Here is a 56540-nt window from a genome sequence, read left to right on the forward strand (position 1 = left end):
CAAGAGGCCAGAAATGCAAGTGCCGCAATGCACTCAGTTGACTGGTGCTCATCAGACGAGGTCTTGACCGTCCAACCGCCATCATCCCTCATCCCGCAGCGCGGGATGAGCCTCTCGCACCCCCCTTCGCCTCACGCCCCACCATGACAACACCAGATACCCCCGTGCCCATAGCGCCGCGGAACCACCCCTCTCCATGCCGAACAGGGTCGTGAAACACGGCAGCGCCCATGATACTCGGACCGCAGGGTCCCGGAAAAGTCGGTCAGCGCGGGGGTTTTTTCTATACTGCACCAGGGTCACAAAGTGAGCCTGTCTGGAGGGCACCGCACGCGGTGCCGCTTCCCGTGCGGGAGTAGCTCAGCTGGTAGAGCACTACCTTGCCAAGGTAGATGTCGCGAGTTCGAATCTCGTCTCCCGCTCCATCCCCGCCCCCACCCCACGGTGGGGGCTTTTGTGTTGGTGAGCGGACACTTGTTGCGATCAGTCTTCCCCTAGCAACCCACACCCAGGGTCGAATGCGCGGCGTATGCCGTCGCTGCGGCCGTCTTGTACGGTTTCTATCCAATCCGTTCTCAAGGCGGGAGAGCGCCAACAGGGGAACCCCTTCCTCGGCAACCGTTGTCTTCCTTCTCTGCCTCGCAGCTTTGCAGCTCCGCTCGGGTTGAACAGGTTTCGTCACTGCTGGACCGGCATCCGTATTGCCCCCTGGGGGCTGAGGTCACCGTGGATGGTGTGGGGTGACGCCGGAAGGCAGGCTGATGCTCACCGTAAACTCGTAGCTATTCCAGCAGTCCGGAAGCTCGGCCGTTCCTATGCTTGAAAAATCCGTTGCATTCAGGAGGCCCTATGAAGAGTACCGCTGTTCTGTCCGCCTTGCTGCTCAGTTCTCTCGCTGTCGCCGCGCCCGGAAGCTGGCGCGGCACGATCACGATGAGCGCCGCCGACTACACGCCCAACTTTCCGGGTCAGGCCAAGCCGCTCAAGGTCTTTCAGCAGATCGCTGCGGAGTACGAGAAAAAGTACCCCGGCATCAAAATTAAGTTCCACACCGAGCCGATTCCCGACACCAACACCATGATTCGGGTGAAGGCAGCGGCGGGCGACCTCTTTGACATCTACTGGGCGCAGGCGTACAGCCTGAACTCCACCCTGCCCAAGGGGGTGGCGACCGACCTCGCGCCGTATTTCCGGCAGCCCAACCCCTATATCCCCGGCAACAAGGCGTGGCAGGACGCGATGGACAAAGCGCAGCTCGCCGAAAGCCGCAGCGCGAACGGAGCCGTCTATACACTGAGCGGCGACAAGGTCGTCTACGGCATCTACTACAACAAGGACCTGTTTAAGAAAGCCGGGATCACCAAGGTGCCCACGAGCTGGACCGAGCTGATCGCCGCTTCCAAGAAGCTGAACGCGGCAGGGGTTTATCCCATGCACGCCGTGCCCGCCTACCCGTGGTGGAGCCGCCACTTCCTCTCGGACCTGTATGCCAAGGACTACGCGAAGCTCACGGGCTATGACGGGCTGCCGGGGCAGTCCCCGCTGGACGAGGCCGTCGCCATCTCCAAGGGCATCCTGACGCCGAAGGACAAGCGGTTCATGTCGTGGTGGCCGGTCATGAAGCAGTTCACCGACACCTGGCCCAAGGACTACCTGACCGCCGACCCCGCCAAGAACTACGACGCCTTTCAAGACTTCGTGGGGCAGAAGGAGGCGATGCTCTACGAGGGCAGCTACAAGGCCCGCGAGATGCAGGACGCTGGCATCAAGTTCCCGGTGGGCACCTTCAACTTTCCCAAGTTGACCAAGAAGGAAAGCCCCTACGCGACCGGGGCAAACACCGCCAACGCTTATGCGGGCACGGGCGGCTTCCAGTACGCGATGAGCACTCCGGAGTCCAACAGGTCCCTGCGCGAGAAGGGCAAGCAGCAGGCGGTGCTGGACTGGATGCGTTACTTCGGCACGCCGAAGAACCTGCAGCGCCTGACCGCCGAGCAGGGTACCTACGTCCCGACCTGGCCCGGCACGAGTGCCAAGCTGGGGGGCCTGGGCAACTTTGACAGCGGGGCGCTCGCCGCGCAGGTGAAGCTGCCCGAGCGGTCCATCGGGGTTCAGACGGCCACCGCCAACCTGGGTTGGGTGGACATGCAGCGCATCTTCGGGCTGTACCTCGGTGGCGTCATCACGCTGGCGCAGGCGGAAAAGCAGGTGCAGACCACGTTGGACCGCGCCGCCGCCGACTTCGCCCGCAAGAACAACGTGGACCTGTCCAAATACAAGTGAGGCGCGCAGCATGAGTGACCGCCCCTACCTGCTGACCACCCTCAGCCACACCTGGCCCATAGACCGGGCCGCCTGACCCCTGGGCCGGAAGTCCGCCGCCGCGCATGCTTCCGGCCCGGTCCTATTTTCCCGGAGGACCCCCATGACTGCCCTGCCCGGCACCCGCTCTGCCCCCTCCGTTTCCCAGCGCGGCCCGCTCGCCCGGCTGCGGGAGGGGTGGCCCGCCTACCTCTTTCTGCTGCCCACCTTGCTCGTCGTGGGCTATTTCTCGTACTACCCGGCTTACGTGGCGGTCACGCGGGCCTTTACCGACTGGGACGGGCTGAACCCGCCCAACTTCACGGGCCTGGAAAACTTCCAGCGGGCGCTGACCGACCCGGTGATGGGGCAGGCGGCCCTGAACCTGGCGATCTGGGTGGGGGCCGGGCTGCTGCTGGCGGTGGTGCCGCCCCTCCTGATCGCGGAGCTGATCTTTCACCTGCGCGGGCGGCGGCGGCAGTACGCCTACCGGACCCTCTTCGTGTTGCCCATCGTGATTCCGTCCTTGGTGCTGCTGCTGGTGTGGGGGAGCTTCTACCGCAGCGACGGCCTGCTCAACACCCTCCTGGGCGCGGTGGGGCTGGAGGGGCTGCGACACGACTGGCTCAGCGATCCGGGGACGGCGCTGCCCAGCCTGATCTTCCTGGGATTCCCTTACATTGACGCTTTCAATTTCCTGCTGCTCTACGCGGGGCTGCAGAACATCCCCGACGAGGTCTTTGACGCCGCGCGGCTGGACGGGGCAACCGGCTGGCGGCGGGTGCTGCGGATTGACCTGCCGCTGCTGCGCCCGCAACTGGCGCTGATCGCGGTGCTGGCGATCATCGGAAACGTGCAGTACTTCATCAGCCCGCTGGTGCTGACCTCGGGCGGGCCGGGCTTTGCGACGACCGTGCCTGCGCTGCTGATGTACTACACGGCCACCCGCGATGGCGAATACGGGTACGCGATGGCCATCGCGGTCCTGCTGATGATCGTGGTCGTTGTGTTGACCGCCTTCTCGCGCCTGCTCAGCCGGGGGAACCGATGAAGCGGGGCGGCCTGACCGTGGGCGAGGTGGTGCGGCAGGGGCTGCTGCTGCTGTTCGGCCTGCTGGCGCTCTTCCCGCTGTATTTCAGCGTGGTCAATTCCTTCAAGAGCCGGGTGCAGTACGCCGAAAACCTGCTGAACCTCCCCTTCCCGGCCCACCCGGAGAACTACGCGTTGGCCTGGGCACAGATTCAGGGGCCGCTGCTGAACTCGGTCATCGTGACCCTGACGAGCGTGCTGGCGACGCTGGTGTTCGCCAGTCTCAGCGCCTATGCCTTCGCGCTGATGGACTTTCCGGGGCGGCACCTGCTGTTCGGGGTCACCTTCGCGCTGCTGCTGGTGCCCGAGTTCCTGACCCTGATCCCGCTGTACGTCCAGATTCAGGCGCTCACGCTGCCCAGCAACTACCTCGCGATCATCCTGCCGACCATCGCCGCCGGGCAGCCCTTTGCGATTCTGGTGCTGCGGGCCGCCTTCGAGGCGATTCCGCGCGACATGCTGGAGGCCGCGCGGCTCGACGGGGCGGGGCACCTCGCGCTGCTGCGCCGGATCGTGCTGCCCGTCAGCCTGCCCGTGCTGGTCAGCGTGGCGATCATCCGGCTGATTCCGGTGTGGAACGAGTACCTGCTGCCCTCTCTGGTGCTCGACGAGCGGCACCGGACCCTGCCGGTCGCGCTGGTGGCCTTTCAGGGGGGCGGGGCCGCCACGGCGGTCACGCCGAACTACGGGGCGCTGATGGCCTCCTACGTGCTGGCAGCGGTGCCGCTGGTGCTGCTCTTTGCCTTCCTGATGCGCTACTACATCCAGGGGGTGACGAGCGGCGGGGTGAAAGGGTAGTTGGGAAGGGGAGAGGGCGGGGAGGCACCTTGACCTCCCCGCCCTCCCATTTGGCCCGCTCAGGCCGGAACGAGCACCACCGCGCCCCGCGCGGGCACGTTCAGCTCGGCGTCGCCGCGCAGGTCGAAGGTCTGCCCGCTCAAGGCGTCGCGGTACGCGCCAGGCCGCACCCCAGTCAGCGGCAGCCGGGCCTCCGCCTGCGCGGTGTTGAGGGCGACATATGCCGCCTGTTCCTCCAACTCGCGGGCGTAGACGAGGCCCTCGCCCTCCGCATAGGTGAAGCGCAGCTCGCCCCGGCGCAGGGCGGGAGTGGCGTGGCGGGTGGCGGTGAGCTGCCGGAGCAGGCCCAGCGTCTCGCGGTCCCAGCTCGCCTCGTCGTGCCAGGGGAAGGCGCGGCGGCAGTCGGGGTCGGGGCCACCGGGGAGGCCCACCTCGTCGCCGGAGTAGATGCACGGCGCCCCCACGTAGGTCATCTGGAAGACGCTGGCGAGCCGGAAGGCGCCAGCGTCCCCGCCCGCCGCCGTCAGAAAGCGGGCCGTGTCGTGCGAGTCGAGCAGGTTGAGCTGTGCCCGCACGATCTCGGGGTGGTACATCCGCGTGACTTCCCCGATGCGCCGGGCGAAGGCGGCGGCGTCGATGGGGTCCACCCGGCCCATCCCGCTGACCTCGTTCACCGCGTGGTTGATCGTCCGCGCTCCGAAAAAGCCCAGGCACGGGCGGGTGAAGTGGTAGTTCATCACGGCGTCGAACTGGTCGCCAGCCAGCCAGCGGTGCGCGTCCCCCCAGATCTCCCCCACGATGTAGGCGTCCGGGTTCACGGCCTTGACCCGCCCACGGAACTCGCGCCAGAAGTCGTCGTCGTCGATCTCATTGGGCACGTCCAGCCGCCAGCCGTCCACCCCGAAGCGCATCCAGTACTCGCCCACCGAGAGCAGGAACTCGCGCACGGCGGGGTTCGCGGTGTTGAACTTCGGCAGCGCCCGGATGCCCCACCACGCCTGGTAACCCGCGGGCTTGGCGTCGTCGTAGGCGTGCAGCGGCCAGCCGTCCACGTGGAACCAGTCGCGGTAGGCGCTCGCCTCGCCCTGTTCCAGCAGGTCGTTGAACTGGAAAAAGCCCCGGCTGGCGTGGTTGAACACGCCGTCCAGCACGACCCGGATGCCGCGGGCGTGGGCCTCGTCCAGCAGGTGCCGCAGGGCGTCGTTGCCGCCCAGCATGGGGTCCACCTGAAAATAGTCATGGGTGTGGTAACGGTGGTTGGAAGCCGACTGAAAGACTGGGCAGAAGTAGATCGCGGTCACGCCCAGGCTCTGGATATGGTCGAGCCGCTCGGCCACGCCCCACAGGTCGCCGCCCATGTACCCATGAATCGTGGGCGGACTGCCCCAGGGCTGGAGGTTCAGGCCGGTCACGCGCCCCGAGCGGGCGAAGCGGTCGGGAAAGATCTGGTAGAAGACGGCGTCCGCAACCCACGCGGGGGTGACGGGGTGAGGCTGTTCGGTAGGCGACATGCCGGGCAAGGATAGCCCCCGGCCTGGCTTCCCGTCTTTGTGCTGGAAGCCAGAGAAGTCAATATCACTTGACGAGAATATTCCTTATGTGGCATACTATAGGCAGTTCACCGAGCTCCACCCGGAGAAAGGAGGAAAGTTTCTGAACGCCGCCACCCTCAGTGCCCTGGCCGAGCCCCACCGGTTGCAGATCGTGGAACTGCTGACCCAGCAGCCGCTGACGGTCGGGGAGATTGCCGCGCGGCTCCAGCTCCGCCAGCCGCAGGCGTCCAAGCATCTGCGTGTACTGAGCGAGGCCGGATTCGTGGCTGTCCAGCCCGTCGCCAACCGCCGCATCTACACCCTGCGGGCCGAGCCTTTTCAGGACCTGGACGAGTGGCTGGAGACTTACCGGCAACTCTGGGAAGGCCGATTCGACCGACTCGGCGACTATTTGCACCAGCTTCAGCAGGGCGGGGACACGGCCGACCCCCCAGCCGACACGCCCGGTTCGTAGCTTCACCCCACAACAGGAGGTTCTTTATGACCAGCAGCGCCACGTCCGCCATGAGTTCAGCCGTTGAAGACGGCCGGATCCTCGTCCTTCAGCGCGTCTTCAAGGCCCCACGCGCCCTGGTCTTCGACGCGTTCACGCAGGCCGAGCACCTGCGCCAGTGGTGGGGTCCACGGGGCTGGGAGATGCCCGTCTGCACGGTGGACCTCCGCCCCGACGGTCAGTGGCACTACTGCATGAAGTGTGTGGACGCGGCTCAGGGTGAGTTTTACGGCATGGAATCCTGGGGCCTCGGCATCTACCGCGAGATCGAGGCCCCGGCCCGCCTCGTCTACACCGACTATTTCTCTGATGCCGACGCCAACATCAACCCCGATCTGCCGCCGACCCTTTCCACGCTGACCTTTGAGGAGGTCGGGGGCGGCACCCGCGTCACCAACCGCGCCGCCTACGCCTCCGAGGGAGCCCTAAAGACGGTCATGGACATGGGCATGGTGCAGGGCGTGACCGAGACGTGGGACCGTCTGGCCGAACGTCTGGAGGCTCAGCAGAGCTAATCCAGGCCAGGGGGGCGGGGCGGCCCTCGCCCCCTCCTCCCCACCGGGTCAGGTTCGCCGAGAGAGCAGGAAAGCCCGCGCCTCCTCCGGCGTCCGGACCTCGCCCAGCGCCTGCGCCTCCGCGACCGCCCGCAATGCCTGACCCACCGCCGGGCCGGGGGAGAGACCGAGCAGCCCCATCACGTCCTCCCCGGTCAGCAGCGGGCGGGGCGCCTGGGGCTGTTCCTCCAGCGCGGCGAGTACCCTCTCAAACGCGCGGGCATAGGCGTGCCGGATGGCGGGGTGGCTGTCGGGGCCGCGCGAGGCTTCGCGGTCGGCCAGCATCAGCCGGAGGAGGTCCGGCAGCAGCGGGCGGCGGCGGTGGACGAAGCGCCGGGCCTCGCGCTCGTTCGAGGGAAGCTGCGCCATATGCGCCCGCACGAGTGCCCCCGCCCGGTCCACTGTGGCCGAGGGCAGCCGCAGCCGCGTCAGCATCGCGCGGGCCAGCTCTGCCCCCACCCGGTCGTGGCCGTAGAAGGTGGTCCGACCCGAGCGCGGGTTGGTGCCCCGCGTGCGCGGCTTGCCCACATCGTGCAGCAGGGTCGCCCAGCGCAGCGCGGGGTCGGCGTCCGGAAAGCGGGTCAGAAGCTGGTGCAGCGCCTCGACCCCGTGCTGAAACACGTCGAGGTGGTGAAAGCCGCCCTGCACCATCCCGATCCCCTCGCGCAGTTCGGGCAGGGTCAGCGCCAGCAGCCCCAGGTCTTCCAGCCGCAGGATGCCGGGCGCCGCGTCCGGGTGGCCGAGGAGGACTTCCAGCTCATCCCGAATGCGCTCGGCAGCAGGCAGGGGCAGCGTCCCGGCGGCGGCGGCAAGGTCGGCGGCCACCCGCCGCACGGCGGCCTCGGTATCCCCCTCCAGCCGGAACCCCAGCGTGATCTCGAAGCGCACGGCCCGCCATGCCCGTAGGGGATCGTCGCGGAGGTTGGCCTCCGACACCATCCGCAGCCGCCGGGAGCGCAGGTCGGCCTGCCCACCGCTGGGGTCGACCACACGCCGCTCTGGGGTCAGCGCGAGCGCATTGACCGTGAAGTCACGCCGCCTCAGGTCGTCCGTGAGGTCGTCCGGCAGCGGCACGAAGTCGTGCTGCACGCCGCCGGGGGCATGGACCCGCCAGTACCCCCGTTCTTCGTCCAGGGCAAAGGCCGAGCCACCCACCTTCCCGGCGAGCGTCCGGGCGGCCGCGGCAGGATCGGGCACGGCCCAGTCGTAGTCGTGCGGGGTCACGCCGCGCAGCCAGTCGCGGGCGGCCCCGCCGACCAGCAGGCCCCCCGCCGGGAAGGGCGGGAGGGGCGGGCGGCGGCGAAACATGGCAGCCATGCTAGCGGGCGCTTGCCCCGGCGGGCACACTCTGCTACCTTAAGCGGCGCTGAGGGGGCTTAGCTCAGCGGGAGAGCATCCGCTTTGCAAGCGGAGGGTCAAGAGTTCGAATCTCTTAGCCTCCACCAGACAGAACGCCGTCTAAGACGGCGTTTCTTCTTTTCCCCCACAGCGAGGGCGTTCAGCCGTCATTCAGCGGGGGGTGGCGCACGGTGGGCAGAGAGCTGTTGCCCCGATCCGGAGCTGCCGCCGATCTGGGCCGGGGCGCTTCACCGGGTCCCAACCGAGGCCCGCAGCCGCTGGTAGTGGCGCACGACCAGAGGATCGTTGGTCCGGGCGCCACGCACGCAGGCGGCGGCCTGAATGGCCCAGTGTCTGGGGTCACAGGTCAGGGCCGCCACTGCCCACTCGAAGCGGGCGCGGCCATCCTCGGTCACGAGGGCGAGGGGCAGGGTGCGCCGCAGGTGGCCGTGGGCCTGGTCCCGTTCGCCCAGGCGGTGGTGGATTCGCGCGGTCAGCGCCCCGGCGATCACGGCGAGGCTGGACACCGCGTGGGTGCAGTTGGCGGCCAGGGTCTGCCGCGCCTCCTCGGGGTCACCCAGCCGAAACTGGGCCGTGCCCAGGGACTGCTGGACATACGCCGTCATGCTGAATTGCCCCTGCTCCAGCGCCTCGGCGGCCAGCAACTGGGCGCGGGCACTGTCCCCAGTCGCGTTCAGGTGCCACAGGAAGAAAGTCAGGACGCCGCAGTGCTGTGCCCGCGACGGGTGGCTGCGGGCCGCCTGAAGGGCCAGTTCGTGCCACAGGCGGGCGGTGCGGAAGTCCTGGCGCGAGTCGTAGGTGCTGGCGATGGTGGCGTACCACAGCGCGGGGGAGGTTCCCGGCGGCAGATGCGCCAGTCCCAGCAGGGCGAGCCGCTCGCCGCCCACGGGATCCCCCAGCAGGTCGGCGAGGTAGCCCGCCGTGTAACAGAGATCGGCCAGGGGCGTCGGGGTGGCCCGCAAGGCCTGCTGACAGTAGTGCTGGGCCAGCGCGTACTCGTCCCGCTCGATGGCCTGATGGATCAGCACGTCCAGGGCCAGGGCCGCGCCCGCCCCACGCTCCGAGAGGGCCAACGCTTCCCGCGCGGCGGCGGCCGCGAGTTGCGGCTGATCCTGGGCGGCCCAGCGGGCTTCCTCGGCCCGGTCGCGGGACCGGCGAGCTGGGCAAGGGGAAGGGGGGCGGCCTTCGCGGGGCGGGGCAGGCGCGTGGGCCAGCAGCCGCGCTTCTGTCCGCTCTGCCCACTCCAGCCACGCCTCCGGGCCGCCCGTCCGGTGCCCCGCCATGAACTCGCGCCAGGTGCCTTCCAGCGCGACTTCCGCCGAGGTCAGGCGCAGGACGTCGACCTCCAGTTGCCCGAGGTCGAGCCTCAGGTGGTGGCCCTGGTCCTGCAAGAGACCCACGTGCTCGCCCAGCAGGCGGCGCAGCTTGACCAGCAGCATGCGCAGGTTGTGCAGGGCGCGGGGGGTGTCCGTGGCCCACAGCAGGTCCGCCAGCCGCCCCCGCGACTGCGAACCGTCCAGCGCGAGGACGGCCAGCAGCCGCAGTCCGTGGTCCGGGCAGCGGACCCAGCTCTGGCCCACCCGCAACCGCACCTCTCCCAGCAGGCGCAATTCCACCGGCCTGTCCTCGGGCATGTGAGATTCCCCTCATTCAGAGTACCCAGCCCACGGGCAGGGCACAAGAAGAGGAGGGGAAGCCTGACAGATGTGGGGCCAAAAGGCTCTGGCCTGCGCGGCCTGCGCGCGGCCTGCGCCCCCCGCCGGGAGGCCGGGGCTTATCGGCGCAGCCAGGTCAGACTGAGCCAGCGGGGGCCGTAGTGGCTCGAGGCGAGCGTCGCGGGGTACTCGCCCTCCACCCGGTCCCGCCACGCCGTGCTCACGCGGGGCGAGACGAGGTACACGAAGGGTTGGTGCTGGGCCTCGGTGGCCTGCAACTCCCGCCCGATGGCGATGCGGCGGGTCCGGTCGGGTTCGCGGTCCCCCTGCACGTACAGGTCGGTCATCTGCCGTTCCCAGTCAAAGAGGCACGCGCCGCTGCGGTTATAGGCGTGCAGGTTGCCGCTGCACGGCACCACGTTGGGGCCGAAGGGCCAGACACTCGATCCGCCCGACAGCCCCAGCAAGATGGCGTCGAAGGGTCGGTCCGGGCCGCTGCTGCTCAGGCGGGTGACCAGGTCGTTGAACGGGACGGCCCTGAAGTTCACCTCCACCCCGGCCTGCCGCGCACCTTCCACGAAGATCCGGGCCATCGCCTCGCGCTGCGGGTTGCCCTCGTTGGTGATCAGGTCGAACTCCAGCACCCGGCCCTGCGCGTTGGTGAGGTTTCCCGCGCTGTTCAGGGTCCCGTAGCCCAGGGTCGCCAGCAGGCGCCGGGCTTCCTGCGGGTTGAAGTCGAACCGGGGCAGGTCCGGCGCGAGCCACTCGCGGAACACCGCGTAGACGTTGCTGTAGGCGGGCTCGGCGGCCCCGCCGTAGACCTCGCGCACGATCCGCTCGCGGTCGACGAGGTGGCTCATCGCCTGCCGGAAGGCCGTCTCGCGGAAGAGGCGCTGCTTTTCGGGGTCGGACGCGCGGTTGAAGTTCCAGACGATCCAGGAGCTGCTGGCCGCTGGGCTGTAGTTCTCGCGCAGGTCGGTGCCGGGCGTGCCCCGCAGGGTCTCCAGCTGGGCGGGCGTGGGACTGGCGGGCAGCAGGTCGAGTTCCCCTTGCCGGAAAGCCTCGAAGGCCGCGTCCGTACTGGCAAAGCGGCGGACCTCGATGCCATCGAGGTACGGCAGAGGCTGCCCGGTGTGGTCGACCACCCACGCGCCGTAGTGCGGGTTGCGCTCCAGGGTGCTTGACCCGTCCGCATTCAGGGTGGTGGGGCGAAAAGGGCCAGCAGTCACGACATCGGCGGCAGCCAGGGTTCGCGGCCACAAGGCCCGCACGGCGGCCGCGCCGCCCGCACGGTACGCCGCCCCGAAGACGTGGTCGGGCCAGACGCCAAAGGCCAGCGTCGCCTCGGCGGAAGCCCGCGCTTCGGCGAAGACCACCCGCAGGCTGCGCTCGCCCGTCTTCGTGACCGTGACCCCCCGCAACGAGTCGTAGCTGTTCGACTCCACCGCCGGGTCGGCATGGAGCTGAGCGGTGGACACGAAATCTTCGGGGCGGATGGGCTGGCCGTCACTCCAGGCGAGGTCCGGGCGCAGCACGAAGTCCCAGGTCCGTCCGTCGGCCGAGCGGGTCGAGGACTGCGCCATGAAGGGCAGGAATCCGCCGTCCACCGGATTCTGGATCAGCAGGCCGCCGGGCGCACCGAGCCACGCCAGCAGCCCCCCGCTCGAGGCGTTCACGAAGGGGTTGAGGGTCAGGGTGTCGGAGACCTCCGCGACCCGGAGCACGCCCCCGCGCTGCACTTGCTGCGGGACATTCACCGTCCAGGCAGCGGGCGCGGCGAAGTCGCGGGCGTCGGCCGTGGGCTGGGTGCGGACGCAGCCCGCGAGCAGGGCGAGTGAGAGAGCCGGAATCAGGGCAAACGTCCTCTGGGTCTTCATGGCAAGCCTCCCTCTGCCCCGGCCTGGCCGGACCGCGGAGGGATGCGGTCACGGTCCGGCAGGCAAGGGTACGCGCAGCGTGAACGGGGAAGCGTCAATGAAGCGTCAACGGCCGGGCTGGGACAGGGGTCAGGCTGGGGCAGGGTCTTGAGGGCCTTTCTGGCCGCCGTGGCCGGACCCACCGAGCGGCTCCCCAGCTTGTCCAGTGTCCGCGCGGTCAGAAGGGTGGGGACGGAGGAGCAAGGCTGGCGCCCCATGCCCCGCGCCCCAAGTCGCTTGGTCGCTCAGTGCAGCGGCACGTGCCCCGGAAACCCGATCACCCAGTCGAGCAAATCCCCCACCATCGCCGACGCCGTGACCATCCCGCCCGCCCCGCCCCCCGCAAAGATCAGCGGGCCGCACTCCTCGCCCTCGTAGACCAGCGCGTTGCGGCTGGCGCCCTCGTTGCACAGGGGGTGGGTCAGGGGCAGGCGCTGGGGCGCGACCTGGGCGTGCCAGCCGTCCCCCTCCCGCCGCAACTCGGCCACCAGCTTGATGCGCTGCCCGGCCGCCCTCGCCTCCTGCACGTCCTCCAGCGTGACGTCCTCGATGCCCCGGATGTCCACCGCCGAATACGGAAAGTCCCCGTGGGCGCAGAAGCGGGCCAGCACCGTCAGCTTGTGGGCGGTGTCGAAGCCGCCGACATCCAGGGTGGGCGGGTCCTCGGCGTAGCCCAGGGCCTGCGCCTGGGCGAGGGCGTCCGCGTAGGGGTTTCCGGCCTCCATCTGCGAGAGGACGTAGTTGCAGGTCCCGTTCAGCACGGCCTGAAGTTGGGTGAAGGTGCTCGCCCGCAGCACGGTGCTCATCGGGCCGATCACGGGCGTCCCGGCCATCACCGCCGCCTCGTAGTACAGCCGCCCGGCGAGGGCGTGCTCGCGCAGCTCGTCCCAGCGCTCGGCCAGCAGCGCCTTGTTCGCGGTGATGACGGGCCGCCCGGAGCGGAGGTAGGGCGCGAGCAGCGCCAGCGGCGTTTCGATGCCGCCCAGCGCCTCGATCACCACCGCGCACTCCTGAAGGAAAGCGGGGTCGTCCCGCAGCGGCGTTCCCGGCGGCACGTCCCGCTCGCGGCCGAGGTCGCGCACGAGGACGCCCGTCACCTCCACTTCCACGCCCATGCTGGCGAAGATGTCGCGGCGGCGTTCCAGCAGCCGCAGCACGTTCTGCCCCACCGTGCCGCAGCCCAGCAGGCCCACCGTCACCCGGCGCGTTTCCCCATCTCTCACTGTTGCAGTCTGCACCGCTTCAGTTTGCACCCCCGAGTCGTCCGGGGCGGGCCTGTTGCCTGCCTTCCGGTCAGCGCCAGGGGGCAAGGGTAGACTGCCCCCATGAAGCCTGTGTCCACCCCTGTTCTCCCTTACGCTGGGCCGCCGTGGTGAGCGGTGCCCAGGGAGGCCGCCTGGAGGAGCTGGCGGCCGAGTTCTCCCATATCGAGCGGGCGCTGGGCGACCCGGCCGCGCTCGCCAACCCCGCCGAATACACCCGCCTGACCCGCCGCCACCGCGAACTGACCCCGGTCGTGACCCTGCACCGCGAGCGGGCCGAAGTGCTGGGGGCGCTCGCCCAGGCCCGCGAGCTGCTGGCCGACCCCGAACTGCGCGAACTCGCCGCCGGGGAAGTCGAGAGCCTCACCGCGCGGCTGGCCGAACTCGACGCCGAGCTGGAGGTACTGCTGCTCCCCACCGACCCCGACGACGCCCGCGACGTGATTCTGGAACTGCGGGCCGGGGCCGGGGGCGCGGAGGCGGGCCTCTTCGCGGTCGACCTGCTGCGGATGTACACCCGCTACGCCGAGGGCGCGGGCCTGAAATTGAACGTGCTGGAGGCCTCCGAGAGCGACCTCGGCGGGGCGAGCCGGGTGGTCGCGGAGGTGACGGGCGACTATTCCTTCCGTGCCCTGAAGTGGGAGCGCGGCGTTCACCGGGTGCAGCGTGTCCCCGCCACCGAGTCGCAGGGGCGCATCCATACGAGCACGGTGACGGTCGCGGTGCTGCCGCAGGTCGAGGCCAGCGAGGTCACGCTCGACCTCTCGGAGGTCCGCATCGACGTGTTCCGCTCGCAGGGCGCGGGCGGACAGGGCGTGAACACCACCGACTCGGCCGTGCGGGCGGTGTACCGCGCGGGAACGCCCGACGAGATCGTGGTCGTGTGTCAGGACGGCCGCTCGCAGATCAAGAACCGCGAAAAGGCGCTGCAAGTGCTCTCCGCCCGCCTTGCCGAGCGAGAGCGGGCCGCGCGGGAAGCGAAGGAGCGTCAGACCCGCGCCGCGCAGGTGGGCACGGGCGAGAGAAGCGAGAAAATCCGCACCTACAACTACCCCCAAAACCGCGTCACCGACCACCGCCTGGAGGGGGAGGTCAAGAATTTCGCCCTCGACAGCGTGGTCGCGGGGGGCCTTGCGCCCGTCGTGGCGGCCCTCGCCCGGCAGGAGCGCGAGCGGCAACTGCTCGACCTCGCGGAGGCCCCCGATGGCGCGGCGTGACCTCCTCGTCGCCGCCGGGGTGCTGCGCGACCGCTTTGGGCGGGTGCTGCTCGTCGGCAACGACTGGCAGGGCCTCGGCCGGGTGCGCCACACCCTGCCCGGCGGTGTGGTCGAACCCGGCGAGACGCTCTTGGAAGCCCTCTACCGCGAGATCGTGGAGGAGACGGGCCTCAAGCTCACTGGCATCAAGCACATGGTCTACACGGTCCACATCGAGGACGAGCGCCGGGGCGAGCGGGCCATCGCGGTCGCCTTCGAGGCCACCTGGGAGGGGCTTCTGAACCCCGCCGACCCCGACGGCTTCATCGTCGAAGCCCGCTTCTGCACCCCCGACGAGGCGATGGAGCTGCTGGAGTCCCCGCCCATGCGCGAGCCGCTGCTGGACTACCTCCGCACGGGCGAGCCGGGCCGCTTCTACGCCTTCAAGGGCTGGGACGGGCGCGGCGGGCTGCGGGTGCCGCCGCTGAAGGCCGAGTCGCGGTGAGGGACGTCCCCTTCGCCGTCTCTTGGAGCGGGGGCAAGGACAGTGCCCTGGCGCTGCTGCGGGCGCTGGAGGCGGGAGGCCGTCCCCTCGCCCTGCTCACCGTGCTGGACGACTCGGGCACCCGCTCGCGCTCGCACGGGCTGCGGCCAGAGGTGCTGACGGCGCAGGCGGAGGCGCTGGGGTTGCCCCTCTGGACCGCCCGCGCGTCGTGGGCGACCTACGAGCGCGAGTTCACCGCGCTGCTGAGCCGGGCGGCAGGGGCCGGGGTGCAGGCGGTGGTCTTCGGCGATATCGACCTGCAAGACCACCGCGACTGGGAGGAGCGGGTCTGCGCGGCGGCGGGGCTGGAGGCCGCTCTCCCGCTCTGGAAGGAACCGCGCCGGGCGCTGGTGGAGGAGGGGCTGCGCCGGGGCCTGCGCTCGCGCATGGTCGCCGTGCGCGAGGACGCCCTGCCCGCCGAGCTGCTGGGCCGGGAACTGGACGCGGGGCTGCTGAACGAAATCGAGCGCCTGGGCGCCGACCCCTGCGGCGAGGGCGGCGAGTTCCACACGGTCGTGGTGGACGGTCCCGGCTTCCGCTCACCCCTGACCCTGCACGCGGGCGAGGTTCACCGCGAGGGGGGCGTGGCGGCGCTGGACCTCTGGCCGGGCAGATGCGGCGCGTCCTGATCACGGGGATGTCCGGCACCGGCAAGTCGTCGGTGATCCGCGAGCTCGCCCGGCGGGGCTTCCGGGCCGTGGACACCGACACGGACGAGTGGTCGGAGTGGACGACCGACGCCGACGGCCAGCCCGACTGGGTGTGGCGAGAGCAGCCCATGCGCGAGCTGCTCGCCGGGGAAGCGCGTCCCCTCTTTGTGAGTGGCTGCAAGTCCAATCAGGGCGCCTTTTATGACGGGTTTGACCGGGTCGTCCTTTTCAGCGCCCCGGCCGACATGCTGCTTTCCCGGCTGCGGACGCGCACCGACAATCCCTATGGAAAGACGGCGGCAGAGCAGGCGGAGGTGCTGGGCTATCTGGAGACGGTGGAGCCCCTGCTGCGGGCTGGGGCTGACCTCGAATTGGATTCGGGCTGCCTGTCGGTGACGGAACTGGCCGACGCGCTGGAAGCCCTGGCAACGGCCCGTGAAGGCTGACCCCTCCCAGGATTTACACTGCCCCGCGTGACCGAGCCCCTGCACCTCACCGCCGCGCCGGGCCGTCTCGACGCGGTGCTGGCCGATCTGACCGGAGTGAGCCGCTCGCAGGTCGCCGGATGGATTGCGGGCGGGCATGTGGAGGTGGGGGGCCAACCCGCGACCAAAGCCAGCCTCAAGCTGAAGGGCGGCGAGGCCCTGACCGTGCGCCCGCCCCCACCCCCCGACGCGACCGTCGCTCCCGAATCGGTGCCCCTCGACGTGATCTACGAGGATGAGCACCTCATCGCCGTGAACAAGCCGCCCGGCATGGTGACCCACCCCGCGCCTGGTGTGACCTCCGGCACGCTCGTGAACGCGCTGCTGGGCCGCATGACCCTCCCCGAGCAGCCCGGCGCCGAGGGACCCGACGGCTACCGCCCCGGCATCGTGCACCGGCTCGACAGGGACACCAGCGGCGTGATCGTGGTCGCCAAGACGGTGGAGGCGCACGCCCGGCTGGCGGCGGCCTTCAAGGACCGCGACACCCGCAAGACGTATCTGGCAATCGCGGCCGGAACGTGGAAGGCGGAGGGGCCGGTGAACGTGAACGCCCCCATCGGCCGCCACCCCACCGCCCGGCAGCGGATGACGGTGGGGGGAGCCAATCCCCGCGAGGCGCAGACCCGCTTTACCCCGCTGGAGGCGCACCCGGACGGCCACGGCCGCACGCTGGCCCTCGTTCGCGCCCAGCCGCGCACCGGCCGCACCCACCAGATTCGCGTTCACCTCGCGCACCTCGGCAGCCCGATCCTGGGCGATCCGGTGTATGGCCGCGAGAGTGCCGTGATGCCCCGCCACGCCCTGCACGCCCACTTCCTGACCCTGCCCCACCCCGCGACGGGCGAGGCGCTGCACCTGCACGCGCCCGCGCCGGACGACCTGCTGACGGCGTGGATAGCCCTGGGAGGAACCGTTCCAGCCGATCTGGAAGCTCCGCCGCCCGAGCGGGCCTAACCCCTTGCCTTCCTTCGGCGTATGGTGTAGACTTTCTCTTCGTGCGCCGACCGGGACATCCCCGGCGGCTGGAGAGTGCCCCTCACTCAAAGGACGAGCTTTCAGGGTTGAAGGCGTTTGGAGTTCTTAGGGGAAATCTCCCGAAAGGACTACAAATGAACTTTGATCAACTGATCGCGCCCGAACTCGCGGCGCGTCTTGCCGAGCGCGGCATCACCGAAGCCAGCCCCATTCAGGCGGAAAGCCTGCCCCAGACCCTCGCCGGGAAGGACCTGATCGGCCGCGCCCGCACCGGGACGGGCAAGACGCTCGCCTTCGCGCTGCCCATCGTTCAGAACCTCGAACCCAGCCGCGAGCGGGGCCGCCTGCCCCGCGCCATCGTGCTGGCCCCCACTCGCGAACTCGCCAAGCAGGTCGCGGAGGAGTTCTCCAAGAGCGGGGCGCACCTCACCACCGTTACCGTGTACGGCGGGGCTGCCTACAGCCCGCAGGAAAACGCCCTGCGCCGGGGCGTGGACGTGGTGGTCGGGACGCCCGGCCGCATCATCGACCACCTCGAGCGCGGCAACCTCGACCTGAGCGCCGTGCAGTACGCCGTGCTCGACGAGGCCGACGAGATGCTCAGCGTGGGCTTCGCGGACGCCATCGAGACCATCCTCCAGAAGACGCCCGCCGAGCGGCAGACGATGCTGTTCAGCGCCACGCTGACCGCCGACATCAAGCGTCTGGCCCGCAACTACCTCAAGGAGCCGGTCACCGTGGACATGGTGGGCGAGGGCAAGAGCCAGGCCGCGCAGACCGTCGAGCATCTCAAGGTGAAGGTGGGCCGCACCCGCACCCGCGTGCTGGCCGACCTGCTGACCGTCTACAACCCCGAAAAGGCCATCGTCTTCACCCGCACCAAGCGTGAGGCCGACGAGCTGGCGAACGAGCTGATTCACCGCGGCATCGAATCGGAAGCGCTGCACGGCGACCTCGCCCAGACGCAGCGCGAGCGGGCGCTGGGGGCCTTCCGCTCCGGGCGCGTGGGTGTGCTCGTGGCGACCGACGTGGCCGCCCGTGGCCTCGACATCCCCGAAGTGGACCTCGTGGTGCAGTACCACCTCCCGCAGGACCCCGAGAGCTACGTGCACCGCTCGGGCCGCACGGGCCGCGCCGGGCGCACCGGCACCGCCATCGTGATGTACGGCGACCGCGACGGCCGCGAGATGCGGAACCTCGAGTACCGCACGGGCGTGCAGTTCAAGGAACGCGCCCTGCCCACCCCCAAGGAAGTGCAGGAAGCCAGCGCCCGCTCCAGCGCCGAGATGGTGCGCCGGGTGGACGGGGCGGTCGCCTCGACCTTCCAGGCCGAAGCCGAGCGCCTGTTCAGCGAACTGGGCTTGGAAGCCCTGGCCCGTGCGCTCGCCAAGATCAGCGGCGTGACCGAGCCCGTCAAAGCGGCCAGCCTGCTGAGCGGGGAAGAAGGCCTGACCACGGTCGTGCTGCACGGCGAGCGCCTCAGCGTGCCGCGCACGGTCGCGCTGCTGGCCCGCAACAGCGACGTGGACACCCGCCGCCTGGGCAAGGTCCGGCAGTGGCGCGGCGGCACCGTGGCGGACGTGCCCAGCGAGTTCGTCGAGAAGCTGCTCGCTGCCAATCCGCTGGAAGGCGAGGTGCAGGTCGAGGTCGCCCAGGAACTGCCCGAGCTGTTCGAGGCGCCTGCCCGCGAGGGCCGTCAGGGTGGCGGCTACGGCGGCGGCCGGGGCTACCGCGACCGTGATGAAGGCGGTTACCGTGGCGGACGTGGCGGCTACCAGGGCCAAGGCGGCGGACGCGGGGGCTACGGCTCGCGCGACCGCGACGGCGGCGGCTACCAGGGTGGAGGCCGGGGCGGTCAGGGCCGCTGGAGCCGTGACGACCGGGGCAGTGACCGGGGCGAGGCCCGCCGCGAGGACTTCGCCGACCGCGAATTCGTGCCCGCCGGGCGCTGAGCCAGACCCAAGAGAGACCCCCTGCCTGTGATGGGCGGGGGGCTTTCTTATGCCCTGAGGTGACCTTTGCCGCTCATTCCCACTCGATCGTCGCGGGCGGCTTCCCGGTGATGTCGTACACCACCCGGTTGACCTCGTGCACCTGATTCACGATGCGGTTGCTCATGGTCGCCAGGAAGTCGTAGGGCAGCCGGGCCCATTCGGCCGTCATGAAGTCGTCGGTGGTCACGGCCCGCAGCGCCGCCGTGTAGGAGTAGGTGCGCCCGTCGCCCATCACGCCGACCGACTGGATGGGGGTCAGCACGGCGAGGGCCTGCGAACATCCGTCATACAACCCGAACTCGCGCAGCCCCGAAATGAAGATGTCGTCCACCCGCCGCAGAATGTCCAGCTTCTCCTTGGAGATCGCCCCCAGGCAGCGGATGGCGAGGCCGGGGCCGGGGAAGGGGTGGCGCATGCGGATGTGGTCGGGGAGGCCCAGCAGCCGGGCCAGGGCGCGCACCTCGTCCTTGAAGAGGGTGCGGAACGGCTCGACCAGCTTGAAGGCGAGGTCGTCGGGCAGCCCACCCACGTTGTGGTGGCTCTTGATGTTCGCCGCGCCCGACTTGTCGCCGTGCCCGCCCCCCGCCGACTCGATCACGTCGGGGTAAAGGGTACCCTGCGCGAGGAAGTCGAAGGGACCGTACTTGCGGGCCTCGCGCTCGAAGGCCCGGATGAACTCGCGGCCGATGATCTTGCGCTTCTCCTCGGGGTCGGAGACGCCCGCCAGCGCCCCTAGAAACTCGGCGCGGGCGTCCACCGTCACGAGGTTGACGCCCAGCGGCTTCAGCGCCGCCTCCACCTGTTCGCGCTCGCCGAGGCGCAGCAGCCCGTGGTCGATAAAGACGGCGGTGAGGCGCTCGCCGATGGCGCGGGCCAACAGCAGCCCCAGCGTGGAGGAATCCACCCCACCGCTGATGGCGAGGAGCACCCGGCCTTCCTCGCCCACCTGAGTCCGCACGCCTTCAATCAGGTCGTCGATGATGTGCTCGGCGTTCCAGTCGCGGGCGACCCCACAGATGTCCAGGAAGTTGGCGAGGAGTTGCCCGCCCTTGGGCGTGTGGACGACCTCCGGGTGGAACTGCACCCCGTAGCGCCGGGTCACCGGGTTCTCGATGGCGGCGACGGGCGTGTCGGCGGTTTCGGCCACCACCTCGTAGCCTTCGGGCAGCCGGGTCACCGAGTCGGCGTGGCTCATCCAGGCGACGAACTCGCCCTGGATTCCGGCGAAGAGTTGCCCCCCGTAGCGGGTCAGGTCGGCCTTGCCATACTCGTGCTTGCCCGCCCGCGCGACCTCGCCGCCCGCCTCCTGCGCGAGAAACTGCATGCCGTAGCACACACCCAGCACGGGCACGTCCAGCTCCAGCACACCGGGCGCGGGGTAGGGCGCACCAGGGTCATAGACACTGCTGGGGCCGCCCGACAGCACGAGGCCTTGGGGGTTTTCCTGCGCGATGCGTTCCAGGCTGGCGGTGCCCGGCAGGATCACGCTGTAGGCCCCCAGCTCGCGGAAACGCCGCGCGATCAATCGGGTGAACTGGCTGCCGAAGTCCAGAATGACGAGGCTCACGGGCGTGATTGTCGCACAGCGCCCGCTGGGGCGGGAAAGCGGTGTCCAGCCCCGCCGGTCCCGCCGCCCCCGGCCCCTGGCCCTACGGCGCGAGGTCGATGGTGACCGGCACCGCGCTGGGGGCCGTCACGGTGACCTGAGCAGGGGCGTACCCTTCGGCGGCCACCCGCAGGACGTACTCGCCGGGCGCGGGTAGGGTGACCTCGCCGGGGGCGGTGCCGACCTGGGTGCCCGCCTTCAGGTTCGCCCCGGCGGGCGCCCGCACCACGCTGAGGCGCACCGGGCCGGGCGCCTCGCCATTCACGGCGAAGGTGAGGGTGCAGCAGGCCGGAACTGAGGCCGCCGTCCGGGTGGCGGTCGTCGCGTCCGCCCCGCCCCCCGACCGCCACGCCCACACCGCCGCCGCCAGCGCCAGCACCGCGAGCAGCGCCAGCAGGGGCCACAGCCACGTGGGGCGCCGGGTCTCGCGTCGGGGGGCGGTCGTGGCCTCCTGTCCCGGCTTGACCACCCGCCGGGTCCCGTCCGGGTTCCAGGTGATGCGGACATCTTCCCCCAGTCGCCGCCGGGAGGTGGGGGGAGGTGGGGGGGGCGCGACCCTGGGCGGCTCGGGAGTGGGCGAAGGTTCCGGCGCAACCTCTGCTGGAACCGTGGTCACGACGAGGGGCGGGGGGGCGTCCGGCTCGTCGGTGGGCGCGGGGTCCGGCGTCGGTTCCGCCCCGGCCTCGGCGGGAGAGGTCGCCCGCAGCGGCGGCGCCTCCTGGGGCGCGTCCAGCCGGGTGAGGAGGTCCTGGGCAGTCGCGCCCTCGGGCCGGTCGCGCAGGGAAGGCGGAAGTTCGCCCAACGTTTCCAGCGCCCCCAGCAGCGCCCGCACGTCCCCTTCCGGCGTGGGGTCGCCCCCCCAGGGCAGCGCGGCTCCCGCCAGCGCGACCTGTCCGTCCACGCTCCACAGTTGCGCGGCGCTCACACCCCCGTGGGTCAGCCCGGCCGCGTGCAGCGCCGCGAGGCCCTCCAGCCCCCCCCGCGCGGCGAGGAGAGGGTCGCGGGCCGGGTGCGCGTGCGGCGGCAGCTCGGTGACGATATAGGCCGTCTCGCCGTCCATGCCGCCCTCGGAGGGGCGCAGCAGGGCGGGCGAGTCGGGCAGCTCGGGCAGCGGGGCCGCGTGGGGCAGCACGTGCAGCAGCACCGGCATCCCGGTCAGGCGGTCGGTCGCGCGGAGCGTCCGCACCGCCGCCGTGGGGTCGCCGCCGAGGTCACGCGCGGCCACGTAGGGGCCGATGGGCTTCATTGCGGGCCAGTATAGGGGAGGGCCGCCGCCGACCGCTCCAGCATGGCCCGACCGTGAGCCTGCTTCCGCCCGCCGGGCCACGCTCCGGCGTATGGTGCGGGCGTCATGGCCGACCCTGCCTCCCCGCCCTCTGCCCCCGCCGGACACCGCGCCGCCGCGCCCCGGCGGGTGCGGGCCGCCGTCCTCACCATCAGCGACACTCGCACGGGGGCGACCGACACCAGCGGCGCCTACCTGCGGGCCGAATTGGAGGCGGCGGGCCACGAGGTCACCGCCTCCCGCATCGTCCGCGACGAGGAAGGGGCGATCCGCGCGGCACTGGCCGAGCTGATGGGGGGGGCCGACGTGGTGCTCACCAGCGGGGGCACTGGCATCACCGGGCGCGACGTGACAGTGCCGGTCGTGGAGTCGCTGCTCACCAAGCCGCTGCCCGGCTTCGGAGAACTGTTCCGGATGCTGAGCTACCGCGACGTGGGCGCCGCCGCCATGCTCTCGCGGGCGGTGGGCGGGCTGGCGGGGGAGACGCTGCTGTTCGCCCTCCCCGGTAGCCGGGGCGCGGTGCAGACCGCCTGGGAAGGCCTCTTGCGCGATGAACTCGGCCACCTCGTCTTTGAAGTGCGGCGGCACGGGCAGCCGGGTCAGGGGGAGGCGTGACCTTCGCCGCCTACGTGACGCCCCTGTATGCCCTGTGCCTCGCCCTGATCGCGGCCTATTGGCTGTGGCGGGTGGGGCGGGAGGCCCGCTTCCGCCACAGGCCGCGCATGGCGTGGTGGGGGGTGCCGGGCTGGGTGGCGTTGCTGCTCGCGCCGCTGCTGGAGGTCCCGGCCCTCTTCGGACTGGGGGCGGCCGCGTTGCTGCTGGCCGAGTTCTGGCCGGGTGCCTTCCGGCCCACCCGCACCCGGCCCGGCGGGTCGTGGCCGCTGGTGGGCGTGCTGCTGGGCCTCGCGCTGCTGGCCCTGCTCGCCGCGCAGGGGGGCGGGCGGGTGGCCGACGTGGCCCTGCCGCTGGCCGCCGCGCTGGGGCTGGGGCTGGCGGGAGCGGGGGGCCTGGTCGCCCGTGCCCTGTTCCGTCCCCTCCCCCCGGCCCGGCGCCTGCCGGGGTTGGAGGTGCGCTTCGGCCCCACCGGGCTCCCCGAGTGGCCCGACCTCAGCCTCGCGCTGACGGGGCGCGGCGCGAGGCTCACCAACATCTCGGACGGCCCGCTGTGGCTGGCCGGGTGGTCGCCCAGCGGCACGAACGCCTGGCTGCGGGTGCGCGACGAGGGCGGCGCTCCGCTCAACGTGCTCCCCAGCGGCGGGCACGCGGTTCTGCCCCTGCGCGGCTGGGAGCGCGGCGTGCGGGTGTGGTACGTGCGGGAACTGGGGCCGGGGCCGTCGCGGCTTTTCCGGGCCGACTGGACGCCGCCGGGCGGGGGCGAACGGGTGCTGAACTGAGGGAGCGTCCCTGACCCCCCAGCGCCCTCTCACCCCCCAGGCCCGCCGCAGGGCGTAGGGTGGAAGAATCGTGAGTCTGGTGTTTGATTGGACGGCGCTCGCCACGCGGACGGAGACGCCCGGAACCGGGGGCCGACTGCGGACGGTGCCGGAGGACTTCCGGGTGGAGGAGGTGGCCGCCTATCCCCTTTCCGGCGAGGGCGAGCACCTCTACCTGCGGCTGGAAAAGACCGGGCACACCACCGCCCACGTCCTGCGCGAACTGACCACCCAACTCGGCGTGCGCGACCGCGATGTGGGCGTCGCCGGACTCAAGGACCGGCACGCCGTCACGACCCAGTGGATCAGCCTGCCCGCCAAGTACGAGGCCCGGCTGGAGGGGTTCACCCTGGACGGCGTGCGGGTGCTGGAGGTGACCCGCCACGGCAACAAGCTGGGGCTGGGGCACCTGCGCGGCAACCGCTTCGTGGTGCGGGTGCGCGGGGCGGCGGGCACGGCGGAGACGGCGGCGGCCACCCTCGCGCTGCTCACGGCGGGGGGTGTGCCCAACTACTTCGGCCCGCAGCGTTTCGGCCTGCACGGGCTGAATGCCGAGGAAGGCCTGCGCGTCCTGCGCGGCGAGTCGCGGGTGCGCGATCCCCGCGTGCGGCGCTTCCTGACGACCAGCGTGCAGAGCCTGCTGTTCAACCGCTTTCTGAGCCTGCGGCTGGAGCGTGCTCTCTTTGACCGCCTGATCGCCGGGGATATGGCGAAAAAGCACGACACCGGTGGCGTCTTTCTGGTCGAGGACGCGGCGGCCGAGTCCCCCCGCGCCGAGCGGGGCGAGGTGAGCGCCACGGGCACCTTGTTCGGGCGCAAGGTCAAGCCGCTCACGCTGGACGCGGGGGCGCTGGAGGCCGAAGCCCTCGCCGCCTTCGGCCTGACCCCGGAGGTGTTCGCCTCCCGGCGGGGCGACCGCCGCCTCACCCGCGTCTTTCCGGAGGGGGCCGAGGTGCGGCCCGAGGAGGACGGCTACACGGTGGCCTTCACGCTGCCGAAGGGCAGTTTTGCCACCAGCGTCCTGCGCGAGCTGACCAAGATGGCCGTGGACGCCCCCGACGAGCCGGACGTGGCCGAGGAGGAGGAAGCGTGAGGCTGGGGCGCGGCGCGGTCCTCGTCCTGCTGGCCGGGCTGGGAATGGCGCTGGCTGCCCGGCTGCCCACCGCCGACCTGGGACTGCGGCCCGCGTTCGGCGGCGCGGTCTTGCAGGGGCGGGTCACGGTGGCCGGGGGCGACGAACTGACAGGCGTGTGGAGCGGCGCGGGCCGTGCCCGGCTGCTGCGCTGCACCCCGCGCTGCGAGACGGTGGAGAGTATCCCGGTGCCCGGCACCCTGCTGCTGGGCGAGGGCACGCCCTACCGGGTGGTCCTCGCCGGGGAGTTTCGGCCCGGCCAGCGGGTGCGGCTGGCTCTGCGCTTCCGGGGAGCTGCGGTCCTCAACGCCGAAGCCGCCATGCTGCGCCCTTGAGGGAGGACCTGCGGGCCGCCTTCCTGGGTGCGGGCTACGGTCCGGCCGGGGAAAGGGGGCACCTCTCGCCCACGCCCGGTGCCCCGCCGCGCTGGCCTCACGGAACGTGGGCCATCGTCACCGCCTGGAATCCGGGTGGGGGGCGGGCGTCCGACCGGGCGAACGCGCAGGCGCACGCGGACCTCCTCGCCCTCGTGCGGGGCAGCCGGTTCGCCTCCACGCCTGCTGTCAACGGCGAGGGCGAATGGGCCGAGGCCGCGCTGCTGATTCATGGGGCTCGGCTTTGGCAAGCGGCGGCTTGGGGCCTGCGGTTCGGGCAAGCCGCCGTGCTGTGGGGTGTCGGCGCACGGGCGGCGCTGGTGTGGCTGGACGGTGGGAGGGTGACGGGAGTGGAGCGGCGCTGGGTAGTGGTGAGGCACGGCTGACGGCCTCTCCTTCCACAACGGCGGGCCGGAGGACTTTCCCCTCCGGCCCGCCGCGCTCGCCCCTTCCTCAGCCCTGCGGCTGGGGCGCGGGTGTCGGCTCGTGGTCCTTGGGATCGGCCCAGGGGTCCAGGACGCACTTGATGCAGCCGTCGTGCTTGTTTTTGAAGATGTGGTAGGCGTGCGGCGCCTCCTCCAGGCTCAGGCGGTGGGTGATGATCCGGGTGGGGTCGATCTCGCCGCGCTGGATGTAACCGGTCAGCCGGTCGAGGTAGCGGTGCACGTGGGTCTGCCCGGTCTTCATGGTCAGGCCCTTGTTCATAAAGGCCCCCACCGGAATCTTGTCCGCGAGGCCGCCGTACACACCGGGCACGCTGACGGTGCCCCCCTTGCGGCAGGCCATGATCGCGGCCCGCAGTGCGTGGGGGCGGTCACTCTCCAGCACGCGGGTGGTCTGCTTGACCGCGTCGGCCACGCCCAGCATGCCGTGGGCCTGGGCTTCGAGCCCCACCGCGTCCATCACGCTGTCGGGGCCGCGTCCGCCGGTCATCTCCTTGAGGAGTTCGAAGACGTTTTCCTCCTCGTAGTTGATCGTCTCCGCGCCGTAGGTGCGGGCCATCTCCAGCCGCTCGGGAAAGCGGTCGATGGCGATCACGCGCTCGGCCCCCAGCAGGAAGGCGCTGGCAATCCCGAAGAGGCCCACCGGACCCGCCCCGAAGACGGCCACCACGTCGCCCGGCTCGATCTGGCAGTTCTCGGCGCCCATGAACCCGGTCGGGAAGATGTCGGTGAGGAACAGCACCTGCTCGTCGGTCAGGCCGTCGGGCACCTTGAACAGGTTGGCGTCGGCGTAGACGGTGCGGGCAAACTGGGCCTGCCCCCCCGCGTACCCACCGGTGATGTGCGAGTAGCCGTACAGCCCGGCGGGGGAGTAGCCCCAGAACTTCTCGGCCAGCCCCGGATTGGGGTTGGAGTTGTCGCACAGCGAGGTCAGGCCCTTCTGGCAGTACCAGCACTTGCCGCAGGCGATGGGGAAGGGCACGATCACCCGGTCACCCACCTTGACCTTGCGGACCTCGGAGCCGACCTCCACGACCTCGCCCATGAACTCGTGCCCCACGATGTCGCCGTGGACCATGGAGGGCACGTAGCCGTCGAGCAGGTGCAGGTCCGAGCCGCAGATCGCGGTTTTGGTCACGCGCACGACGGCGTCGGTGGGTTGCAGGATTTGGGGATCGGGCACCGTCTCTACGCTGACGCGGTTGACGCCCTGCCACACGACGGCCTTCACGAGGTCCTCCGGTTGTCGTACATCCTGGCCTCCGCCTTCATCGCACCCTTGCGGCCACTGGACTGGCCCTCGGTGGTGGGAATGTGCCCGACCTCCAGCAGCCGCTTGAGCCGCCGCAGGTCATGTTCAATCTGCACGTTGGGGTCCTCGCCCAGCATCCGGGCGACGGTTGCCCCCAGGGTGCCCCCCGGCGGGCGATAGGTCAGCGAGACGTGAATCTCGGTGCCCCGGTCCCCCGGCGCGGGCCGGAACTCCACTGCACCCTCGTTGGGTACGGTCGCCCCCTCCAGCGAGCGCCACGCGATGCGGCGCCCCGGCTCGTCGGCAGTGATCTCGGCGTCCCACTCGACGCTGGTGCCCACCGGGGCCTTGGCAACCCAGTGCGAGCGCTGGCCCTCGCCGTCCTGAACCTTCACCGACTCGAGGTGGTCCATGAAGCGCGGCAGGTTCTCAAAGTTGCGCCAGAAGGCGTACAGTTCGTCCGCGCCCATGCCAATCGTGATCGCCTTTTCCACCTTGATCTGGTCGTCCTCGGTGCGGCGCACGCCCGTGACCGTCTCGCCCAGGCCCTGGCCCATCGCCGCGCCCGCGACGAGCAGTGCTCCCCCGGTGGCGAGCAGGGTGCCCACCTGTCCGCGCTGGCCCAGGCTCAGGGCGATCAGCCCGGCCCCGATGCCGCCGAACAGCACGCGCTCGGCCGGGCTGGAATTCCGGCCGCTCTGGGGCCGTTGCTCGTGGTCTTTGCGGGTCATCTAGCGTCCTCCCTTTCCGGTGAGGTGGCCCTTGACCTTTTCAGCCAGGGTGGGCGGATTCATGCTCAGTGCCCGCGCGGTCAGCACGTCCACCACCAGCACGCCCGAGAGCATCAGCAGGCTGTTCGCCATGCGCTTGCGCCCGTGCGGGTCGTTCGGCCCCGCGTGGCCCACCGTGGCGATGTCCAGCACGTCCCCGACGGCCCGGCCCCACACCCAGGTGGCGGCGGCCGCCGGGTGGGTCAGCAGGCCAACCCCGGCTACTACTTCCCGTACCCCGTAGGAGCGCACCAGCCCGTCCTGCTCGCCGTCCCGCACGCCCACCAGACGGCTGATCTGGCCCGGCGTGATCAGTTCGGCGACGCCCAGCCCCAGGCTGAACCAGCCCAGTCCCCTCGCTACTTGCTGTGCATCCATGTGTCTGCCTCCTTCAGGGTCAGGCCCTGCGAACAGTTCCCAGCGTCGCAGAAGACCCCCGGCCTTTTCGTCCGGTGGGGCTAGAGAGTTGCTTCACGCGGGGCCTCGGCCTCCCCCAGACCCTGCCCAGGCGGTCTAATGCCCCCATGCTCGACCTGACAGGCAAGGTGGTGCTGGTGACCGGCGGCTCGCGCGGCATCGGCGCGGCGACGGTGCGGACGCTGGCGGCGGCGGGCGCCGACGTGCTCGTGCACTACGGGCGCGGGGAAGCCGAGGCCCGCTCGCTGGTGGCGGAGGTAGGGGAGGAGCGTGCCACCGCACTGGGCGCCGACCTCGCCCAGCCTGGGGCCGGAGTGGCCCTCTTCCGGGAGGCGCTGGCCTGGCGCGGGCGGGTGGACGTGCTCGTGAACAATGCGGGCATCGCTCCTACCGTCACCGTGGATGACCCGGAGGATGCCTGGGCGGGGACGTGGGCGCAGACCCTTCAGGTCAACCTCGTGGCGGTGGCCGACCTGTGCCGGGAGGCGATCCTTCACTTCCGCACGCGGGGCGGCGGGACCATCATCAACGTGGCGAGCCGCGCGGCCTTCCGGGGCGACAACCCGGACGCGATGCACTACGCGGCGTCCAAGGGTGGCGTGATCGCCCTGACCCGCTCCATCGCGCGGGGGTACGCCCGCGAGGGCATCCTGGCCTACGCGGTCGCTCCGGGCTGGGTCCGCACCGATATGGCGGAAGAGTACCTGCGCGAGCACGCCGCCGACCTCGCCCGCGAGATCCCGATGGGCGACGTGGTCCCGCCCGAGGAGGTCGCGCACACGGTCGCCTTTCTCGCCTCCGGACTGGCCCGACACATGACGGGCGCGACGCTGGACCTCAACGGGGCCTCCTACGTGCGGTGAGGGAGCGCCGTGTTAGCCTCCTTGCCGTGATCCCGATTGGTGGCTGGCCGCTCGCTCTGCTCGGGGGGATGACCCGGTCATCCCCCGCCACCGTTCTATGACCCTCGCCGTCATCGCCGTCGGCCTGCTCGCCGGGGTGCTGGGCGCGATCCTGGGGCTGGGCGGCGGCGTGGTCGTCGTGCCCGCGCTGGAATTCGTGCTGCCCCTCTTCGGACGCGACATCACCATCGCGCAGGCGGTGGCCGTGTCGCAGATCGGGGTGCTCGCGGTGGGCCTCAGCGGGGCGGCGAGCTACCTCCAGCAGGGGCTGGTGCGGGCGCGGACGGGCTACCTGCTTTCGCCCTTCACGATCTTGGGCGGGGCGATCGGTTCCTTCCTGGGCCTGGTGCTGCCTGCCCGCGCGGTGGCGACGGTGTTCGCCCTCCTCCTGCTGTACTCGGCCTACAACCTGCTGCGGGGCCTCAAGCGGGTGGAGGTCGAGCGGCCCCCCAGCCGCCTGGTGCCCCCGGCGATGACCTTCGCGGGCGTGATGAGCGGGCTGCTGGGCATCGGCGGCGGCACGGTGCAGGTGCCGGTGCTGAACCTGCTCGCGGGAGTGCCCATCCGGCAGGCGATCGCCACTTCCACTTTCATCATGGGCCTGACCGCCGTGGGCAACGCGCTGGTGTACCACGCGGGAGGGCTGCTGGACGTGCGGCTGGCTGCCGGAGTTGCCCTGGGCGTGCTGATCGGGGCGCGGGCGGGGGCGGGGCTGCAAAGCCGCATTCCCGCCGCGCAGCTCAAGCTGTTTTTCAGCGTGCTGCTGATCTTCACGGCGGGGCAACTGCTGTGGAAATACTGGGGGAACGGATGACGCCGGAGAAGAAGCCCGACACCGAACTCGCGGGCCTGCCCGGCTGGCTCTACCCCCTCGGCTTCTGGGTGGCGGTGGGCCTGCTCGCGCTGGGCGTGCTGTTTCCGCGCCTGGCGGCCCTTGCGGTGGGCTGGGTGGGGATGGTGCCCGTGCTGGCGGCCGTGTGGGTGGCGGTCGCCGCGTGGAGGCGGGACCGTCGCCTCAGCCTCGCGGCGCTGGCGGCGCTGGGCGGGCTGGTCGTCGTATTTGTGGTGAAAGGGTTCCTGCCGGGGAGCTAGGGAGAGGCAGGGGGTCATGACGACTGGAGACGCGGAGCGGCGGGAGCGAAGGACATTGAGCGCCTTTCTCCTGGCGTCGCTGCTGGGGCTGCTGCTCTTTAGCCTGCACTGGGCACAACCCCTGCTGAACTGCGGCGAAACGCTGCGGGCTTTTAACGGGCGGGCACTGTTCGCCTTCAGCCTTGCGGCCGTCTCCCTGCTGCTCGCGCTGCTGGACCGCCCACGCCGCTCGTTCTGGGCGCCCCTGGCCTTGTTTTTACTGGGGGTGGCAGCGGCGCTGCGCTTCACCTCGCCCTTTTTCTGCTAGGCGGACCCGGGAGAGTGGCTTCTGGTCCTGCGCTGACAGCCCACGGCTCTTAAGCTGAGCCATGACCCTTCGCGCCGCCCTCCTCGCGGGGCTGATGCTGTGTTCGGCCGCCCTGGCCCAGCGCACGCCGCAGGAGTTGGCCGGGGCGCTTCAGGCGGCTGCCCGTGCCGGGAATGCCGCCGCCTACCGCGCCCTCCTCGCTCCCGGCGGCACCTTCACGGTGGAGGGAACCAACTTCGCCGCCGACCTCGCCCGGCGGCCTCCCCGCGACGTGACCTATGCGTTCCGGGACGTGCGGGTGGAGGGCACGGGGGCGACGGCCACCCTTGATCTCGTGTGGACCCGGACGCCGGGAGAGGTGCGGCGGGTCAGTCTGCCCGTGCGCCTCGTGCGGGTGGGGGAGGTCTGGCGCTACGCGGGCGAGGCGTTCACCCCGGTGAAGACTGAGACGGGCAGCCTCCTCGCCCTGAATGTGCCAGGCTTGGCGGAAAAGGCCGCCGTCCTCGCTCCCCTGCTCTCCCGTGCTGCCCGCGAGGTGCAACGGGTGCTGGGCCTGACCATTCCCGCCGACGCCGTCGTCAAGGTCTATCCCGACGCCGAGCGCCTCAGCGCCAGCGTGTACCCGTCGCTGCAACCCGTTTCCGGCTGGAACGAGCCCGGCGAGGCGATCAAGCTGGTGCTGCCGGGCGGCCCCCCGGCCCAGGCCGAGGCGTCCGCGCTGCGGGTGCTGACCCACGAGTTCACCCACCTCGCCGTGGGGCTGGCGGCGGGGCCGGGGGGCGACAAGCGCATTCCCTGGTGGCTGCACGAGGGGCTGGCGAACTTCGCCGCCCGCGCCTTTGTGCCCGAGTCCGGGTGGCGGGCGTGGCAGGCCCGCGTGAACGCCTACGCCCGCGCCGGGTGGGTGCCCCTCTCTGAACTCGCCGACTTCCCCGCCGTGTCCGAGGACCGCTGGGACCACGCCTACCGTCAGGGCCTCGGCGCGGTGGAGTTTCTGGCCGCGCGGCTGGGCGGGGACGCTCCCTGGCGGCTCGCGCAGGCCTTCGCGCAGGGTGGGGACTGGGACCGGGCGGCGCGTGCCCTGGGGTTTGCCTCCTTCGCTGCGTTGGAAGCGGCGGCGCGGGCGTGGCTGGCGGCCCGTTGAGAGGCGTTCCGGTGGAACGGTTGAAAGAACTGTTCCACCCGAGCAAAGCGGGAAGGAAAAAGACGGTTGCCGGGAAGGGAGTGACCAAATCGGCGTCTTCCCGGTTCGGGAACGGATTGGACGGCAGCCGTCTAGGCCCCGGCGTTCTGTGTCATGGCCGGTGGACAAACGCCCCGGCTGACCCTAACCTTTGGACCGAGTTCAATATTTGAAGCTGCTCACCGCAGGAGGTCGCATGAAGACACAGCCTTACCGCATCCAGAAGGCCGCCGTGATCGGCGCGGGCGTGATGGGTGCCGCCATCGCCGCGCAGCTCGCCAACGCGGGGATTCCCGTCACCCTGCTCGACATCGTGCTGCCGGACAACCCCGACCGCAACTTCCTCGCCAAGCAGGGCATTCAGCGGGCCTTGAAAGCCCGCCCTGCCGCCTTCATGGACCCGGACCGCGCGGCGCTCATCACGCCCGGCAACCTCGAAGACGACCTGAAGAAGCTCAAGGATGCCGACTGGATTCTCGAGGCGATCATCGAGAAGCTGGACGCCAAGCGTGACCTGTGGGCGCGGGTGGAGGGTGTCGCCAAGAAGACGGCGATCATCTCCAGCAACTCTTCGGGCATCCCCATGCACCTCCAGATCGAGGGCCGCTCGGAAGACTTCCAGCGCCGCTTTGTGGGAGCGCACTTTTTCAACCCGCCGCGCTACCTGCACCTCCTCGAAGTCATTCCCACGCCCAAGACCGATCCGGCCGTGCTGGAAGCGTTCAGCGAGTTCGGGGAAGGGGTGCTGGGCAAGGGCATCGTGGTCGCCAACGACGTGCCGGGCTTCGTCGCCAACCGCATCGGCGTGTACGGGATCGTCCGCGCCATGCAGCATATGGAGCGCACCGGCCTGACCCCCGACGAGGTGGACGCGCTCACCGGCCCCGCGCTGGGCCGCGCCAAGAGTGCGACCTTCCGTACTGCTGACCTCTCGGGCCTGGACATCATCTACCACGTCGCGAACGACCTCGGCAAAGCCACGCCCGCCGACGAGGACTTCACGCTCACCGACACCTTCAAGCGCTTGGTCGAGGAGAAGAAGTTCCTGGGTGACAAGACCGGCAGCGGCTTCTACAAGAAGACCAAGGACGAGAAGGGCAAGACCAAGATTCTGAGCCTCAACCTCGATTCGCTGGAGTACGAGGACCGGGGCAAGGTGAAGGTGCCCGTCGTGGAGGCGGTCAAGAGCCAGCCCCTCGCTGCCCGCGTGAAGGCGCTGTACGGCGCCGAAGGCAAGGAGGGCGACTTCCTGCGCGGCGTGATGAACGACGGCTTCTGGTACGCGGCGAAGATGGCCGGGAATGTGTCCAACCGCCTTCAGGACATCGACAACGCGCTGAAGTGGGGCTTCGGCTGGGAGGAAGGCCCCTTCGAGACGATGGACACCCTGGGCGTCCAGACCGTGATCGCCAATCTGGAGGCCGAGGGCCGCACCCTTCCGCCCCTGCTGGCGGCGATGAAGGACTCCGGCCGCGAGCGCTTCTATGAGGGCGACACCACCGTCACGCCGACGGGCGAGGCGACCCCGTACCAGGCCCCCTACTTCATCCTGACGGACCTCAAGAAAGACGCCACCAAGGTCGTCAAGAAGCGGCCCGGCGCGAGCGTCGTGGACCTGGGCGACGGGGTGCTGCTGGTCGAGTGGCACGCCAAGATGAACGCGCTGGGGGAAGACCAGCTCCGCGCCGTGCAGGACGCGCACAAGCTGGTGGGGGAGATGGGCTACGCGGGATTGGTGGTGGGCAACCAAGGCGAGAACTTCTCCGCCGGGGCCAACCTGCCGCTGATCCTCTCGCAGGCGCAGGCCGAGGAGTGGGACGAGCTGGACGACGCGATCAAGCAGTTCCAGCAGGTGACGACATCCATGCGCTTCAGCCCGCACCCCACCGTCGCGGCCCCCTTCGGGCTGGCGCTGGGCGGCGGCTGCGAGTTCTCGATCCATGCCGACCACATCGTCGCGAGTGCCGAGACGTACATGGGGCTGGTGGAAGTGGGCGTGGGCCTGATCCCCGGCGGCGGCGGCACCAAGGAAATGCTGCTGCGCTTCACCGACCAGCTTCAGCCGAACCAGCCGCTGCTGCCCGCCGTGCAGCGGGCCTTCGAGCTGATCGGCACGGCCAAGGTCAGCACCTCGGCCCTGGAGGCCCGCAAGCTCGGCTTCCTGCGTGACCACGACACCGTGGTGATGAACAAAAACCACGTCATCGAGGAAGCCAAGCGGATGGTGCTGGCCCTGGCCCCCGGCTACGTGCAGCCCACGCCCCGGCAGGACATCCCAGTGATGGGCGACGCCGCCATCGCCGCCGTCAAGCTGGCCCTCTACGGCATGACCGAAGGTGGGTACGCCACCCCCTACGACGCCGAAGTGGGCACCCAGCTTGCCCGCGTCCTTTCCGGCGGCACCGGCAACAACCGCAATGCGAAGGTGTCCGAACAGCACCTCCTCGACCTCGAGCGCGAGGCCTTCCTGACCCTGCTGGGCAAGAAGGGCACCCAGCAGCGCATCGAGCACATGCTCAAGACCGGCAAGCCGCTGAGGAACTGACCGACCGTGACCCCGCGCCCCTTGACCCGCCTGCGGGCCGTGCCTCCCCAGCGTCTGCTGGGCTGGGCCGCCCTGGCCTATGCCGGGCTGCTGGTGGTCGGCGCCGTCGTGGGAGCCGAAATCACCCTGCGGTCCAAGACCCGCTGGGTCAAGGGCGACTTCGTTCCGGTGGGGCGGCGCGGGAACTCGGTGTACCTGCCCACGTCGCCGGAGACGCTCTCGCGGGGGGTGGTCGGCATCGTGCCGCTGCGTCCCAACCGGGGGCACGCGGTGCTGGGGCCGGGGCAGATCGTGGGGACGCTGGTGCGGCGGGAGATCGGGGAGGAGCGCGGCGTGCTGCCTCACGGGTCGCTCGCGTGGGTGTCCTCCTTCGTCTACAACGGCACCCCGGCGCAACTGGGCGTGCCTTATGAGGACACCGCCGTCCCCACCCCGCTGGGCGAGATGCCCGCGTGGCACATCCCACCCACGGAAGGCGAAAGGGACGCCGTGGTCATCTTGATTCACGGGCACGGCGGGCAGCGGTCGCAGGCCCTGCGGATGCTTCCGGCGCTGCGGCGCACGGGCACAGGTTCCCTCTTCGTCACCTTCCGCAATGCCTTCGGTGCCCCGCGCTCCGGGAAGGGCTACCACACCCTGGGCGACGAGGAGGCCGAGGACGTGCTCGCCGCGCTGGAGTGGGCGCGGGAAGCGGGCTACCGCCGGGCCGTGCTGTACGGCTTTTCCATGGGCGGCAACATCGCCCTGAGCGTGCTGCGCGACCGGTTTCAGCCGTTCCCCATCCCCGTTACGGGCGTCATGCTCGACTGTCCCGCGCTGGACTGGCGGGACGTGATTCGCGCCAACGGTCAGCGCTACGGCCTGCCGCCCTTTGTGGCGGGGCACATCGGGCGGGCGGTGCAGGCCCTCGTCACCCGGCGCTCCGGGCAGGACTTTGACGCGGTAGATCAACTTGCCGCCGCCTCCCGCTTCAAGGTGCCCATCCTCCTGTGGCACGGCACCCGTGACCGTACCATTCCGGTGGGGCAATCGGACGCGCTGGCCGCCGCCCGCCCCGATCTGGTGGAGTACCACCGGGTCGATGGCGCTAAGCACATTCGGTGCTGGAATCTGGACCCCCACAAGTATGACCTGACGCTGGAAGCCTTTATCGAGCGGGTTCTTCCAGACTCAAACCAAGGAGAACACCATGCGTGACGCTGTTATCGTTTCCGCCGTTCGGACCCCCGTGGGCCGCGGCGTCAAAGGCACCCTCGCCAACACCCGCCCCGACGACCTCGCCGCCCTCGTGCTCAACGAAGCCGTGAAGCGGGCGGGCGTGGACGTGTCGGTCGTGGAGGACGTGTACCTCGGCTGTGCGATTCCCGAAGCCGAGCAGGGCCTCAACGTGGCCCGCATGGCCGCCCTGCGGGCCGGGATGCCCGACACCGTGGGCGGCGTGACGATCAACCGTTTCTGCTCCAGCGGCCTCCAGACCATTGCGATGGCCGCCGCCGCCATCCAGACCGGGCAGGCCGACGTGATGCTCGCTGGGGGCGTGGAGAGCATGAGCATGGTGCCCATGACCGGGCACAACCCCAGCCCCAACCCCGACCTCGTGGACGAGCGCCCCGGCGCCTACATCGGCATGGGCCTGACCGCCGAGAACGTGGCCGCCAAGTACGGCGTGAGCCGCGAGGATCAGGACCAGTTCGCCCTCGCGAGCCACCGGAAGGCCGCCGCCGCGCAGGATTCCGGCAAGTTTGACGAGGAGATCGTTCCTGTGCCCGTCCGCGTGGACAAGGTGAAGGGCACCAAGGTGAAGTCCGAGACCATCCTCTTCGACAAGGACGAGCTGATTCGCCGCGACGCCAACCTCGCGGACATGGCGAAGGTTCGCCCGGCGTTCAAGGCGACCGGCTCGGTGAGCGCCGCCAACTCCAGCCCCTTCAGCGACGGGGCCGCCGCCGTCCTCGTCATGAGCGGCGAGAAGGCGCAGGAACTCGGCGTCAAGCCCCTGGCCAAGTTCCTGGGCTTCGCGGTGGCGGGCGTCGAGCCCGAGCTGATGGGCATCGGCCCCGTGCGGGCGATCCCCAAGGTGCTCGCGCAGACGGGTCTGACCCTGGACGACATCGACCTGATCGAGCTGAATGAGGCCTTTGCCGCGCAGAGCCTCGCCGTGGCCCGTGAACTGGGGCTGCCCCAGGACAGGATGAACGTGAACGGCGGCGCCATCGCCCTCGGGCACCCGCTGGGCTGCTCGGGCGCCAAGCTCACCACGACCGCGATCTACGAGCTGCGGCGCCGGGGCGGGGGCAAGGCGCTGATCACCATGTGCATCGGTGGCGGCATGGGCGCGGCGGGTGTGATCGAGGTCTACCCAGCGGAAGGGGAAGGCGAGCAGGCCGCCGACTGAGGCTGAGGCATGGAAAGAGGGCGACTCCAAGCACGGAGTCGCCCTCTTTCTGTAGGTGAGGCTCAGCGCCCGAGGTGCTTCAGGACCGGGAAGAACCGCTCGGGCAGGGGCATCCGCGTGCCCGACAGCGTGTTCAGCTTGGCGGCGCGGTCGAGCTTCCCCGCCACGGTCGCTAGGCGAACCAGGGCCGCTTGCCGGGGGAGTGCCTGGGCACCCAGGGCGCTCTCCGCGAACACGTCGTCCAGGGTGGGGTCTTCAGAGAGCTGAACCATCAGGAAGGCGGCGATCTGCGGCTCGGTGTCGGTCGGGGTGACATACACCTCTGCGTCGTCGTCGAAGAAGGCGGGCAGCCCATCAAGGTCTTCAAGGGCATCGTCGTCGTCATCGGCCAGCAGGTAAAGATCGCTGCCCTGCATGTCCGTGGCGAAGCGGAGTTGAAGCCGCCTGGCTCCGGTGAGCGGTCCCAGCGCTGCGAGGCCCTGGAAGGTCTGGGGACCGTCGATGTCCTCCACCGAATCCAGGGTCGCGTAGACGCCCAGCGCCACTGCCCCGTAGGTTTCGGCGTCCTGATCGAACAGGGTCACTGAACCACCCGACAGCAGGGTGCCGTCATAGTTGACAGCCACCCAGCCCCAGTCGCCCTGGTACAGCGTGTTGATGTTGACCGTGGTGTTGAGCCCCCCCTGCCCGACGTTCCCCGCGGCGTCGTAGGCGCGGGCCGTGAAGCTCACCGGGCCGTTGTCGCGCTGGTCGACCTCGACCGTGGCGGTGTAGGGAGCCTGGGTGTCCGTGGCGATCAGGGTGCTGCCCCGGTAGAACTCGACTCTCGTGACGCCCCGGTTGTCGCGGGCGTCGGCGGTCAGGGTGAGGGGGCCGGGCGCCGTGGGGGCAGTGGCCGTGAGGGTGACCGTGGGGGCCGTGGTGTCCGCACCCCCGCCGCAGGAGGCGAGGAGCAGGGCGGAACCCAGGAGGGGCAGGCAGAACTTGGTCTTCACCCACCGAGCCTAGGAGAAAATCCGCGCTCATGTGGCGCATTTGCGCGGAAGGGAAGACTCCCATTCCCCTCACCCCCCCTGCGCTACCCTGCCCCCCGATGTCGCCGTCCCCTGTCTCCCCGCGCTCCCGCCTCCGCCTGCGTGTCTCGGCCCCCGCCGAAGCGCACCTGCGTGCCGGGCACCCCTGGCTCTACGAGGGCAGCGTGCGCGAGCAAAACCGCGAGGGCGAGGCCGGGGAACTCGCCGTGATCTATGACCGCCGCGACCGCTTTCTCGCCATCGGCCTGTATGACCCCCACTCGCCCCTGCGCCTGCGGGTGCTCCACACGGGGCTGCCCGTCACGGTGGACGAGGCGTGGTGGGCTGCTCGGCTCGACGCCGCCCTGCACCGCCGCGCCGCCCTCTTCGGCCCCGACACCGACGGCTACCGCGCCGTGAACGGTGAGTCGGACGGCTTTCCCGGCGCGGTGATCGACCGCTACGCGGACACGCTGGTCCTCAAGCTGTACACGGCGGCTTGGTTTCCCCACCTGCCGCTGCTGCTGGGGCTGCTGGAGGCCCGCTTCCCCGGTTTCCGGGTGGTGCTGCGGCTCAGCCGCAACATCGAGGCATTGGCGGAGGGGGTCGGCTTGGGCGACGGCCTGACCGTGGTGGGCACGGCCCCGGACGGCCCGGTGGTCTTCCGCGAGACGGGCCTGAAGTTCGAGGCCGATGTGGTGAGGGGCCAAAAGACCGGCTTCTTCCTCGACCAGCGCGAGAACCGCCGCCGGGTGGAGGGGCTCTCTCGGGGGCGGCGGGTGCTCAACGCCTTTTCCTTTTCCGGGGGCTTCTCGCTGTACGCGGCCAGGGGCGGCGCGAGCGAGGTCGTCAGCCTCGACATCAGCGCCCACGCGCTGGCGAGTGCCGGGCGGAACTTCGCCCTGAATCCCGGCCTGGGTGCAGCGCACGAGATGGTGCAGGCCGACGTGTTCGAGTGGCTCTCGCAGACCCGGCGCGAGTTCGACCTGACTATCCTCGACCCGCCCTCGCTGGCACGGCGGGAGTCCGAGCGGGAAGGGGCAATCCGGGCTTATGGGAAGCTCGCCGGGGACGGGATACGCCGCCTCGCACCGGGCGGGGTGCTGGTCAGCGCGTCGTGCTCCGCGCACGTCAGTGCCGAGGAGTTCTGGGAGGCGGTGCGGGGTGCGGCCCGGCGCAGTGGCCGCCGCTGGCGCGAGCTGCGGACCAGCCGCCACGCGCCCGACCACCACGCCTCCTTCCCGGAGGCCGAGTACCTCAAGGCGATCTACCTTCAGCTCGAACCCTGACCCTACACTCGGGGGCGTGGGAGAGTCGCCGCGCAAGATCATCCACGTGGACATGGACGCCTTTTACGCGTCCGTGGAGCAGCGCGACGATCCCCGGCTGCGTGCTCAACCCGTCGCAGTGGCCTGGGGCGGCAAGCGCAGCGTGGTCCTGACGGCGAGCTACGAGGCGCGGCCCTTCGGCGTCCGCAGCGCCATGCCGCTGTACCGGGCGCTGGAGCGCTGTCCGGGGCTGGTCGTCGTGGAGCCGAGGTTTGACGCCTACCGCGAGGTGAGCGCCCAGGTCCGTGAGGTGTTCCGGAGCTACACCCCCCTCGTCGAGCCGCTCTCGCTGGACGAGGCCTACCTCGACGTGACCGCGCCGCTGCGGGGTGGGCCGAGTGCCACCCGCATCGCTCAGGGCATCCGCGCCGAGATTCGGGCGGCCACCGGACTCACCGCCACGGCGGGCGTGAGCGTGAACAAGTTCCTCGCCAAGCTCGCGAGCGGCATGAACAAGCCCGACGGCCTGACCGTGCTGCTGCCCGCGCAGGCGGACGCGCTGCTGGCCTCGTTGCCGACCTCCGCCTTTCACGGCATCGGCCCGGCGACCGCCGCCAAACTTGCCGCCCACGGCATCCACACCGGGGCCGACCTGCGGCGCACGCCGCCCGCCCACCTCGCCGCGTGGTTCGGGCGGGTGGGGGAACACTTCGCCCGCATCGCGCGGGGCGAGGACGACCGCCCGGTCGAGCCGGACCGCGCCCCGGTGTCGGTCGGCACCGAGGAAACCTACGCGGACGACCTGCGCGGGGTAGAGGCCGTCCGCGCCGTCCTGCCGTCCCTCGCGCGGGCAGTCGAGGAGCGGCTCGCGCGGGCGGGCCTCGCCGGGCGGGTCGTCGTGCTCAAGCTCAAGCTCGACGACCGCTCAGTGGTGACCCGCCGGGTGACGCTGCCCCATCCCGTGCGTGACGAGGCGACCCTCACGCGCACCGCCGCCCACCTCGTCACCGCTGAGCTGATGGGCGAGAAGGGCGTGCGGCTCGTCGGCATCACCGCCGCCGGGCTGGGGCCACCCACCGAGCCGCCGCCGACACTGTTCGGGGAGCCTGGATAGGGAAGAGGACGGCCCGCCGACCGTCCCCGCCTCCCGTTCAAGCCGAAGGGTTCAGGCCCGCGCCGCCTCCGGCTCGCCCGCCAGCGAGAGCCAGGTGGACAGCACCGAGTCGGGGTTGAGGCTCACCGAATCGATCCCCTGATCCATCAACCACTGCGCGAGCGCGGGGTGGTCGCTCGGCCCCTGCCCGCAGATGCCGATGTACTTCCCGGCCCGCTTCGCGGCGGCGATGGCCTGGCTCATCAGCGCGAGCACCGCCTCGTTCTGCTCGTCGAAGAGGTCGGCCACCAGCCCGGAGTCGCGGTCAAGGGCGAGCGTAAGTTGCGTCAGATCGTTGGACCCGATGGAGAAGCCGTCGAAGTGTTCGAGGAACTGCTCGGCCAGAATCGCGTTGGAGGGAATCTCGCACATCATGATGACCTTCAGGCCATTCTCGCCCCGGCGCAGGCCATTGCGCTCCAAGACCTCGATCACGGCCTGCGCTTCGCCCACCGTGCGGACGAAGGGAATCATGACCTGCACGTTCGTCAGGCCCATGCCGCCCCGCACCTCCCGAATCGCCTCGCACTCCAGCGCGAAGGCGGCGGCGAAGTCGGGCGAGCGGTAGCGGGAGGCGCCCCGGAAGCCGATCATCGGGTTTTCCTCGTGCGGTTCGTAGGCGGGGCCGCCGATCAGGTGGGCATACTCGTTGCTCTTGAAGTCGCTGAGGCGCACGATCACCGGCTTGGGCGCGAAGGCCGCCGCGATGGTTGCCACCCCCTCGGCCAGCTTCTCGCGAAAGAAGTCGCGGGGCGTCGCGTACCCGGCCGTCTTCTCCTCAATCTGCGCCCGTACGTCGTCGGGCACGTTCGGATAGTCCAGCAGGGCGCGGGGGTGAATCCCGATCACGTTGGAGATCACGAACTCGACGCGGGCCAGGCCGACGCCCTCGTTGGGCAGCGCCGCGAAGGAGAAGGCGCGGTCGGGCGAGGCCACGTTCATCATGATCTTCATGGCGACGGGGGGCATGGCGTCCAGCTCGACGCGGTTGACCCGGAAGGGCAGCTCGCCCGCGTACACGTACCCGGTGTCGCCCTCGGCGCAGGAGACGGTGACCTGGGCACCGCTCTCCAGCTCGCGGGTCGCGTTCCCGGTCCCCACGACCGCCGGAATCCCCAGCTCCCGCGCGATGATCGCTGCGTGGCAGGTGCGCCCACCCCGGTTGGTCACGATGGCCGAGGCCCGCTTCATGACCGGTTCCCAGTCGGGGTCGGTCATGTCCGCGACCAAGATGTCCCCTTCCCGTACCTGATCCATCTGCGCCACGTCGCGCACCACCCGCACCACGCCCGCGCCGATGCGGTTGCCGACGGCGCGGCCCTCGACGAGCACGTCGCCCTGCCCCCCCAGCTCGAAGCGCTCCAGCGTGCGCCCGGTGCGGCTCTGGACCGTCTCGGGCCGGGCTTGCAGGATGTAGATCTGCCCGTCGCGCCCATCCTTGCCCCACTCAATGTCCATCGGCCGCCCGTAGTGCTCCTCAATGGTCACGCACTGCCGGGCGAGCTCGGTGAGGTCGTCGTCACTGAGGCAGAAGCGGCGCTGCTCCGCTTCGGGCACGTCCACGCTGTCCACGCCGCCGCCCTCGGCATAGACCATCCGGCGGGCCTTGCTGCCCAGGGTGCGGCGCAGAATCGCCCGCTTTCCGGCCTTGAGCGCGGGCTTGTACACAAAGAACTCGTCGGGGTTCACGGCCCCTTGCACGACGAGTTCGCCCAGCCCGTACGCCGCCGTGACCAGCACCGCGTCCCGGTAGCCGCTTTCGGTGTCGAGGGTAAAAGCCACGCCCGACACGCCGAGGTCGGTCCGCACCATCCGCTGCACCCCCGCCGAGAGCGCCACGTCCGCGTGCTCGAAGTTGTGGTGGACCCGGTAGGAGATGGCTCGGTCGTTATAGAGGGAGGCGAAGACGAGCCGGACGTGGTGCAGCACGGAATCGATGCCGCGCACGTTCAGAAAGGTCTCCTGCTGCCCCGCGAAGGAGGCTTCCGGCAGGTCCTCGGCGGTGGCGCTGGACCGCACGGCCACGTCGGGTTCAGTCCCGCCCGCTTCCGCCGTCATCTGCGCGTAGCCGTCCCGGATGGCCTGTTCCAGCTCGGTGGGCAGCTCGCCGCCCTCCACCCAGCCGCGAATCTCGCGCCCGGCATCTGCAAGCGCAATCACGTCGTTCACGTCCAGAGCGGAGAGGCGGGCGTTGATCTTTTCCTCGATGCGGTTATGGGTCAGGAAAGCGCGGAAGGCGTCGGCGGTGGTGGCGAAGCCGCCGGGCACCCGGACCCCGGCCCCGGCGAGGCCCTGGATCATCTCGCCGATGGAGGCGTTCTTGCCGCCCACGACCTCCACGTCGGTCATCCTTAGTGTCTGGAACCAGCGAATCATGTCCATGCGCATTCTCCGTTGTGGTGAGGCTCCCCGACGTGGAAGCGGCGGGGGTTGGTGTTGCGGAACCCCCCCAGCTTACCCCGGCCGCGTCCGGCGGGGCGTTCCATCTGGAGTGACACGGATTCCGGTTGAACAGTTTTCTAACTTCTAACTGTTCAGCCCAACCGGACTCGCAGAGCTGCGCCAGCAGAGGGAGAAGGAAGAAAACGGTTGCCGGGAAAGGAGTTCTCCCATCGAGAGGGCACCGATGGGAGAACGGATTGGACGGAAACCCTATGACACGGCCCCCCGCCCGGCGTGTCACCCTGCCCGTATGACCTTGCCCCGCGCCGTCCTGATCGTCTCGGACCACACCGGCCTGACCGCCGAGACCACCGCACGTGCGCTGCTGGCCCACTTTCCGGGACAGCCGCTGCGCTACTTGCAGCGCCCCTTCGTCGCCACCGTGGAGGCGGCGCGGGGCGTGGCGCGGGAGGTCTCGGCGCTGGCGGGGCGGGGCGAGCGGCCCCTGATCTTCACCACGGTCACCGACGCCGCCGTGCTGCTTGAGCTGGAGGCCGCCCCCGCCCACCTCTTCGACCTGCTGGGACCGGGCCTCGCCGCGCTGGAGGCCGAGTTCGGGATGCCCGCCGCCCGCAGCGTGGGCCGCTACCACGACATGCATGACCAGACGAGCTACCTCGCCCGCATGGACGCCCTCGACTTCGCCCTCGCCACCGACGATGGGGTGGGCGACAAGCAGTACGGCCTCTCGGACGTGATTCTGGTCGGCGTCTCGCGGGCCGGAAAGACGCCCACCAGCCTCTTTCTGGCCCTCCAGCACGGGGTCCGCGCGAGCAACTATCCGCTGGCAGAGGACGATTTCGAGCGCGAGCGGCTGCCCATTCCGCTGGAGCCGCACCGCGCCAAGCTGCACGGCCTGACCATCGACCCCCGGCGGCTGCATGCCATCCGCACCCAGCGCCGCGCCGGAAGCCGCTACGCCAGCCTCGAACAGTGCGAGCACGAGGTCCGGCGGGCCGAGCGCCTTTTTCAGCGGGCCGGGATTCCGGTGCGCGACACCACCTCCGCCAGCGTGGAGGAGATCGCGGCGGGGATTCTGGCGCAGATTCGGCGGGGGTGAGGGGGCCGCCCGCTTTTGCTGCCTGGGTCTGATTGCCGCCCCCCCGAAGCTGCTACCTTCCCCCCATGCAGCACGACATCCCCGTCCCCGCCCTGGGGCCGCAGGGCGAGGTGATGGCGCACGCGGTCGACGCCTGCGTGCACTGCGGCTTCTGTCTGCCCGCCTGCCCGACCTACGCGCTGCTGGGGGACGAGATGGACTCCCCACGCGGGCGCATCGTGCTGATGAAGGAGGTGCTGGAGGGCACGCTGCCCCTCGCGGATGCCGCCCCGCACCTCGACCGCTGCCTGGGGTGCCAGGCCTGCGTGACCGCCTGCCCCAGTGGGGTGCCCTACGGGGAACTCATCACCAGCTTTCGCGGCTGGAGCGAACCACAGCGCGAGCGTTCACCGCTCGACCGGGCCAAGCGGGCGGGCATCCTGAAGATTCTTCCGGCCCCGAAGGTCTTCAGCGTGGCCGCCCGTGTGGGGCAGTACGCCAAGCCCCTCGCGCCGCTGCTGCCCGCCACCCTGCGAGCGCCCCTCGACCTGTTGCCGCAACGGGTGCCCGCCATGCAGCCTCAGCCGCCCGTCACCCCGGCCAGGGGCAAGCGCCGGGGCCGGGTGGCCTTCCTCGCCGGATGCGCTCAGCAGGCCCTGACGCCCAATTTCAACGCCGCGACCCTGCGCGTGCTGGCCCGCAACGGGATAGAGGTCGTGATTCCCGAAGGTCAGGGCTGTTGCGGGGCCGCCGCCCTGCATACCGGGGCGCGGGAGGAGGCGCTGCGGCTGGTCCGGCAGAACCTCGCCGCCTTCGACCCCGAGGAGTACGACGCGATTCTCTCCAACGCGGCGGGGTGCGGGGCGGGCCTCAAGGAATACCCGGTGGTCCTGCACGGCCTCCCGGATGAGGGGCAGGCGCAGGCTTTCGCGGCGAAGGTGCAGGACCTCTCCGAGTTCCTGGCGGGGCTGCTGCACGGCGGGGACCTCGAACCCTTCCTGCCCGCCTCGCGCCCCCTCACCGTCGCCTACCACGATGCCTGCCACCTCGCCCACGCGCAGGGCGTCCGCGCCGCGCCCCGCGAGCTGCTGCGGGCCATTCCCGGCGTGACGGTCGTGGAGGCTCCTGAAGGCGACCTGTGCTGCGGCTCGGCGGGGACGTACAACCTCGAGCAGCCTGCGCTGGCGAATGAACTCGGCGTCCGCAAGGCGCGGAATATCCTGTCCACCACGCCCGACCTGATCGCCAGCGGCAATATCGGCTGCCACACGCAGATTGGGAGCCATGTGCGGCGGCAGGGGGGCCGGGTGCCCGTGCTGCACACGGTCGAGGTGCTGGACCTGGCCTACCGGGGGGAACTGTGACGGTACACGCCGATAACCGAGCCTGCACCCATCAGGGCGTAAAAGGCCACCATCCACCAGGCACTGGCGTTCTCGGCCACCTGCGCCACGAACCAGCCAAGCCCTGTGCACGAGAGAAACAGCAGGATGACGAGCCATATGTGCGCGGTTCTTCTCGAAAGGTGACTCATGGGGCCTCCGGGAGCAGCATACGTTCCTGGCCCTGCGAGACGGCCAAGATTGCAGAGGTGTGGGCATGACCCCCCGCAAAACCGCCCTCACCCCTGGCTCCCGCGCTCCCAAACCGCGCTCCGACGGCAGGCCGGACAACCCACTGGCCGCTGAGCTGACCCGCAGCCTCGGTCCCACAAAGGTCCTCTCCAACCTCTCCGAGCGGCGGAACTACCGCTACGACGCCATCCAGTTCGGGGCAACGCCGCTGGCGGTCGTGCTGCCCGAATCCACGGCGGACGTGGTGACGGCCGTGCGGGCGGCGCGGGCGGCGGGCGTGCCCATCGTGGGGCGCGGTGCGGCCAGTGGCCTGAGTGGCGGCGCGGTGCCGATGCAGACCGGGCTGGTGATCTCCTTTACCCGCATGACCCGCCTAGAGGTCTTCCCGGAGCGGCGCGAGGCACGGGCGCAGGCGGGCGTTGTGACGCTGAGCGTGACCGAGGCCGCGCGGCCCCACGGCCTGATCTATCCCCCCGACCCGGCCAGTTTCCGCACCAGCACCATCGGCGGCAACCTCGGGGAGAACGCGGGCGGGCCGCTGTGTTTCAAGTATGGGGTGACGGGCGACTACGTGCGGGCGCTGGAGTTCGTGGACGCGGACGGCGAGGTGCATGAACTCACCCGCGACGCCTACGATCTCGCCGGGCTGCTGATCGGCTCGGAGGGAACGCTGGGATTGATCACCGAAGCCACCCTGCGCCTCACGCCGCCGCCCAAGTACACCCGCACCCTGCTGGCGAGCTTCCCGGAGGTGGGCGAGTGCGCCGAGGCGGTGAGCCGGGCCATCGCCGCTGGAGCCGTCCCCGCCAAGCTGGAATTTATGGATCAGGCCTGCACGAACGCGGTGGAAGACTACCTCGCCCTGGGGCTGCCGCGAGATGCCGGGGCCGTGCTGCTGGTGGACACCGACGGCGACGACTTGGACACGGTGGAGGAGGAACGGGCTCTGGTGGAGGCCGCCTGCCGGGAGGCCGGGGGCACCGTGCGCCGGGCGGCCACCGATGTCGAGGCCGCCGCCCTGTGGCAGGCCCGCCGCAGCGTCAGCCCCGCGCTGGGCCGCATCCGCCCGCAGCGCATGAACGAGGACATCGTGGTGCCCCGCTCGGCCTTGCCGGAGGTCGTGCGCGAGATTCGGGCGCTGGGGGACGCCTCCGGGCTGCCCGTCGTGCAGTTCGGGCATATCGGGGACGGCAACCTGCACCCCAACATCCTCTACGACCCCCGCCGCGAGTTGCCGGAGGCGGTCCATGACCTTGCCCACGCCGTCGCCCTCGTCGCCCTCCGGCACGGCGGCGTGCTCAGCGGTGAGCACGGCATCGGCACCATGAAACGGCCCTTCATGCGCGAGGCCGTGGACCCCGTGACGCTGGGGGCGCTGCGGGACGTGAAGCGGGCGCTCGACCCGGCAGGCCTCCTCAACCCCGGCAAGATTCTCCCCGACGAGGAAGGGAAAGCCCATGCCCATCCTTGACCTCTCGCCCAGCGACCAGACCATCACGGTCAGCGGCGACACGGGGCTGCTGGAGGTCTACGCGGCCCTGCCCCCCGGCCTCTACCCGCCGTTCCCTCCCGTGGAGTTGCCCGGTGGGGTCGGCGGCCTCGTCTCGCGCGGGGGGTTCGGGCAGACCTTCCCTTTCGCCTCCGACGTGCTGGGGGTGACCTTTCGTAGTCCATCGGGCCGGGTGGTCCGCGCAGGCGGGCGCACCGTCAAGAACGTGCAGGGCTACGACCTCACCCGCCCCTTTGTCGGCAGCTTCGGGGCGCTGGGCCAGGCGCTGGAGGTCACGTTCAGGCTGCGGCCTGGGTTGGTCGCGCGGCATGTGACCGCTCACGGCTCGCTGGACACATCGGACCACCTGACTGCCCGCTTCGCCTGGCAGGACGGCGGCGAGGTGCACCTTTTTCACTTCGGCCATACGCGGGAGGTGGAGCGGGCGCTCCCCGCCTTGCCGGGCGCCCGCGTGATTCAGGCCCCCCTCGACTTCCGCCCCCGCTTTCCCGGTGGGATGGGCGTGGGGGAGGGGGCGACCCTGCGCGACCGCCGCTTCGGGTGGGTCAATGGGGGAGGGGGACCGCCCATGCCCGCCCTGTTCGCTCGGCTGGCCGCAACGCTGTAGCTATGCCCGCCCGTCCGCGTAGATGTCCGCCCGGCTCGGCGGAATCGGCACCTGCCGCCGCTCGTCCGGCTTGGCGAGCAGCGTCTGGAAGATGCTCAGGTGGCCGTGCGCGAAGTAGTACCCGCAGGCGTTGAGGTAGATGCGCCACAGCCGGTAGCGTTCCTCGCCCAGCGCGGCGAGCGCCTCATCCTCCCGCGCCTCCAGCCGCCGCGCCCACTCGGCCGTCGTGCGGGCGTAATGTTCGCGCAGGTTCTCCATGTCCCGCACCTCGAAGAGGGCGGCGTCGGCGTACTTGAGCGTCTCCCAGATCGGGAGCAGCTCGCCGTCCGGAAAGACGTAGCGCCGGGCGAAATTGCCTGACTGGATCACCATCGGCACCCGCGCCTGCCCCAGCCCGTCTGCAATGGCGTGGTTCATCATCAGGCCGCCCGGCTTCAGCACTCGGTAAGCGGTAGCGAAGTACTCGCCCATGTTGCGGCGGCCCACGTGCTCGGCCATGCCGACGCTGCTGATCTTGTCAAACTCGCCCGTCACGTCGCGGTAATCCCGCAGCTCCAGCGTGACGAGGTGCTCCAGCCCGGCGGCTTTCACGCGTGCCCGCCCCTCGTGCAACTGCGCTTCGGAGAGGGTCACTCCCAGCACCGAGACGCCGTACCGCTGCGCCGCGTAGATCGCCAGCCCGCCCCACCCGCAGCCGATGTCCAGCAGGCGCTCGCCCGGCTTCAGCCGCAGCTTGCGGCAGATCAGCTCCAGCTTGGCCTCCTGCGCCGCGTCCAGCGTTTCCGTGCCGGTGGGGAAGTAGGCGCACGAATACACCATCCGCTCGTCCAGCCACAGCTTGTAGAAGTCGTTGGACACGTCGTAGTGGGCCTGCACGGCCTGCTTGTCCCGCTCGCGGCTGTGGGCCTCCCCATGAAGTTGCGCGAGCGGCTTCGGCGGCTTCGTCCCCACCCCCCGGCGCAGAAGAGCCACGTCGCGCAGCAGACTCGCCACCTGCGCGGGCGTGAACTGCGGATTCAACGTGTCCGCCAGCCCCACGACCGCCCCGAAGTCCCCCTCGATGTCGAAGTCGCCGCGCAGGTACGCCTCTCCAAGCGCCACGTCGAGCGGGAGGTTCAGCATTCGCCCCAGCGACTCGGGCGAGTTCAGGATCAGGCGGGCGGTGGGGTCGGACACGCCCGCGGGGAGTTCCTCGCCGTTCCAGAACTTCACGGCGAAGGGGCGGTCGGTAGGCAGGACGGCGCTCAGCACGCGCCGGGCCGCGTCCAGCAACTGGTCCTCGTTGGGGCGCACCCGCGAGCGGGCCACCACGACCGCGCCGAGCATGGTCAGCACAGCCGCGAGGCCCAACGTCTGCACGGAGGCGGTGGGCGAGGGGTCGGGGCGGCGGGCTTGGGGAGTCTTGGGGGGCATGGGGCCTCCTGGGGGTGGAGCGGGGATGGGGGGAACTCGGCCCAGCATAGGCAGGGGAGGCGGGTTGTCGGCCCGCCCCGCCTTCACCGGGGGCTATGCTTTGCCCCACATCCCCCCGGAGGCACCCCATGACGACCAATCCCCCAGCCGGACCGGGCCGCGCCCGGCAGACGCGCCTGTATGTGCGCGGCCTCGGCGGTGAGCGCCCCGCCGTTCCCGTGTTTCCCGAACGCCTTCAGGCGGCGGCCAAGGCCAAGATGAGCGCGGCCGATTTCGCCTACGTCGCGGGCGGGGCCGGGGCCGAGCGCACCATGCGGGCCAATCTCGCCGCCTTCGAGCGGGTGCGGCTGATGCCCCGCCGCCTTAGCGGAACCCGCGAACGCGACCTCGGGGTGGAGCTGCTGGGCCTCTCGCTGCCCTCGCCTCTGCTGCTGGCCCCCATCGGCGTGCTGGAGGCCGCGCACCCGCAGGCCGACCTCGCCGTCGCCCGTGCCGCCGCCGCCGAGCGCGTCCCTTTCATTTTCTCCTCGCAGGCGTCGGTGCCGATGGAGACGTGCGCGGAGGCGATGGGCGACTCTCCGCGCCTCTTTCAGCTCTACTGGGGCACCGACGATGAGGTCACGCGCTCCTTCGTGCGCCGGGCGGAGGCGTGCGGGGCGGCGGCCATCGTCCTGACCCTCGACACGACGCTGCTGGGGTGGCGGCCCCGTGACCTCGACCTCGGCAGCCTGCCCTTCCTGCGGGGGCGCGGGCTGGCGCAGTACCTCAGCGACCCGGTGTTCCGCTCGCGGCTGGGCACGCCACTGCCTGCCCCCGACGTGCAGCCCCCGCGCACCCCCGCCCTGATCCGCACCGGGGCCGACCTTGCCGCGAAGGGCCGCGCCTTCGGGCTGAGTGCCGGGCAGATGCGCTCGGCCGCCGCCCGCTTTACCGCGACCTACACCCGCCCCGACCTGTCGTGGGACGACGTGGGCCGCCTGCGCGAGTGGACCCGGCTGCCCATCCTCCTCAAGGGCATCCTTCACCCCGACGACGCGCGGGAGGCCGTTCGGCGCGGGGTGGACGGCCTGATCGTGTCCAACCACGGCGGGCGGCAGATCGACGGCGAGGTGGCGGCCCTCGACGCCCTGCCCGGCGTGGTCGCGGCGGCGGGGGGGCTCCCCGTGCTGCTCGACAGCGGCGTCCGCACCGGGTCGGACGTGGCGAAGGCCCTCGCGCTGGGCGCACGGGCGGTGCTGCTGGGTCGCCCCTACGTGTACGGCCTCGCCCTCGCGGGGGAAGCGGGCGTGCGCGAGGTCATCGGAAATGTGCTGGCCGAGTTCGACCTCACCCTGGGTCTCCTGGGGCTGGGGGCGGCCCGCGATCTTGGACCGGGGGCGCTGGCCCCTTCACACGGGCCTGACCTGTCACCGTATTCTGGAGGGCGTGCGGACTAAATTTGCCCTGACCACGGCCCTGCTGCTCAGTGCGGCGGGCGCCCAGACCGTCGAACTGCGGATTCTCGAGACGACCGACCTCCACACCGCCGCGCGTGGCTACGACTACTACCAGGACAAGCCCACCGGCGAGTTCGGGCTGGAGTACACCGCCACCCTGATCAAGCAGGCCCGCGAGGAGAAGCGCAACACGCTGCTCTTCGACAACGGTGACCTGATTCAGGGCAACCCCCTGGGCGACTTCGCGGCCCGCGTGCAGCCGCTGAAAGACGGCCAGATGCACCCCATGCACCAGGCGATGCGCACCCTGCGCTACGACGGCGCGACCCTGGGGAACCACGAGTTCAACTACGGCCTCGACTACCTCGACCGCGTGCTGGCCTCGGCCCCGATGCCCTACGTGAACGCCAACGTGCTGAACACCGACGGCACGAACAAGTACACGCCCTTTGTCGTGCAGCGCAAGCTGGTGTACTCGACCGACGGCCGCCCCTACTTCATCAACGTCGGTGTGATCGGCTTCACCCCGCCCCAGATCCTCAACTGGGACCGCGCCCACCTCGAGGGCAAGGTGCAGGTGACCGACATCGTGGAGGCCGCCCGCAAGTTCGTGCCCCAGATGAGGGCCCAGGGGGCGGACATCGTGGTCGCGCTCGCCCACACCGGCATCAACCAGGGCGCCTACACCACGGGCGGCGAGCAGGCGGGCGCGGCCCTGACCGGCGTGGAGGGGATCGATGTGGTCCTGACCGGCCACAGCCACCTCGAGTTCCCCGGCAGCGCCTACAAGGACGTGTCCGGCGTGGACCTGAAAAAGGGCACCATCAACGGCAAGGTCGTGCTGATGCCCGGCTTCTGGGGCAACAACCTCGGCGTGGCCGACCTGAAGCTGAACTACAACCGCGCCACCCAGAAGTGGACCATCGCCGACGCCCAGGGCAGCATCCGCCCGATCTGGGACAAGACGGCCAAGAAGAACCTCGTCACGCCCGACCCCGTGATCGCGGCGGCAGTGAACAAGGCCCACGAGGGCACCCTGGCCTATGTGCGCGGCAAGGTGGCCGATCTGACGGCCCCGGTGACCTCCTACTGGTCGCTGGTACAGGACGATCCCAGCGTGCAGCTCGTCTCGAACGCGCAGCTCGCCTACGTCAAGGCCGCGCTCTCGAACAGCCAGTACAAGGACCTCCCCGTTCTGTCTGCCGCCGCGCCCTTCAAGGCCGGGGGCCGCGCGGGCGTGAGCTACTACACCGATATTCCCGCCGGAACGCTGGCGATCAAGAACGTCGCCGACCTCTACGTCTACCCCAACACCGTGCAGGCCGTCCTCGTGAACGGGGCACAGGTGCAGGAGTGGCTGGAGCGCTCCGCCGGGCAGTTCAACCGCATCGACCCGACCAAGACCGAGCCGCAGGCCCTCGTCGACGAGAGCTTCCCCACCTACAACTTCGACGTGATCGACGGCGTGACCTACGAGATCGACGTGACCCAGCCCGCCCGCTACGACCGCAGCGGCAAGCTGGTCAACCCGGACTCCCGCCGCATCAAGAACCTCCAGTACCAGGGCAAGCCCATTGACCCCGCGCAGCAGTTCGTCATTGCCACGAACAACTACCGCGCCTCGGGGGGTGGCTCCTTCCCCGGCCTGGACGGCAAGAACATCGTGCTCCAGGCTCCTGACGAGACCCGCGAGGCGCTCGTCAAGTACTTCAACGAGCAGAAGACGGTGAATCCGACCGCCGACGGCAACTGGAAGCTCACGCCCATCCCCGGCGCGACCCTGCTGTACGTCAGCAGCCCGACCGCCGCCAAGAGCCTACCCGCTGGCGCCACGCTGCTGCGGACGCGAGAGGACGGGTTCGCGGAGTACACCATCAAGTTCTGAGCAGGAAAAGGGGAGGAGGCGGGGGCTGACTCAGCCCCCGCCTCCTCGTGTTGTCGTCTGCCTGGGTCAGTTCCCTGCCTTGTAAGCGCGGCTCAGCACGGGCTGGGCTTTGACAACCACGGGTTCATTGTTGCTGCTGTAGCCGGTGAACTCGATGTCGACCTCACTGTATGCCCCGGCCAGCGTCCGCTGCACCTCGCTGACCAGCGCTCCGGCAAAGTTCAGTCGCAGAGGAGAGGTCGGAAGGCCGTTGGCGGGCTGCACGTCGCTGCGAATCTTGCCGTCCGTCGTGTACATCTGGCACGACTGATGGCTGGGCAGCGTCGTATCGCGTTCTGGACAAGTCCAGCCAGAGGGCACATAGATGTCGATCTTGTTGGATGCCGAGACTTCTTCCGACACCTTCCCGTTGAAGTCGTAGCGGACAATCCGCCACCCCGTGATATACACCGCGTCAGAGCCGGGGCGCGACATGAATGTGAACTCCACGGGTCCAGCCTCGCCGATGGCCCAGGTTTCGCTGGCGGGAGTCACATTGCCCTTATCGTCGATCCTCTCGGGGGTGTAGCTACGGGTTACGGTCACCTGCGATCCCGCGTCGGCGGCGTCCACGCCCACCGAGACGCGCTTCCCCGAAAGTTGTCCCGGCGCACTTCCGCACGCGCTCAGGGCCAGGCCAGCAAGCAGGGCGAGGGGGGCGACAAGTCGTCTCTTCATTCAGTCTCCTCCGGGTCCACGGCGTTCAGGTGTGGGTTCAGGATGTAAAAGGCGAGCCGCTTCATTCCGGCCAGGAAGTCCACGTTCTCGACAATCACAGCACGCCACTCGTCACTGATTTCTTGCTGCCCCGCCCGTTCCAGCATGCGGGGCTGAATCACCGTGGGCGCGAAGTTGAGAATGCCGCGCACGCCCGCTCCGGCCAGCGCCTGCGCGGCGTCCTGCGCGTGGTCGGGCGGCACGGCCAGAAAGCCCATGTCCACCTTGTTGCCGCGCACGAACTCGGGCAACTCGTCCATGTGGCGCACGGTCAGGCCACGCACCGTGCGCCCCACCACGTCGGGGTTCACGTCGAAGAGGCCGACATACTGAAACTGGTAGTCGCTCGCGCCGGGATAGTTGGCGATGGCCTGCCCCAGCCGCCCTACGCCGACGACCACCACGTTCCAGGTCTGGTTCAGGCCCAGCACCCGCATCAGCTCGCGCTTGAGGATGGGCACCGTGTAGCCCATCCCCCGCGTGCCGAACCGCCCGAAGTAGGCCAGGTCCTTGCGGACCTGAAAGGCCGTCACCCCGGCCCGCTCGGCGAGGTCATTGCTGCTCGTGCGGCTGATCTCGTGCGCTTCCAGACCTTCCAGAATGCGCAGATAGGTCACGAGACGGCTGATGGTCGCGGTGGGAATCCCGGTCATCAGCGAATCCTGAAGTGGTCGTGGCCGTTCGCGTCGAGCTGGCGCTCGGCCTCCAGCAGGGCCTCACCGCTGTAGGGGCCGACGAGCACAGTCACCTTGCGGTTTTCCGGTGCGTTCACGGTGGGCGAGAAGCCCAGGTCGCGCAGCATTCCGACCAGCCGCCCGGCGCTTTCCTGGCGGTCAAAGGCACCCACCTGAAGGTAGACCGGGCCGTCGGGGGCGGGGGTCTGGGCGGCAGGCGGCGTTTCCGGCTCGTCGGGGACGGCCTCGGGCGGCGCGGCGGGGGCAGGCGTCTCGGCCGGGGCTGCCGCCTCGGTGGTCTCGCTGCCGCCCCCGGTCAGGGTGCGGCCACGCGGCGCGTACAGCACGGCGCGGGGGGCGCGGGGCTGGATGTCGGCCAGCGCCCGGCGGGCGGTCGTCTCGTCCCCGTAGGGGCCGACCTGGGCCACGACCTGGGCGCCGAGGTCGATCACGTACACCGGGTATCCGGCGTCCGACACGCCCGAAGCGGCGCGGCGGGCTTCGGCCTCCGACCCGAAGGTCCCCAGGCTGATGCGGTAGTCGCTGCGCAGCGGCGTGCGCTCCTCGCTGGGGGCCACCGCCGAGCCGGACCGGGCCGGGGCCGGGGGGGTGGAGGCTGTGGCCCCCGTTTCCTCCGGGGACGTGCTTTCCGGGGCTTCGGGGCGCGTCGCCTCGGAAGCGGGGGGGGTGGCCGCGCTGCCCGCCGGGGGACTCAGCGGAATGGTCGTCTTCGGCTTGGGCAGCGTCACCTCGGGCACGGGGGGGGCCGGGGGAGCCGCCGGAATGGGCGTCGCGGCGACCACGGCGGGATCGCTGGAGGCGGCGGGAGGCTTGGCGGGGCTGGCCTCGGGCGCCGGGGGGGTCGGCTCAGCGGCCTGCTCGGCCGCTGGCCCGGCAGCTTCGCTGGGCGTCGGCGTTGGGGCCGCCGCTTCCGGCTCCGCTTGCGCGGGAGGCGTCTCCTCGCGCGGCGTGGTGGCCTCGGGTTCGGTGGTGGGCTGCGTCTCCTCCGGTGCCGCACTCGCCTCCGGCGCGGGGGTCGGCTCCTGCACCGGCCCCACGCCGAGGTCGGTGCCCGGCGCGACGGGAATTTCGGGCACTTCCTCCACCACGGCGGGCGGGGGGGCTTCTGCGGTCGTGTCCTCCCGCTGCCCGATCAGCAGGGCCGCGAAGCCCGCGAGCAGCAGCACGACGAGCAGGCCGATCAGCAGGTCGGGCCAGCGGGGGGCGGACCCCGGACGCTGGGCGCGGCTCATCGCAGCGCCTCCGCCGCGCGGCGGTGCCCGAGGTCGGCGGCCGTCTTCAGGGCGGGCCGGGCCTGCGCCTCACGCCCCTGCGACCGCAGGCTCAGGCCCAGCAGGTACCAGGCCTCCGCGTTGCGCGGTTGCTCCCCGGTCAGGCCGCGCAGGATCGCCTCGGCCTCCGCGTACCGCGAGGTGGCCAGCAGTGCCGAGCCGAGGTTCTGGCGGGCGGTGGGGGTGGGGTCCAGCTTCACGCTGGTGGTCAGCGCCCCGGCCGCGCCCGCGTAGTCCTTCTGCGCGTAGGCGGTCAGCCCCAGCCACAGGTAGGCGTCCGCGCCCGGAGCCGCCTGGGTGCTCTGGCGCAGGGCGGTGCGGGCGGTGGCGAGGTCACCCAGGCGGTAGGCGGCCACGCCCTGCACGTACAGGGCACGGGCGCGGGTGGCGGCGTCGGGCTTCAGCGTCAGCGCTTGCGCCGCGTCCTGCCGGGCCTGGGCATTCAGCCCCAGTGCGAGCCGCGCAGCGCCCAGCGCCGTGCGAATCCCCGCGTCCTTCGGGGCGAGGCGGGCGGCCTGCGCGTAGGCGGCCTGCGCCCCGGCGCGGTCGCCGCGCAGCGCCCGCAGCTCCCCCAAACGGGCGAAAGCGGCGGGGCGGGCGGGGTCCAGCCGGGTGGCCTCCTGCGCGGCGAGCACAGCCCCGCGCGTGTCCCCAGCGGCGGCGAGCACGTCGGCCTTGCGCAGGTGCAGGCCAGCCCGGTCGCTCGCCTTCGTCACGCGGGGCAGCACGGTGTCGAGTTCCCGCACTGCCCGCTCCGGCAGGCGCTGCCCCACGTAGATGTCCGCGAGTAGTAGCGCCGCGTCCGCCCGGCCCGGCTCGCGCGAGAGCAGCGCGTAGAGGCCCGGCAGCGCCTGCACCCCCTGCCCCGCCCGCACCTGCGCCTGCGCCAGCCGGAAGGCGAGGGCGCGGTCCGAGGGGTCGAGGGCCGCCGCCTGCGCGAGCGTGGCACTCAGCGCGGCCCAGTCGCCCGCCCGCAGTTGCTCGCCCGCCAGCGCCTCGAGCACCTGCCGCTCGGCGGCGGGTCCGGCCTTGCCGCGCGAGAGGGTCGCCGCTTCCTCGTACAGCCGCCGAGCCTCCGCGAACCGGCCCTCGCGGCTGGCGATCACGCCGAGGTTGTAGGCCGCCTCGAAGCGGTCGGGGGCCAGTTCCCGGAGCCGGGAGAACTCGAACGCCGCGCCGCGCAGGTCGTTCAGCGCCAGCAGCGTCAGGCCCAGGCCGAAATGCCCCTCGGGGTGGGTGTACTGGGCCGCGACGAGCGACTCGAACAGCCGCCGTGCCCGCGCGAGGTCGCCCGCGCCGAGGGCCTCGCGGCCTTGACTCAGCGTCTGCTGTTGTGCGGGCGTGAGGGCTGGGGGCGGGGGCGCGGCCGGGGTGCCGGGGACGGCCGTGCCCGGAGCGGCGGGGGCACCCGGGGGGGTCGGCACCGCAGGCACGGTGACCGGCACCCCCCCTGGCTGGGTCTGGAGCAGCGTGGTCTGGACGGACACCGCCGCCGAAGTGTCGAGCAGGGTCTGGGCGGCCGTATGGGGCGCGGCGGCCAGCAGCAGGCCGAGCAGTACCGTGGTTCTCGTTGGGGTCACCGGAAGGGGCCTCCTGAACGGGGGAAATGGTGGGATAGAGCGTAGACGGGGAGGTCTTGCGTAACCCTGACGCGGGAAGGGAGTGCGTGGGCTGCCGCGATTCTCTCACGCCCCCAGGGCCAAGGTGGTATGAAGCCAGCTCTCATCTGATCCTGAACACCAAGAAAAACCTCCCACGGTGGGGAGGCCAGGGAGAGGGGACCACTCAGGCCGGAGCGCCCGTCGCCGCCCCAGGCCGCTTGAGGGCGAGCTGCCCGCACGCTGCCCCCGCGTCCTTCCCGCGCGAACGCCGCACGCTGACATCCACGCCGCGTTCCTCCAGTGCGTCGTAGAAGGCCTGAATCTGCTCTTCGGTGCTCGACTCGAAGCCCGAGCCGTCCCAGGGATTCATCGGAATCAGGTTGACGTGGCTCACCAGCCCGCGCAGCCGCTCGGCGAGGAGTTCGGCCTGCCAGAGATGATCGTTGAGACCGCGCAGCATGGTGTATTCCAGCGTCACCCGGCGCCCGGTCACCGCTTGATAGTCGCGGGCGGCGGCCATGATCTCCTCGATGGAGTTGGCGGCCCCGGTCGGGATGATCTTCTGCCGCGTCTCTTCGTCAGGGGCGTGCAGGCTGATCGCCAGCTTGAGCCCGAGGTCGTCTTCCTCGGCCAGCCGCCGAATGCCCTTGGCGATCCCCACGGTGGAGAGGGTCACCCGGCGCTTGCTCATGCCCAGTGCCTGCGGGTGCAGCAGGATGCGGGCGGCCTTCATGGTGTGGTCGTAGTTCAGCATCGCCTCGCCCATGCCCATAAAGACGAGGTTGCGAATCTCGCGCGGCTCCAGCCCCTCGCCCCCCGCGACGGCCAGCACCTGCCCCACGATCTCGCCGGGCGTCAGGTTGCGCCCGAAGCCCATCGCCCCGGTCGCGCAAAAGGCGCAGCGGGCCGGGCAG

50 protein-coding genes, 2 tRNA genes and 1 rRNA gene (1 of these 53 running past the window's edge) are annotated in these 56540 nt (G+C 70.6%); 35 read left to right on the forward strand and 18 right to left on the reverse strand.

Annotated features, from left to right (window positions below; genetic code table 11):
- Positions 1 to 160 precede the first annotated feature (160 nt).
- The 5 genes from rrf (at position 161) to L1280_RS14685 (ending at position 4188) form a co-directional block, all read left to right on the forward strand.
- A 5S ribosomal RNA gene (gene rrf, locus L1280_RS14665) occupies positions 161 to 277 on the forward strand.
- A 72-nt stretch (positions 278 to 349) separates the two neighbouring features.
- A tRNA-Gly gene (locus L1280_RS14670) sits at positions 350 to 425 on the forward strand.
- Positions 426 to 849: 424 nt separating this feature from the next.
- Positions 850 to 2283 carry an ABC transporter substrate-binding protein gene (locus L1280_RS14675; RefSeq protein ID WP_253583067.1) on the forward strand — a complete coding sequence of 478 codons (1434 nt, stop codon included), beginning with the start codon at positions 850 to 852 and terminating at the stop codon, positions 2281 to 2283.
- Between the two features lie 142 nt (positions 2284 to 2425).
- Complete coding sequence (locus L1280_RS14680) at positions 2426 to 3352, forward strand: carbohydrate ABC transporter permease (RefSeq protein WP_253583068.1); 927 nt, start codon at positions 2426 to 2428, stop codon at positions 3350 to 3352.
- The gene (locus L1280_RS14685) at positions 3349 to 4188 is read left to right on the forward strand and encodes a carbohydrate ABC transporter permease (protein WP_253583069.1); all 840 of its coding nucleotides are present in this window, start codon (positions 3349 to 3351) and stop codon (positions 4186 to 4188) included. The genes L1280_RS14680 and L1280_RS14685 overlap by 4 nt, the downstream gene beginning before the upstream one ends.
- A 59-nt stretch (positions 4189 to 4247) precedes the next feature.
- Here the strand turns inward: L1280_RS14685 and L1280_RS14690 are convergent, their stop codons facing one another.
- Positions 4248 to 5699 carry a glycoside hydrolase family 13 protein gene (locus L1280_RS14690; RefSeq protein WP_253583071.1) on the reverse strand — a complete coding sequence of 484 codons (1452 nt, stop codon included), beginning with the start codon at positions 5697 to 5699 and terminating at the stop codon, positions 4248 to 4250.
- Positions 5700 to 5787: 88 nt separating this feature from the next.
- Here L1280_RS14690 and L1280_RS14695 point away from each other — a divergent pair, with 88 nt between their 5' ends.
- Entirely contained in the window at positions 5788 to 6195 is a 408-nt protein-coding gene (locus L1280_RS14695) for a metalloregulator ArsR/SmtB family transcription factor (RefSeq protein ID WP_253583072.1), read from the forward strand.
- Between the two features lie 26 nt (positions 6196 to 6221).
- Positions 6222 to 6749 (forward strand): SRPBCC domain-containing protein, encoded by a 528-nt coding sequence (locus L1280_RS14700; RefSeq protein WP_253583073.1) that lies wholly within the window; start codon positions 6222 to 6224, stop codon positions 6747 to 6749.
- 48 nt (positions 6750 to 6797) lie between these two features.
- Here the strand turns inward: L1280_RS14700 and L1280_RS14705 are convergent, their stop codons facing one another.
- A complete protein-coding gene (locus L1280_RS14705) occupies positions 6798 to 8096 on the reverse strand; it encodes an HDIG domain-containing metalloprotein (protein ID WP_253583075.1) in 1299 nt (432 codons plus the stop codon).
- Between the two features lie 62 nt (positions 8097 to 8158).
- On the opposite strand from L1280_RS14705, the gene L1280_RS14710 reads away from it, so the two are divergent.
- Positions 8159 to 8233, forward strand: a tRNA-Ala gene (locus tag L1280_RS14710).
- Positions 8234 to 8374: 141 nt separating this feature from the next.
- Here L1280_RS14710 and L1280_RS14715 read toward each other — a convergent pair.
- The 3 genes from L1280_RS14715 to L1280_RS14725 form a co-directional block, all read right to left on the reverse strand.
- Positions 8375 to 9781, reverse strand: coding sequence for a hypothetical protein (locus tag L1280_RS14715; RefSeq protein WP_253583077.1), 1407 nt, complete (start codon positions 9779 to 9781; stop codon positions 8375 to 8377).
- 140 nt (positions 9782 to 9921) lie between these two features.
- Entirely contained in the window at positions 9922 to 11679 is a 1758-nt protein-coding gene (locus L1280_RS14720) for an ABC transporter substrate-binding protein (protein ID WP_253583078.1), read from the reverse strand.
- Positions 11680 to 11963: 284 nt separating this feature from the next.
- On the reverse strand, positions 11964 to 12941 hold the full coding sequence (locus tag L1280_RS14725) for a homoserine dehydrogenase (protein WP_253583079.1): 978 nt from the start codon (positions 12939 to 12941) through the stop codon (positions 11964 to 11966).
- A gap of 146 nt (positions 12942 to 13087) precedes the next feature.
- On the opposite strand from L1280_RS14725, the gene prfA reads away from it, so the two are divergent.
- The 6 genes from prfA to L1280_RS14755 all read left to right on the forward strand — a co-directional run bounded on the left by prfA (position 13088) and on the right by L1280_RS14755 (position 18785).
- On the forward strand, positions 13088 to 14197 hold the full coding sequence (gene prfA, locus L1280_RS14730) for a peptide chain release factor 1 (RefSeq protein WP_253583080.1): 1110 nt from the start codon (positions 13088 to 13090) through the stop codon (positions 14195 to 14197).
- A complete protein-coding gene (locus L1280_RS14735) occupies positions 14184 to 14681 on the forward strand; it encodes an NUDIX hydrolase (RefSeq protein ID WP_152872117.1) in 498 nt (165 codons plus the stop codon). Before prfA ends, L1280_RS14735 begins: the two co-directional genes overlap by 14 nt.
- Positions 14678 to 15349, forward strand: a complete 672-nt coding sequence (locus L1280_RS14740) for a diphthine--ammonia ligase (protein WP_253583081.1) — start codon at positions 14678 to 14680, stop codon at positions 15347 to 15349. The genes L1280_RS14735 and L1280_RS14740 overlap by 4 nt, the downstream gene beginning before the upstream one ends.
- Positions 15334 to 15816 (forward strand): AAA family ATPase, encoded by a 483-nt coding sequence (locus tag L1280_RS14745; RefSeq protein WP_253583083.1) that lies wholly within the window; start codon positions 15334 to 15336, stop codon positions 15814 to 15816. Before L1280_RS14740 ends, L1280_RS14745 begins: the two co-directional genes overlap by 16 nt.
- A gap of 18 nt (positions 15817 to 15834) precedes the next feature.
- Entirely contained in the window at positions 15835 to 16812 is a 978-nt protein-coding gene (locus L1280_RS14750; protein ID WP_253583151.1) for an RluA family pseudouridine synthase, read from the forward strand.
- Between the two features lie 155 nt (positions 16813 to 16967).
- Entirely contained in the window at positions 16968 to 18785 is a 1818-nt protein-coding gene (locus tag L1280_RS14755) for a DEAD/DEAH box helicase (RefSeq protein WP_253583084.1), read from the forward strand.
- 73 nt (positions 18786 to 18858) lie between these two features.
- Here L1280_RS14755 and guaA read toward each other — a convergent pair whose 3' ends face one another.
- Positions 18859 to 20394 carry a glutamine-hydrolyzing GMP synthase gene (gene guaA, locus L1280_RS14760; RefSeq protein WP_253583085.1) on the reverse strand — a complete coding sequence of 512 codons (1536 nt, stop codon included), beginning with the start codon at positions 20392 to 20394 and terminating at the stop codon, positions 18859 to 18861.
- An 82-nt stretch (positions 20395 to 20476) separates the two neighbouring features.
- Positions 20477 to 21679 carry a PEGA domain-containing protein gene (locus tag L1280_RS14765; RefSeq protein ID WP_253583086.1) on the reverse strand — a complete coding sequence of 401 codons (1203 nt, stop codon included), beginning with the start codon at positions 21677 to 21679 and terminating at the stop codon, positions 20477 to 20479.
- 105 nt (positions 21680 to 21784) lie between these two features.
- Here L1280_RS14765 and L1280_RS14770 point away from each other — a divergent pair, with 105 nt between their 5' ends.
- The 5 genes from L1280_RS14770 (at position 21785) to L1280_RS14790 (ending at position 25043) form a co-directional block, all read left to right on the forward strand.
- Positions 21785 to 22333 (forward strand): molybdenum cofactor biosynthesis protein B, encoded by a 549-nt coding sequence (locus L1280_RS14770; protein WP_253583087.1) that lies wholly within the window; start codon positions 21785 to 21787, stop codon positions 22331 to 22333.
- Positions 22330 to 23112 carry a hypothetical protein gene (locus L1280_RS14775; protein WP_253583089.1) on the forward strand — a complete coding sequence of 261 codons (783 nt, stop codon included), beginning with the start codon at positions 22330 to 22332 and terminating at the stop codon, positions 23110 to 23112. Before L1280_RS14770 ends, L1280_RS14775 begins: the two co-directional genes overlap by 4 nt.
- A 70-nt stretch (positions 23113 to 23182) precedes the next feature.
- Positions 23183 to 24244: a tRNA pseudouridine(13) synthase TruD gene (truD, locus tag L1280_RS14780; RefSeq protein WP_253583091.1), complete on the forward strand. Its 1062-nt coding sequence runs from the start codon at positions 23183 to 23185 to the stop codon at positions 24242 to 24244.
- The gene (locus tag L1280_RS14785; protein ID WP_253583092.1) at positions 24241 to 24618 is read left to right on the forward strand and encodes a hypothetical protein; all 378 of its coding nucleotides are present in this window, start codon (positions 24241 to 24243) and stop codon (positions 24616 to 24618) included. Before truD ends, L1280_RS14785 begins: the two co-directional genes overlap by 4 nt.
- Positions 24615 to 25043, forward strand: coding sequence for a DUF3293 domain-containing protein (locus L1280_RS14790; protein WP_253583093.1), 429 nt, complete (start codon positions 24615 to 24617; stop codon positions 25041 to 25043). The genes L1280_RS14785 and L1280_RS14790 overlap by 4 nt, the downstream gene beginning before the upstream one ends.
- A 67-nt stretch (positions 25044 to 25110) precedes the next feature.
- On the opposite strand, the gene L1280_RS14795 is transcribed toward L1280_RS14790, so the two are convergent.
- From L1280_RS14795 to L1280_RS14805, 3 genes are read right to left on the reverse strand one after another with little or no spacing between them, the layout of a single operon-like run.
- Complete coding sequence (locus L1280_RS14795; protein ID WP_253583094.1) at positions 25111 to 26331, reverse strand: alcohol dehydrogenase catalytic domain-containing protein; 1221 nt, start codon at positions 26329 to 26331, stop codon at positions 25111 to 25113.
- The gene (locus L1280_RS14800) at positions 26328 to 27083 is read right to left on the reverse strand and encodes an SRPBCC family protein (RefSeq protein ID WP_253583095.1); all 756 of its coding nucleotides are present in this window, start codon (positions 27081 to 27083) and stop codon (positions 26328 to 26330) included. The genes L1280_RS14795 and L1280_RS14800 overlap by 4 nt, the downstream gene beginning before the upstream one ends.
- Entirely contained in the window at positions 27084 to 27500 is a 417-nt protein-coding gene (locus tag L1280_RS14805) for a hypothetical protein (protein WP_253583097.1), read from the reverse strand.
- Positions 27501 to 27646: 146 nt separating this feature from the next.
- On the opposite strand from L1280_RS14805, the gene L1280_RS14810 reads away from it, so the two are divergent.
- The 8 genes from L1280_RS14810 to L1280_RS14845 all read left to right on the forward strand — a co-directional run bounded on the left by L1280_RS14810 (position 27647) and on the right by L1280_RS14845 (position 35963).
- Positions 27647 to 28402, forward strand: a complete 756-nt coding sequence (locus L1280_RS14810) for an SDR family NAD(P)-dependent oxidoreductase (protein ID WP_253583098.1) — start codon at positions 27647 to 27649, stop codon at positions 28400 to 28402.
- A 97-nt stretch (positions 28403 to 28499) separates the two neighbouring features.
- Positions 28500 to 29255: a sulfite exporter TauE/SafE family protein gene (locus L1280_RS14815; RefSeq protein WP_253583100.1), complete on the forward strand. Its 756-nt coding sequence runs from the start codon at positions 28500 to 28502 to the stop codon at positions 29253 to 29255.
- Positions 29252 to 29533, forward strand: a complete 282-nt coding sequence (locus L1280_RS14820; protein WP_253583101.1) for a hypothetical protein — start codon at positions 29252 to 29254, stop codon at positions 29531 to 29533. The genes L1280_RS14815 and L1280_RS14820 overlap by 4 nt, the downstream gene beginning before the upstream one ends.
- A 16-nt stretch (positions 29534 to 29549) precedes the next feature.
- Positions 29550 to 29840 carry a hypothetical protein gene (locus L1280_RS14825; protein ID WP_253583102.1) on the forward strand — a complete coding sequence of 97 codons (291 nt, stop codon included), beginning with the start codon at positions 29550 to 29552 and terminating at the stop codon, positions 29838 to 29840.
- A 61-nt stretch (positions 29841 to 29901) separates the two neighbouring features.
- Positions 29902 to 30984 (forward strand): hypothetical protein, encoded by a 1083-nt coding sequence (locus tag L1280_RS14830; RefSeq protein WP_253583103.1) that lies wholly within the window; start codon positions 29902 to 29904, stop codon positions 30982 to 30984.
- 235 nt (positions 30985 to 31219) lie between these two features.
- Positions 31220 to 33568, forward strand: coding sequence for a 3-hydroxyacyl-CoA dehydrogenase/enoyl-CoA hydratase family protein (locus L1280_RS14835; RefSeq protein WP_253583105.1), 2349 nt, complete (start codon positions 31220 to 31222; stop codon positions 33566 to 33568).
- Positions 33569 to 33574: 6 nt separating this feature from the next.
- The gene (locus L1280_RS14840; RefSeq protein ID WP_253583107.1) at positions 33575 to 34765 is read left to right on the forward strand and encodes an alpha/beta fold hydrolase; all 1191 of its coding nucleotides are present in this window, start codon (positions 33575 to 33577) and stop codon (positions 34763 to 34765) included.
- Positions 34758 to 35963, forward strand: a complete 1206-nt coding sequence (locus tag L1280_RS14845) for a thiolase family protein (protein WP_253583109.1) — start codon at positions 34758 to 34760, stop codon at positions 35961 to 35963. Before L1280_RS14840 ends, L1280_RS14845 begins: the two co-directional genes overlap by 8 nt.
- Before the next feature lie 62 nt (positions 35964 to 36025).
- Here the strand turns inward: L1280_RS14845 and L1280_RS14850 are convergent, their stop codons facing one another.
- Entirely contained in the window at positions 36026 to 36958 is a 933-nt protein-coding gene (locus L1280_RS14850; protein ID WP_253583111.1) for an Ig-like domain-containing protein, read from the reverse strand.
- Positions 36959 to 37056: 98 nt separating this feature from the next.
- Between L1280_RS14850 and L1280_RS14855 the strand changes: the two genes are divergently transcribed.
- Positions 37057 to 38265, forward strand: a complete 1209-nt coding sequence (locus tag L1280_RS14855; RefSeq protein WP_253583113.1) for a 23S rRNA (cytosine(2499)-C(5))-methyltransferase — start codon at positions 37057 to 37059, stop codon at positions 38263 to 38265.
- Between the two features lie 16 nt (positions 38266 to 38281).
- Entirely contained in the window at positions 38282 to 39358 is a 1077-nt protein-coding gene (gene dinB / locus L1280_RS14860) for a DNA polymerase IV (RefSeq protein ID WP_253583115.1), read from the forward strand.
- A gap of 51 nt (positions 39359 to 39409) precedes the next feature.
- Here the strand turns inward: dinB and ppsA are convergent, their stop codons facing one another.
- Positions 39410 to 41779 (reverse strand): phosphoenolpyruvate synthase, encoded by a 2370-nt coding sequence (gene ppsA / locus L1280_RS14865; protein WP_253583117.1) that lies wholly within the window; start codon positions 41777 to 41779, stop codon positions 39410 to 39412.
- A 310-nt stretch (positions 41780 to 42089) separates the two neighbouring features.
- Here ppsA and L1280_RS14870 point away from each other — a divergent pair, with 310 nt between their 5' ends.
- The 4 genes from L1280_RS14870 (at position 42090) to L1280_RS14885 (ending at position 46569) form a co-directional block, all read left to right on the forward strand.
- The gene (locus L1280_RS14870) at positions 42090 to 42899 is read left to right on the forward strand and encodes a pyruvate, water dikinase regulatory protein (protein WP_253583118.1); all 810 of its coding nucleotides are present in this window, start codon (positions 42090 to 42092) and stop codon (positions 42897 to 42899) included.
- Positions 42900 to 42964: 65 nt separating this feature from the next.
- On the forward strand, positions 42965 to 44242 hold the full coding sequence (glcF, locus tag L1280_RS14875; RefSeq protein WP_253583120.1) for a glycolate oxidase subunit GlcF: 1278 nt from the start codon (positions 42965 to 42967) through the stop codon (positions 44240 to 44242).
- A 235-nt stretch (positions 44243 to 44477) separates the two neighbouring features.
- On the forward strand, positions 44478 to 45923 hold the full coding sequence (locus L1280_RS14880) for an FAD-binding oxidoreductase (RefSeq protein WP_253583122.1): 1446 nt from the start codon (positions 44478 to 44480) through the stop codon (positions 45921 to 45923).
- Positions 45910 to 46569 carry an FAD-binding oxidoreductase gene (locus tag L1280_RS14885; RefSeq protein ID WP_253583124.1) on the forward strand — a complete coding sequence of 220 codons (660 nt, stop codon included), beginning with the start codon at positions 45910 to 45912 and terminating at the stop codon, positions 46567 to 46569. The genes L1280_RS14880 and L1280_RS14885 overlap by 14 nt, the downstream gene beginning before the upstream one ends.
- Here the strand turns inward: L1280_RS14885 and L1280_RS14890 are convergent, their stop codons facing one another.
- Entirely contained in the window at positions 46570 to 47982 is a 1413-nt protein-coding gene (locus L1280_RS14890) for a cyclopropane-fatty-acyl-phospholipid synthase family protein (RefSeq protein ID WP_253583125.1), read from the reverse strand.
- A 128-nt stretch (positions 47983 to 48110) separates the two neighbouring features.
- Here L1280_RS14890 and L1280_RS14895 point away from each other — a divergent pair, with 128 nt between their 5' ends.
- Entirely contained in the window at positions 48111 to 49418 is a 1308-nt protein-coding gene (locus tag L1280_RS14895) for an alpha-hydroxy-acid oxidizing protein (protein WP_253583127.1), read from the forward strand.
- Positions 49408 to 51303: a 2',3'-cyclic-nucleotide 2'-phosphodiesterase gene (gene cpdB / locus L1280_RS14900; protein WP_253583129.1), complete on the forward strand. Its 1896-nt coding sequence runs from the start codon at positions 49408 to 49410 to the stop codon at positions 51301 to 51303. Before L1280_RS14895 ends, cpdB begins: the two co-directional genes overlap by 11 nt.
- 66 nt (positions 51304 to 51369) lie before the next feature.
- On the opposite strand, the gene L1280_RS14905 is transcribed toward cpdB, so the two are convergent.
- The 5 genes from L1280_RS14905 to rlmN form a co-directional block, all read right to left on the reverse strand.
- Positions 51370 to 52020, reverse strand: coding sequence for a hypothetical protein (locus L1280_RS14905; RefSeq protein ID WP_253583131.1), 651 nt, complete (start codon positions 52018 to 52020; stop codon positions 51370 to 51372).
- Positions 52017 to 52712, reverse strand: a complete 696-nt coding sequence (locus L1280_RS14910; protein ID WP_253583134.1) for a redox-sensing transcriptional repressor Rex — start codon at positions 52710 to 52712, stop codon at positions 52017 to 52019. The genes L1280_RS14905 and L1280_RS14910 overlap by 4 nt, the downstream gene beginning before the upstream one ends.
- Positions 52712 to 53986, reverse strand: a complete 1275-nt coding sequence (locus L1280_RS15765; RefSeq protein ID WP_305881884.1) for an SPOR domain-containing protein — start codon at positions 53984 to 53986, stop codon at positions 52712 to 52714. The genes L1280_RS14910 and L1280_RS15765 overlap by 1 nt, the downstream gene beginning before the upstream one ends.
- Positions 53983 to 55605: a tetratricopeptide repeat protein gene (locus tag L1280_RS14920; RefSeq protein ID WP_253583135.1), complete on the reverse strand. Its 1623-nt coding sequence runs from the start codon at positions 55603 to 55605 to the stop codon at positions 53983 to 53985. Before L1280_RS14920 ends, L1280_RS15765 begins: the two co-directional genes overlap by 4 nt.
- Positions 55606 to 55810: 205 nt before the next feature.
- Positions 55811 to 56540, reverse strand: the 3' portion of a protein-coding gene (rlmN, locus tag L1280_RS14925) for a 23S rRNA (adenine(2503)-C(2))-methyltransferase RlmN (protein WP_253583137.1). The gene runs 305 nt beyond the window's last position; 730 of the gene's 1035 nt are visible here — the last part of the coding sequence; its start codon lies off the right edge, out of view; it ends in the stop codon at positions 55811 to 55813.

The sequence above is a fragment of the Deinococcus sp. HSC-46F16 genome (assembly GCF_024171495.1).
Classification (GTDB): domain Bacteria; phylum Deinococcota; class Deinococci; order Deinococcales; family Deinococcaceae; genus Deinococcus.

Excerpts from the sequence above, each read along its gene's own strand:
- L1280_RS14675 (WP_253583067.1), top strand. The coding sequence starts at position 850 with ATGAAGAGTACCGCTGTTCTGTCCGCCTTGCTGCTCAGTTCTCTCGCT.
- L1280_RS14680 (WP_253583068.1), top strand. The coding sequence starts at position 2,426 with ATGACTGCCCTGCCCGGCACCCGCTCTGCCCCCTCCGTTTCCCAGCGC.
- L1280_RS14685 (WP_253583069.1), top strand. The coding sequence starts at position 3,349 with ATGAAGCGGGGCGGCCTGACCGTGGGCGAGGTGGTGCGGCAGGGGCTG.
- L1280_RS14690 (WP_253583071.1), bottom strand. The coding sequence starts at position 5,699 with ATGTCGCCTACCGAACAGCCTCACCCCGTCACCCCCGCGTGGGTTGCG.
- L1280_RS14700 (WP_253583073.1), top strand. The coding sequence starts at position 6,222 with ATGACCAGCAGCGCCACGTCCGCCATGAGTTCAGCCGTTGAAGACGGC.
- L1280_RS14705 (WP_253583075.1), bottom strand. The coding sequence starts at position 8,096 with ATGTTTCGCCGCCGCCCGCCCCTCCCGCCCTTCCCGGCGGGGGGCCTG.
- L1280_RS14715 (WP_253583077.1), bottom strand. The coding sequence starts at position 9,781 with ATGCCCGAGGACAGGCCGGTGGAATTGCGCCTGCTGGGAGAGGTGCGG.
- L1280_RS14720 (WP_253583078.1), bottom strand. The coding sequence starts at position 11,679 with ATGAAGACCCAGAGGACGTTTGCCCTGATTCCGGCTCTCTCACTCGCC.
- L1280_RS14735 (WP_152872117.1), top strand. The coding sequence starts at position 14,184 with ATGGCGCGGCGTGACCTCCTCGTCGCCGCCGGGGTGCTGCGCGACCGC.
- L1280_RS14745 (WP_253583083.1), top strand. The coding sequence starts at position 15,334 with ATGCGGCGCGTCCTGATCACGGGGATGTCCGGCACCGGCAAGTCGTCG.
- L1280_RS14755 (WP_253583084.1), top strand. The coding sequence starts at position 16,968 with ATGAACTTTGATCAACTGATCGCGCCCGAACTCGCGGCGCGTCTTGCC.
- L1280_RS14765 (WP_253583086.1), bottom strand. The coding sequence starts at position 21,679 with ATGAAGCCCATCGGCCCCTACGTGGCCGCGCGTGACCTCGGCGGCGAC.
- L1280_RS14770 (WP_253583087.1), top strand. The coding sequence starts at position 21,785 with ATGGCCGACCCTGCCTCCCCGCCCTCTGCCCCCGCCGGACACCGCGCC.
- L1280_RS14800 (WP_253583095.1), bottom strand. The coding sequence starts at position 27,083 with ATGACCCGCAAAGACCACGAGCAACGGCCCCAGAGCGGCCGGAATTCC.
- L1280_RS14805 (WP_253583097.1), bottom strand. The coding sequence starts at position 27,500 with ATGGATGCACAGCAAGTAGCGAGGGGACTGGGCTGGTTCAGCCTGGGG.
- L1280_RS14810 (WP_253583098.1), top strand. The coding sequence starts at position 27,647 with ATGCTCGACCTGACAGGCAAGGTGGTGCTGGTGACCGGCGGCTCGCGC.
- L1280_RS14815 (WP_253583100.1), top strand. The coding sequence starts at position 28,500 with ATGACCCTCGCCGTCATCGCCGTCGGCCTGCTCGCCGGGGTGCTGGGC.
- L1280_RS14820 (WP_253583101.1), top strand. The coding sequence starts at position 29,252 with ATGACGCCGGAGAAGAAGCCCGACACCGAACTCGCGGGCCTGCCCGGC.
- L1280_RS14825 (WP_253583102.1), top strand. The coding sequence starts at position 29,550 with ATGACGACTGGAGACGCGGAGCGGCGGGAGCGAAGGACATTGAGCGCC.
- L1280_RS14830 (WP_253583103.1), top strand. The coding sequence starts at position 29,902 with ATGACCCTTCGCGCCGCCCTCCTCGCGGGGCTGATGCTGTGTTCGGCC.
- L1280_RS14835 (WP_253583105.1), top strand. The coding sequence starts at position 31,220 with ATGAAGACACAGCCTTACCGCATCCAGAAGGCCGCCGTGATCGGCGCG.
- L1280_RS14845 (WP_253583109.1), top strand. The coding sequence starts at position 34,758 with ATGCGTGACGCTGTTATCGTTTCCGCCGTTCGGACCCCCGTGGGCCGC.
- L1280_RS14855 (WP_253583113.1), top strand. The coding sequence starts at position 37,057 with ATGTCGCCGTCCCCTGTCTCCCCGCGCTCCCGCCTCCGCCTGCGTGTC.
- ppsA (WP_253583117.1), bottom strand. The coding sequence starts at position 41,779 with ATGGACATGATTCGCTGGTTCCAGACACTAAGGATGACCGACGTGGAG.
- L1280_RS14870 (WP_253583118.1), top strand. The coding sequence starts at position 42,090 with ATGACCTTGCCCCGCGCCGTCCTGATCGTCTCGGACCACACCGGCCTG.
- glcF (WP_253583120.1), top strand. The coding sequence starts at position 42,965 with ATGCAGCACGACATCCCCGTCCCCGCCCTGGGGCCGCAGGGCGAGGTG.
- L1280_RS14880 (WP_253583122.1), top strand. The coding sequence starts at position 44,478 with ATGACCCCCCGCAAAACCGCCCTCACCCCTGGCTCCCGCGCTCCCAAA.
- L1280_RS14885 (WP_253583124.1), top strand. The coding sequence starts at position 45,910 with ATGCCCATCCTTGACCTCTCGCCCAGCGACCAGACCATCACGGTCAGC.
- L1280_RS14890 (WP_253583125.1), bottom strand. The coding sequence starts at position 47,982 with ATGCCCCCCAAGACTCCCCAAGCCCGCCGCCCCGACCCCTCGCCCACC.
- L1280_RS14895 (WP_253583127.1), top strand. The coding sequence starts at position 48,111 with ATGACGACCAATCCCCCAGCCGGACCGGGCCGCGCCCGGCAGACGCGC.
- L1280_RS14905 (WP_253583131.1), bottom strand. The coding sequence starts at position 52,020 with ATGAAGAGACGACTTGTCGCCCCCCTCGCCCTGCTTGCTGGCCTGGCC.
- L1280_RS14910 (WP_253583134.1), bottom strand. The coding sequence starts at position 52,712 with ATGACCGGGATTCCCACCGCGACCATCAGCCGTCTCGTGACCTATCTG.
- L1280_RS15765 (WP_305881884.1), bottom strand. The coding sequence starts at position 53,986 with ATGAGCCGCGCCCAGCGTCCGGGGTCCGCCCCCCGCTGGCCCGACCTG.